At 56.5% G+C, this 57,671-nt stretch carries 48 protein-coding genes (1 of these 48 only partly in view); 12 read left to right on the top strand and 36 right to left on the bottom strand.

Annotation, left to right across the window (positions count from 1 at the left end):
* Together G7Y44_RS02645 and lysA are read right to left on the bottom strand one after the other, a co-directional pair.
* Positions 1–1,076: the 5' portion of a homoserine dehydrogenase gene (locus G7Y44_RS02645; RefSeq protein WP_165247324.1), read on the bottom strand. It extends 244 nt beyond the left edge of the window; 1,076 of the gene's 1,320 nt are visible here — the first part of the coding sequence; the start codon lies at positions 1,074–1,076; its stop codon lies off the left edge, out of view.
* A 280-nt stretch (positions 1,077–1,356) separates the two neighbouring features.
* Positions 1,357–2,712, bottom strand: a complete 1,356-nt coding sequence (gene lysA, locus G7Y44_RS02640) for a diaminopimelate decarboxylase (protein WP_165247322.1) — start codon at positions 2,710–2,712, stop codon at positions 1,357–1,359.
* A gap of 448 nt (positions 2,713–3,160) precedes the next feature.
* On the opposite strand from lysA, the gene G7Y44_RS02635 reads away from it, so the two are divergent.
* From G7Y44_RS02635 to feoB, 3 genes are all read left to right on the top strand, one after another.
* On the top strand, positions 3,161–4,495 hold the full coding sequence (locus tag G7Y44_RS02635) for an AAA family ATPase (protein ID WP_165247320.1): 1,335 nt from the start codon (positions 3,161–3,163) through the stop codon (positions 4,493–4,495).
* Positions 4,495–5,145 carry a hypothetical protein gene (locus G7Y44_RS02630; protein ID WP_165247318.1) on the top strand — a complete coding sequence of 217 codons (651 nt, stop codon included), beginning with the start codon at positions 4,495–4,497 and terminating at the stop codon, positions 5,143–5,145. The genes G7Y44_RS02635 and G7Y44_RS02630 overlap by 1 nt, the downstream gene beginning before the upstream one ends.
* 887 nt (positions 5,146–6,032) lie before the next feature.
* Positions 6,033–8,444 carry a ferrous iron transport protein B gene (feoB, locus tag G7Y44_RS02625; RefSeq protein WP_241159154.1) on the top strand — a complete coding sequence of 804 codons (2,412 nt, stop codon included), beginning with the start codon at positions 6,033–6,035 and terminating at the stop codon, positions 8,442–8,444.
* 255 nt (positions 8,445–8,699) lie between these two features.
* Here feoB and G7Y44_RS02620 read toward each other — a convergent pair whose 3' ends face one another.
* From G7Y44_RS02620 to G7Y44_RS02595, 6 genes are all read right to left on the bottom strand, one after another.
* Positions 8,700–12,452 (bottom strand): phosphoribosylformylglycinamidine synthase, encoded by a 3,753-nt coding sequence (locus G7Y44_RS02620; RefSeq protein WP_165247316.1) that lies wholly within the window; start codon positions 12,450–12,452, stop codon positions 8,700–8,702.
* 42 nt (positions 12,453–12,494) lie between these two features.
* A complete protein-coding gene (locus G7Y44_RS02615) occupies positions 12,495–13,292 on the bottom strand; it encodes a hypothetical protein (protein ID WP_165247314.1) in 798 nt (265 codons plus the stop codon).
* A gap of 30 nt (positions 13,293–13,322) precedes the next feature.
* On the bottom strand, positions 13,323–14,201 hold the full coding sequence (locus G7Y44_RS02610) for a phosphoribosylaminoimidazolesuccinocarboxamide synthase (protein WP_165043349.1): 879 nt from the start codon (positions 14,199–14,201) through the stop codon (positions 13,323–13,325).
* A gap of 81 nt (positions 14,202–14,282) precedes the next feature.
* Positions 14,283–15,983 carry a sensor histidine kinase gene (locus tag G7Y44_RS02605; protein WP_241159153.1) on the bottom strand — a complete coding sequence of 567 codons (1,701 nt, stop codon included), beginning with the start codon at positions 15,981–15,983 and terminating at the stop codon, positions 14,283–14,285.
* A gap of 3 nt (positions 15,984–15,986) precedes the next feature.
* Positions 15,987–16,697: a response regulator transcription factor gene (locus G7Y44_RS02600; RefSeq protein ID WP_165043351.1), complete on the bottom strand. Its 711-nt coding sequence runs from the start codon at positions 16,695–16,697 to the stop codon at positions 15,987–15,989.
* A gap of 35 nt (positions 16,698–16,732) precedes the next feature.
* Entirely contained in the window at positions 16,733–17,143 is a 411-nt protein-coding gene (locus G7Y44_RS02595) for a hypothetical protein (protein ID WP_165247312.1), read from the bottom strand.
* A gap of 97 nt (positions 17,144–17,240) precedes the next feature.
* Here G7Y44_RS02595 and G7Y44_RS02590 point away from each other — a divergent pair, with 97 nt between their 5' ends.
* The 3 genes from G7Y44_RS02590 (at position 17,241) to G7Y44_RS02580 (ending at position 20,405) form a co-directional block, all read left to right on the top strand.
* Positions 17,241–18,530, top strand: coding sequence for a Tat pathway signal protein (locus tag G7Y44_RS02590; protein WP_165247310.1), 1,290 nt, complete (start codon positions 17,241–17,243; stop codon positions 18,528–18,530).
* An 887-nt stretch (positions 18,531–19,417) separates the two neighbouring features.
* Positions 19,418–19,894 carry a bilirubin utilization transcriptional regulator BilQ gene (gene bilQ / locus G7Y44_RS02585; protein ID WP_206214380.1) on the top strand — a complete coding sequence of 159 codons (477 nt, stop codon included), beginning with the start codon at positions 19,418–19,420 and terminating at the stop codon, positions 19,892–19,894.
* Positions 19,854–20,405, top strand: a complete 552-nt coding sequence (locus tag G7Y44_RS02580) for a hypothetical protein (protein ID WP_165247308.1) — start codon at positions 19,854–19,856, stop codon at positions 20,403–20,405. Before bilQ ends, G7Y44_RS02580 begins: the two co-directional genes overlap by 41 nt.
* 273 nt (positions 20,406–20,678) lie before the next feature.
* Here the strand turns inward: G7Y44_RS02580 and G7Y44_RS02575 are convergent, their stop codons facing one another.
* From G7Y44_RS02575 to G7Y44_RS02565, 3 genes are all read right to left on the bottom strand, one after another.
* Positions 20,679–21,140, bottom strand: coding sequence for a GNAT family N-acetyltransferase (locus G7Y44_RS02575; protein WP_165247306.1), 462 nt, complete (start codon positions 21,138–21,140; stop codon positions 20,679–20,681).
* Positions 21,141–21,206: 66 nt separating this feature from the next.
* Positions 21,207–21,530: a hypothetical protein gene (locus G7Y44_RS02570; protein WP_165247304.1), complete on the bottom strand. Its 324-nt coding sequence runs from the start codon at positions 21,528–21,530 to the stop codon at positions 21,207–21,209.
* 181 nt (positions 21,531–21,711) lie between these two features.
* Complete coding sequence (locus tag G7Y44_RS02565) at positions 21,712–23,490, bottom strand: AAA family ATPase (RefSeq protein WP_165247302.1); 1,779 nt, start codon at positions 23,488–23,490, stop codon at positions 21,712–21,714.
* A 288-nt stretch (positions 23,491–23,778) separates the two neighbouring features.
* On the opposite strand from G7Y44_RS02565, the gene G7Y44_RS02560 reads away from it, so the two are divergent.
* Positions 23,779–24,066, top strand: a complete 288-nt coding sequence (locus G7Y44_RS02560) for a hypothetical protein (RefSeq protein ID WP_165043367.1) — start codon at positions 23,779–23,781, stop codon at positions 24,064–24,066.
* Between the two features lie 248 nt (positions 24,067–24,314).
* Here G7Y44_RS02560 and G7Y44_RS02555 read toward each other — a convergent pair whose 3' ends face one another.
* Positions 24,315–24,575, bottom strand: coding sequence for a helix-turn-helix domain-containing protein (locus tag G7Y44_RS02555; protein ID WP_165043369.1), 261 nt, complete (start codon positions 24,573–24,575; stop codon positions 24,315–24,317).
* Positions 24,576–24,981: 406 nt separating this feature from the next.
* Between G7Y44_RS02555 and G7Y44_RS02550 the strand changes: the two genes are divergently transcribed.
* Entirely contained in the window at positions 24,982–26,310 is a 1,329-nt protein-coding gene (locus G7Y44_RS02550) for a Fic family protein (RefSeq protein ID WP_165247300.1), read from the top strand.
* Positions 26,311–26,445: 135 nt separating this feature from the next.
* Here G7Y44_RS02550 and G7Y44_RS02545 read toward each other — a convergent pair whose 3' ends face one another.
* From G7Y44_RS02545 to infA, 17 genes are all read right to left on the bottom strand, one after another.
* On the bottom strand, positions 26,446–27,213 hold the full coding sequence (locus tag G7Y44_RS02545; RefSeq protein ID WP_165247298.1) for a TorD/DmsD family molecular chaperone: 768 nt from the start codon (positions 27,211–27,213) through the stop codon (positions 26,446–26,448).
* Positions 27,214–27,308: 95 nt separating this feature from the next.
* Positions 27,309–27,890: a 4Fe-4S dicluster domain-containing protein gene (locus G7Y44_RS02540; protein WP_165247296.1), complete on the bottom strand. Its 582-nt coding sequence runs from the start codon at positions 27,888–27,890 to the stop codon at positions 27,309–27,311.
* 12 nt (positions 27,891–27,902) lie between these two features.
* A complete protein-coding gene (locus tag G7Y44_RS02535; RefSeq protein ID WP_241159152.1) occupies positions 27,903–30,491 on the bottom strand; it encodes a molybdopterin-containing oxidoreductase family protein in 2,589 nt (862 codons plus the stop codon).
* Between the two features lie 386 nt (positions 30,492–30,877).
* Entirely contained in the window at positions 30,878–32,836 is a 1,959-nt protein-coding gene (locus tag G7Y44_RS02530; RefSeq protein ID WP_165247294.1) for a fructose-1,6-bisphosphatase, read from the bottom strand.
* A 211-nt stretch (positions 32,837–33,047) separates the two neighbouring features.
* On the bottom strand, positions 33,048–34,382 hold the full coding sequence (locus G7Y44_RS02525; protein ID WP_165247292.1) for a bifunctional folylpolyglutamate synthase/dihydrofolate synthase: 1,335 nt from the start codon (positions 34,380–34,382) through the stop codon (positions 33,048–33,050).
* 3 nt (positions 34,383–34,385) lie between these two features.
* Entirely contained in the window at positions 34,386–35,138 is a 753-nt protein-coding gene (locus tag G7Y44_RS02520) for a uracil-DNA glycosylase (protein ID WP_165247290.1), read from the bottom strand.
* A 17-nt stretch (positions 35,139–35,155) separates the two neighbouring features.
* Entirely contained in the window at positions 35,156–36,547 is a 1,392-nt protein-coding gene (gene alr / locus G7Y44_RS02515; RefSeq protein ID WP_165247288.1) for an alanine racemase, read from the bottom strand.
* A gap of 66 nt (positions 36,548–36,613) precedes the next feature.
* Positions 36,614–37,918: a 4Fe-4S binding protein gene (locus G7Y44_RS02510; protein ID WP_165247286.1), complete on the bottom strand. Its 1,305-nt coding sequence runs from the start codon at positions 37,916–37,918 to the stop codon at positions 36,614–36,616.
* Between the two features lie 245 nt (positions 37,919–38,163).
* The gene (eno, locus tag G7Y44_RS02505) at positions 38,164–39,456 is read right to left on the bottom strand and encodes a phosphopyruvate hydratase (protein WP_165247284.1); all 1,293 of its coding nucleotides are present in this window, start codon (positions 39,454–39,456) and stop codon (positions 38,164–38,166) included.
* A 257-nt stretch (positions 39,457–39,713) separates the two neighbouring features.
* A complete protein-coding gene (locus G7Y44_RS02500) occupies positions 39,714–40,604 on the bottom strand; it encodes an energy-coupling factor transporter transmembrane component T family protein (RefSeq protein ID WP_241159151.1) in 891 nt (296 codons plus the stop codon).
* A 93-nt stretch (positions 40,605–40,697) separates the two neighbouring features.
* Complete coding sequence (rplQ, locus tag G7Y44_RS10620; protein ID WP_165247282.1) at positions 40,698–41,300, bottom strand: 50S ribosomal protein L17; 603 nt, start codon at positions 41,298–41,300, stop codon at positions 40,698–40,700.
* A gap of 13 nt (positions 41,301–41,313) precedes the next feature.
* A complete protein-coding gene (locus tag G7Y44_RS02490) occupies positions 41,314–42,264 on the bottom strand; it encodes a DNA-directed RNA polymerase subunit alpha (RefSeq protein WP_165043389.1) in 951 nt (316 codons plus the stop codon).
* A 29-nt stretch (positions 42,265–42,293) separates the two neighbouring features.
* On the bottom strand, positions 42,294–42,890 hold the full coding sequence (gene rpsD, locus G7Y44_RS02485) for a 30S ribosomal protein S4 (RefSeq protein WP_165043391.1): 597 nt from the start codon (positions 42,888–42,890) through the stop codon (positions 42,294–42,296).
* A gap of 16 nt (positions 42,891–42,906) precedes the next feature.
* Complete coding sequence (gene rpsK, locus G7Y44_RS02480; RefSeq protein WP_165043393.1) at positions 42,907–43,305, bottom strand: 30S ribosomal protein S11; 399 nt, start codon at positions 43,303–43,305, stop codon at positions 42,907–42,909.
* 10 nt (positions 43,306–43,315) lie between these two features.
* A complete protein-coding gene (gene rpsM / locus G7Y44_RS02475; protein ID WP_165043395.1) occupies positions 43,316–43,684 on the bottom strand; it encodes a 30S ribosomal protein S13 in 369 nt (122 codons plus the stop codon).
* A 20-nt stretch (positions 43,685–43,704) separates the two neighbouring features.
* Positions 43,705–43,818: a 50S ribosomal protein L36 gene (gene rpmJ / locus G7Y44_RS02470; protein WP_006363204.1), complete on the bottom strand. Its 114-nt coding sequence runs from the start codon at positions 43,816–43,818 to the stop codon at positions 43,705–43,707.
* Positions 43,819–43,997: 179 nt separating this feature from the next.
* On the bottom strand, positions 43,998–44,216 hold the full coding sequence (infA, locus tag G7Y44_RS02465; RefSeq protein WP_165247280.1) for a translation initiation factor IF-1: 219 nt from the start codon (positions 44,214–44,216) through the stop codon (positions 43,998–44,000).
* Positions 44,217–44,686: 470 nt separating this feature from the next.
* Here infA and G7Y44_RS02460 point away from each other — a divergent pair, with 470 nt between their 5' ends.
* The 3 genes from G7Y44_RS02460 (at position 44,687) to hypB (ending at position 46,142) form a co-directional block, all read left to right on the top strand.
* The gene (locus G7Y44_RS02460; RefSeq protein WP_165044941.1) at positions 44,687–44,932 is read left to right on the top strand and encodes a type II toxin-antitoxin system Phd/YefM family antitoxin; all 246 of its coding nucleotides are present in this window, start codon (positions 44,687–44,689) and stop codon (positions 44,930–44,932) included.
* The gene (locus G7Y44_RS02455; protein ID WP_165044939.1) at positions 44,929–45,333 is read left to right on the top strand and encodes a type II toxin-antitoxin system VapC family toxin; all 405 of its coding nucleotides are present in this window, start codon (positions 44,929–44,931) and stop codon (positions 45,331–45,333) included. Before G7Y44_RS02460 ends, G7Y44_RS02455 begins: the two co-directional genes overlap by 4 nt.
* A gap of 122 nt (positions 45,334–45,455) precedes the next feature.
* A complete protein-coding gene (gene hypB / locus G7Y44_RS02450; RefSeq protein ID WP_165044937.1) occupies positions 45,456–46,142 on the top strand; it encodes a hydrogenase nickel incorporation protein HypB in 687 nt (228 codons plus the stop codon).
* A gap of 34 nt (positions 46,143–46,176) precedes the next feature.
* Here hypB and tsaD read toward each other — a convergent pair whose 3' ends face one another.
* The 3 genes from tsaD to G7Y44_RS02435 form a co-directional block, all read right to left on the bottom strand.
* Positions 46,177–48,801, bottom strand: a complete 2,625-nt coding sequence (gene tsaD / locus G7Y44_RS02445) for a tRNA (adenosine(37)-N6)-threonylcarbamoyltransferase complex transferase subunit TsaD (protein ID WP_165247278.1) — start codon at positions 48,799–48,801, stop codon at positions 46,177–46,179.
* 55 nt (positions 48,802–48,856) lie between these two features.
* Positions 48,857–49,375, bottom strand: a complete 519-nt coding sequence (tsaE, locus tag G7Y44_RS02440; protein ID WP_165044933.1) for a tRNA (adenosine(37)-N6)-threonylcarbamoyltransferase complex ATPase subunit type 1 TsaE — start codon at positions 49,373–49,375, stop codon at positions 48,857–48,859.
* A 183-nt stretch (positions 49,376–49,558) separates the two neighbouring features.
* Positions 49,559–51,046, bottom strand: coding sequence for a response regulator transcription factor (locus tag G7Y44_RS02435; RefSeq protein ID WP_165247276.1), 1,488 nt, complete (start codon positions 51,044–51,046; stop codon positions 49,559–49,561).
* A gap of 241 nt (positions 51,047–51,287) precedes the next feature.
* Between G7Y44_RS02435 and G7Y44_RS02430 the strand changes: the two genes are divergently transcribed.
* On the top strand, positions 51,288–52,850 hold the full coding sequence (locus tag G7Y44_RS02430) for an FAD-dependent oxidoreductase (protein WP_165247274.1): 1,563 nt from the start codon (positions 51,288–51,290) through the stop codon (positions 52,848–52,850).
* Between the two features lie 412 nt (positions 52,851–53,262).
* Here the strand turns inward: G7Y44_RS02430 and G7Y44_RS02425 are convergent, their stop codons facing one another.
* From G7Y44_RS02425 to G7Y44_RS02410, 4 genes are all read right to left on the bottom strand, one after another.
* Positions 53,263–54,111 carry a bifunctional 5,10-methylenetetrahydrofolate dehydrogenase/5,10-methenyltetrahydrofolate cyclohydrolase gene (locus tag G7Y44_RS02425; protein WP_165247272.1) on the bottom strand — a complete coding sequence of 283 codons (849 nt, stop codon included), beginning with the start codon at positions 54,109–54,111 and terminating at the stop codon, positions 53,263–53,265.
* Between the two features lie 20 nt (positions 54,112–54,131).
* Entirely contained in the window at positions 54,132–54,746 is a 615-nt protein-coding gene (locus G7Y44_RS02420; protein WP_165247270.1) for a cyclodeaminase/cyclohydrolase family protein, read from the bottom strand.
* 230 nt (positions 54,747–54,976) lie between these two features.
* A complete protein-coding gene (locus G7Y44_RS02415; RefSeq protein WP_165247268.1) occupies positions 54,977–56,665 on the bottom strand; it encodes a formate--tetrahydrofolate ligase in 1,689 nt (562 codons plus the stop codon).
* 49 nt (positions 56,666–56,714) lie between these two features.
* The gene (locus tag G7Y44_RS02410) at positions 56,715–57,551 is read right to left on the bottom strand and encodes a type III pantothenate kinase (RefSeq protein ID WP_165247266.1); all 837 of its coding nucleotides are present in this window, start codon (positions 57,549–57,551) and stop codon (positions 56,715–56,717) included.
* Positions 57,552–57,671: the final 120 nt, after the last annotated feature.

Below are 57,671 nucleotides of genomic sequence, written 5' to 3'. Positions count from 1 at the left end.
GTGTTGTCGACCGTCATGCGGATGTAGTAACGTGTGTGCAAATCGAGCATGTCGCGCACTGGCAAGTTGGCATCGAAGGGTTCGGCTTCAGGTACGGGAGCTATACCATGAGACAGCGGATCGGCCAACGCTAGGATGTCGCCCACCACCGCGCTTGCCGTGGGGAACGCGCCGGCACCGGCGCCGTAGAACATGGTTTCACCCACTGCATCACCAACCACAAACACAGCGTTCATAGCACCGTTCACGCTGGCTAGCTGGTGGTTTACCGGAATCATGGCAGGGTGCACGCGAACATCAACCCCAGTGGGAGTGTTGCGCGCGATGGCAAGCAGCTTGATGGCGTAACCGAAATCGGCCGCCTGCGCCATATCCTCGGCTGACACGTTGCGAATTCCCTGCATGTACACGTCGTCGGTGACCACACGCGTACGGAAGCCAATGGATGACAGGATGGCGATTTTGGACGCGGCGTCGAAGCCGTCGACATCGGCCGTGGGGTCGGCTTCTGCATAACCGGCCGCTTGAGCCGCCGCTAACACCTCGTCAAACCCCAAGCCCTCGTTTGCCATGCGCGAAAGGATGTAGTTCGTCGTGCCGTTCATAATACCGGCGATGGTAAGGATACCGTTGCCCGACAGATCATGCTCGAGCGCATGCACCACGGGGATGCCACCTGCCGCCGCAGCCTCGCAGCGCAGTTGTACACCGTTTTCAGCGGCAAGAGCTGCCAGATGCTCCACATGACGGCCAAGCAGTGCCTTATTGGCAGACACCACGTGCTTGCCCGACGTGAAGGACTCTTCGAAGATTTCGGTTGCGGGATGTTCGCCACCGATCACTTCAACCACGATGTCGATATCGGGGTCGGCCACCACATCATGCCAGTCGAACGTGAACTGCTCGGCCGAAATGCCCAGCTCATCCAGACGCGAGTCCTCGCGCGCGCACGCGCGTTTGATGCTGAGATCGATGCCGTAATTGGCCAGGTAGTCGTCGTGATGTTCGTTAATGAGCCTCGCAACTCCGCCGCCTACGGTGCCCAAGCCGATGATTCCTACGTTGATCGTGCGCATGCGCGCCTCCTTGCTTTTCGGGAAATGCTGCGTATGGCTAGTCATTGTAGTGGAAAAAAACGCATGCGACCATCGCGCGGGGAAACAACCTACCACGAACACTCGATCGAAGCGACGACTCTTGCACGACTCTTGCACGGGCGCGGATCACACACCAAGAAAACGTACGATGGGCGCGTCGAGCACACTCCTGGAAAGCACAGGACGAGCGCGCCCCTTCCGAAACGCGCCCGCCCTATACGCTTTTACTAGTGTACGCCTTTCGATGGCCTACGCTTTCCTAAATGTCGCGGCCGTAAATGTCGTCGTAGGTTTCGCGACGTGTGACAACGCGGTAGCTTCCGTCCTTCACGAACGCGATACCAGGCTTCGGTTGACCGTTGTAGTTCGACGACATGGTGTAGCAGTACGCGCCCGTGCCGAACACAGCAACGATGTCGCCTACCTCGGCCTGCTGCAGCGGCATGTCGGTTACCACCGCATCGCCACTCTCGCAGTGCTTGCCCACCAGCGTGATGATCTGCGTGCGCGGCTGATCAGCCTTGTTCGCCACCGTGGGTTCGTAGTTCGCGTGGTACAGAGCGGTGCGCACGTTGTCGGACATGCCACCGTCGATGGCTACGATGTTGCGAATTCCCGGCAGCGTTTTCAGCACGCCCACCGTGTACAACGTCAGCCCCGCCGTGGCCACCAAGCTGCGTCCGGGCTCCACCGACAGATGCGGCAGCGCAACGTGATACTTCTCGCAGCTTTCCTTCACTGCACCCGTAGTGAGCTCGGCAAACTGCTCGATGGTAGACGGCGTATCGTCAGCGTTATAGGCAACACCCAAGCCGCCTCCCATGTCGAGTTCAGAAAGCTTGCAGCCGTAACCCTGCTCGATGCGCGCCATGAGCTCGACCATCACGTCAACTGCCTCGCGGAACGAATGCAGCGCGAAAATCTGTGACCCAATATGGCAATGCAGGCCAACCAGCTTTACGTTCGGCGCGTCGAGAACCGCGCGCACGCTGTTGTACGCAAAATCATCGCGCATGGTGAAACCGAACTTGCTGTCCTCGCAGCCTGTGCGAATGTACTCGTGCGTGTCGGCCTCGACACCCGGTGTCACGCGCATGTACACCTGCTGTTCAACACCGAGTTCGCCTGCTATCTGGGAAATGCGCTCAAGTTCGTAGGGACTGTCGAGCACAATGCGGCCAACACCTGCAGAAATGGCCTCGCGAAGTTCAAGCGGCGTTTTGTTGTTGCCGTGCATGACCACACGCTCGGCAGGAAACCCTACCGACAGTGCACACGCGAGTTCGCCACCACCCGACACATCGAGCCACATGCCCTCCTGCGCAGCGATGCGCGCGGCTTCCTTATTCAGAAACGCCTTGCTGGCATAGATAATGCTGCTTGCCGGGTAATTCGCGGCAAACGACTCACGGTAGCGACGCATGCGGCTTCGCATGTCAGTCTCGTCCATCACGTAGAGCGCTGTACCCTCCGTGCGGGCCAGTTCAACCATGTCGACACCGCCCACGAACAGGTGACCGTCGCGCACCTCGGCCGTTAAGGGAAGTGCAGCTCCTAAATCCATAGTGGTGCGGTTGTCCGCCTTCTTACTCAAATCAGGTGCCGGTAGAGACATAACGTGGTCCTTTCATCGACGCGACCCTGCGCGCCCGCGCATTCAAGCATGCGAACGCATGCACTCATTGATCGCGCACAGTGTACCATCACAAGCGTCGCACCGCTTTGCAAGCGCGTTAAAAGTGCGAGGGAGAAAACCTGAAGAGAGCTTAGGAAAACTGGTGTCAACCTTAAGCACACCGGAGAAGAACTTGAAGACGCCACTTTTCACGAGATGCGAGATTTGAAGCGCGGAAAGTGGCATCACCCTTGCATTGCGCTTAGTAATTCAACTAGCAGCTCTGCCTCCATTATGCTACAAATAGTACAAGGTAGAATCATAAGATAGATCTTGAACTGGCTATATATTGGAATAGAGATATTGCAATGTACATTTAAGTACAAGGATAGTATACTCTTGGACTGCGCATCTAGAATCATCCCGGGTTCGCATCAAGGAGGCTGACATGGAGTTTCTGAGCATAACGGTAGGTGGCTTTCGTAACCTTAAAACAACAAGGGTCGTTCTCAACAAGAGCATTACGTCACTTGTTTCCACCAACAACTACGGAAAATCGAATTTCCTCGACGCCGTGGCGTTCGGGGTTCAGTTTATGAACTCGACCCCACAGACACGTGTGAGAATGATGGGGGACGAGAGCTGCATGCCTCTCGTGTCGGAACTCGACATGAATGACTTCACGTTCGAAGTCGAATTTCACTCGCCTGAACTAGGCGAGTACCAGTTCGTGCGTTACGGGTTCTCATTCGCGTGGCGCCGTGATGACGGAAGCGGAGAGCGCGTAACCGGTGAGACAATTGAGCTCAACTACAAGCGTGGCGGGAACTGGTCCTCATATCTGAAACGGAACATCGGGAAATATCGCCCTGGGCATTCAACTCAAAGGTGCACGCGAAAAATCAACCTTGACTTGAACCAGCTTGCAATTGATGTACTCACCGCTATTGACAGCATTGACATCAACCCCGCGATCCGTGCGATTCGCGACCTCAAGTATGGAGCATGCTACCCCCTTAGTACAGACGGTATCATGGATGACTACCCCCTCGAGCTTGCGGGCCAGGAGAGCGGTGTTTTCTCACTCGCAGAGCGAGATCTCCCGCATTCTTTGTTTGAGTTGAAGAAGAAATACCCCAGCAAATATGATGAGTTCCAGAGCATCGTCTGCGAGCTTTTCCCGGAAATCGTCAACATCGACGTCGTATCATCGCAGCTACAGCCCGAGCAAAAACAACAAATCGCGGATCGGACACAGCAGTTCCAAGAAACGGTGTCGTCAGATTCCGATACCCCGGTTCCCTACCGTATACGCGACGAGGTGTATAGGATATTCGTCACCAGCAGCCATCTAAATCAACCAGTTAGCGTGACTCGCATGTCAGACGGAACCAAGCGAGTCATATGGCTTGTAGCAAGGTCTGTGATGGCTGACATAGCTGGCGTTGGATGTCTCGGCGTCGAAGAGGTTGAGACTGGCATTCACCCCAGAATGATGCAAGACCTCCTAGAATCTCTCCGAGAAGTACTCGGAGAGACCAAGATTATCCTCACCAGCCATTCTCCTCACCTCATTCAATGCCTGCCATTTAACAGCATTTACGTGGGGATACCAAACGATAACGGAGTGGCTTCGTTCGCGACGTTCAAGGTTGATAGCGTTAACGGATTGTCTGACGCAGCATACGACCGTGGCATGTCTGCCGGAGAGTACATCTTTGCACTTATGTCCTCTGGAGAGGACGAAGAGGATATTCTCAAAAGCTTCCTTGAGGTGAGCTGATGGCTAAACAAGGCGATAACGACTACACCAAGGGTCTTGCTTTCGTGGTCGAGGGGTCAACCGAAAGAGTCTTCTATCACGAATATCTTCAATGGTGCTGTAGCAATAAGCCGGGTACCGCGATAGAGCAACTCCCCAATAAGGATTTCGTCATCAGGGCTAAAGACGGTGATATTCTCATCAGGTTCAACGTCAAAGGGTCCGTCAGCTCGGTGCCAAATGCGCTGAACTGGGTCAGGAGCACGTGCCTCTCAACGGACATACCATGGATCGTGGTGCTTTGCTACGATACCGATGGGGACGTATCTCTCAACCTAGACACAAGAGCATGGAGGCGCTTCAGACAGGATCTCGCCAAGATGGGACTTCCCGTAATTGATCTTGCCGCCGATGCGGACATCGAAGACGTCATACTTGTCGATATCGAAGGAGTCAGGAGGTTTCTCGGACTAGGCCCCGACGTTGAACCGCGTGGCAGGAAGGGAAAAGCTAAGCTTAAGAGTTTATATAAGGCAGTTGACGTGACTCGGCCTTACAAATCCGGAGAAAGAGCCCGTAACCTGATCCACAGTTTGTCATTTGATGTCATTGAAGAAAGAGCCCCTATGGGTATCAAAGCCCTGCGGCAAGCCGCATTCGGAACCGATTAGCATTGTGCAAGCCCTGTAATTTTGAGACCAAAAAAGTACGAAGCTCTGCAAAGTATGACCTAATTTATCTGCGTAAATGGCATCCATTAGAACGAACCCTGTACTTTTGAATATGAAGCTAAAGCTCAGGCTGTTGGGTGAGTGCCTTCTTCTTGCCAATGAAAACACGCAAGTCGTTAAACCATCCAGTCAACAGTCCCGTAAAAGACAACGGAGACTATTGCTCCTCCATCACAAGCGAGAATCCCCGTTAATACGAAACGTACATGGGTTTATCTTTTGCAGTGCTACGGATACAATCGACACCGTTGGAGGTGTTCGCTCATGCCGGGTTTGTCTTCTTTATTGAAAGGAGGTGAATCATGAATGCTCGACGTTCTAAACGGCGTGGCCTCGGTGCTTACCATCGTGGGTTTCGTGCTCTGCTGCACGGAGCGATTTGTCACCAGGCGCAAGCGGCAACGTAAGAACGGCCAGCGCTAAGCTGGCCGTTACCCCTTGAGTCGAACGGCAACCCGGCTGGCCTCACAAGCTGCGGGCACCGCTGACGTTTCGAATGGTAGCACAGTCTACCCTTCGAGCATAGAGGTTTCGGGTGCTTCGTCGCCTCATCGACAACGCCTGCGTTATTACCCACAGATCACAGATAAGCCGTTCTTCCCGAACCGCTTTGCAATCGCGCTAAAAGTTAGATGTTGAAAACTTGGGTTCAACGCCATTTTGAGCACGAAGCAAAGGTGCTTTGCGTAGAATATCGCAGGAACAATACGAGCGAGCGACAACGGGCAACAACAGGCGACCACAAACCACAACGGACGACAACAGAAGTCCGCAGACAACAACGGGCACCAACGAGTGCTTGTTTCTGACGACGAAAGATAACCACTGTGACCGACGTATCAGCACCTCAAACGACGCTGCGCGACCTGCCCTTGGGAAGCAGCGCCATTATCACAAGCGTAGGCGGCGAAGGCAGTCTGCGGCAGCATTTCCTGGATATGGGGCTTATTCCCCAAACCTGCGTGACCGCCGTGAAGCGCGCACCTATGGGCGACCCGCTGCAGGTTCGCCTGCATAGCTACGAGCTGACACTGCGTCTGGCCGACGCCGAAAAGATAATCGTCGAGACGCTTCCCTGCCCCCAAACAACCCCTCCTGCCGCGACTCAAATCGCAGCTGCTGGCGGCATATACCCAGGCGGACACCCGCACGAGCGAGAACACCCAGGCTTTGGCGAAGGCGGACGGTTTCACGACAAATCCGCCGAACATCCGCTTCCCGATGACGCCGTGCTCACCTTCGCATTGGCCGGCAACCAGAACTGCGGCAAAACAACCTTGTTTAACCTGCTCACCGGATCGACTCAGCACGTGGGCAACTTCCCCGGCGTCACCGTCGACCGCAAAGACGGCCGCATCGGGCAACACGAAAACACGCTGGTCACCGACTTGCCTGGCATCTATTCCATGAGCCCCTATTCGAGCGAGGAACTGGTAACGCGCGAGTTTTTGCTGGGCGAGCGCCCGCGCGGCATCATAAACATTGTCGACGCCACCAACATCGAACGCAACTTGTATTTGACCATGCAGTTGCTCGAGTTGGACACGCCTATGGTGCTGGCCTTAAACATGATGGATGAAGTGCGCGCAAACGGTGGATCGGTGCTCGTCAACGAGCTGGAGAATCAGCTGGGTATACCAGTCGTGCCCATTAGCGCCGCGAAGAGTGAAGGCACCGAAGAGCTGGTGGCCCATGCGCTTCACGTGGCGCGCTACCAAGAGCGCCCCGAACGACAGGATTTCTGCGAAGCAAGCGAACATGGCGGAGCTGTGCACCGGTGCCTGCACAGCATTATGCACCTTATCGAAGACCACGCCGAACGCGCAGGAATGCCCGTGCGATTCGCCGCGTCGAAACTTGCCGAGGGCGACACACTGGTCGCCGACAAGCTGCAACTCGATCAGAACGAGCGCGAAGCGGTGGAACACGTAATAACCCAGATGGAAGCCGAGCGCGGACTCGACCGCGCCGCAGCCATTGCCGATATGCGCTTCAGCTTCATCAACCGCGTGTGCGCCGCCACCGTGGTAAAACCGACAGAAAGCCGTGAGCATGCGCGTAGCGCGCGCATCGACCGCGTGCTCACGGGCCGTTTTACCGCTATTCCCGCTTTCGTGGGCATTATGCTCGCAGTGTTTTGGCTGACCTTCAACGTAATTGGCGCATTCTTTCAAAACGTGCTGGATGTAGCCATAACTGCGCTCGGAAGCTTTGTGGTGGGCCTGATGCAAGCGGCAGACGTAAACGTTACGCTGCAGTCGCTTGTGGCCGATGGCGTGTTCGGCGGCGTAGGCAGCGTGCTGTCGTTTCTACCCATTATTGTCACGTTATTCTTTTTCTTGTCGCTTCTGGAAGACAGCGGCTACATGGCGCGCGTGGCATTTGTTATGGACAAGCTACTACGCAAAATCGGTTTGTCGGGACGCAGCATCGTGCCCATGCTCATTGGCTTCGGATGCAGCGTGCCCGCCGTTATGGCCAGCCGTACGCTGCCAAGCGAGCGCGACCGCAAACTGACCATTCTACTGACGCCATTCATGAGCTGCTCGGCAAAGCTTCCCATTTATGCGTTTCTAACGGCGGCATTCTTCCCCGAACACGGAGCGCTGATTATGGGTGGGCTGTACTTCCTGGGAATTGCCGTTGGTGTGCTGTGTGCGCTTGTGCTGAAGGGCACGTTGTTTAAGGGCGAGGCAGTGCCGTTTGTTATGGAGTTGCCGAACTATCGCATGCCCGGGGCAAAAAACGTGCGCCACCTGTTGTGGGACAAGGCGAAGGACTTCCTACAGCGCGCCTTCACCATTATCTTTCTGGCAACTATCATCATTTGGTTTTTGCAGACATTTGGTACAAACTTCAACGTGGTTGCCGACTCTTCGCAGAGCATTTTGGCGAATATCGCTGGTGTTACTTCGCCATTGTTCGCACCGATGGGCCTAGACGACTGGCGCATTTCGACCGCGCTGCTGTCGGGTTTCATGGCAAAAGAAAGCGTTGTGTCAACCATATCGGTGCTGTTTGGCAGCACCGATGCGCTGGTCGCCGCCCTTTCGACGCTGTCGGCTTTAGCTCTGCTGGTGTTCTGCCTGCTGTACACACCCTGCGTGGCTGCCATCGCCTCGGTGAAACGCGAGCTGGGTGGCGCATGGGCTGCTTGCATGGTGGTGGCTCAATGTGTGGTGGCATGGGTGTGTGCGTACGGCATCTACCTTACCGGCGCGACGCTCGGCTTTGCGTAGGAGCGTCGCATAGAGTATGTCCCCTTGCGCCTAATTCGCAAAGTGGCCAAAATACAAGGGTTGACAGCGGCATTTTCCTTGAAATCCGCTGTCAACCCTTGTGTTTTGACCACTTTTAGACACTAAATCGCCGTCAACTCCCCCTTTCTGACCACTTTGCTTGAAAGGTGGACAAAGCAGGAAAGTTGACGGCATGGGTATTCATATACAACACGTACCTTATGAGACAACTGCACCCGCTGCAGCTGCTGAGCTTTACGCGAAGTAGTCGACGCCTCCCTCAAACAGCGGCTGGTACAAGTTACCCGAAACGTTCTTATACAGGCCATAGCCGCTGCGTTCCGTGTGGCCCATCTTGCCAAGCACGCGCCCGTCAGGGCTGGTGATGCCTTCGATAGCCATCACGCTACCGTTCGGATTCACGGAAAGATCCATTGACGGCTCACCTGCCTGGTCAACGTACTGCGTGGCAATTTGCCCCTTAGCCGCCAGCTCAGCAACCAACTCGGGCGACGCGACGAAGCGCCCTTCGCCATGGCTGATGGCAACGGTGTGAATATCCCCCACCTCGCAGCGCGAAAGCCACGGACTGAGCGTCGTTGCTACACGCGTACGCACAAGACGGCTCTGGTGGCGGCCGATGTTGTTGAACGTCAGCGTAGCGCACTCATCGGTCATGGGAACGATGTCGCCATACGGCACCAATCCCAGCTTTACCAGCGCCTGGAAGCCGTTACAAATACCCAGCATCAAACCATCGCGGTTCTGCAGCAAGTCGCGCACCGCCTCGGTCACCTCGGGTGCACGGAAGAACGCCGTGATGAACTTCGCCGACCCGTCGGGCTCGTCACCACCGGAAAAACCACCCGGCAGCATGATGATCTGGCTGTTTCCTACGAGCTTCACGAATTCCTTCACGCTGTCGGCAACGGCATCGGGCGTAAGGTTGTTGATCACAAACGTTTCGGCTACCGCGCCGGCACGCTCAAAAGCGCGAGCGGTATCGTACTCGCAGTTAGTTCCCGGAAACACCGGAATAACCACACGCGGACGCGCGATCGTACCACCGTAGGTAAGCGGAACAGCGTCGGTAAACGACACTTTCTCAACCGCAGAGGAAGCAGGAGTTTTGTCCGTATCCTTGGTGCGATACGGGAACACACTCTCGATGCCGCTTTCCCATACTTCCTGTAGCCGGACAAGATCGAGCGTCTCAGTTCCAATGGCGAACTCGTATGCCTCGGTGGTTTCACCCACCACGCCGACCGCCACATCGCAGCCAACTTCCGGCACTTCCGCGCCGTCGGCGAGCTCCACCACAAAGCTGCCATAGCTCGGCCCGAACAGCGCGCCACCAAGCGACCCGTATAGCTTCACTCCAAGTCCGTTGCCCACGCACATCTTAAACAGCGCTTCCGCCATGCCGCCGTAACCCGGTGTGGCAACCGCAAGGGCTGCACCGTCACCAATGAGCCCCTCAACGCAATCGAGCACCGCCAAAAGCGAGTCGGTGCGCGGCGTAATGCCGTCGTCCTCGTAGCGCGGTACCACTGCAAGCACGCGCGAACCCGCTCGCTTGAACTCGGGACTCGTCACGCGATCGACCGAACCCACCGCGGTAGCGAAGCTGACAAGCGTTGGCGGCACGTCGAACTCTTCGAAGCTGCCCGACATACTGTCCTTGCCGCCAATAGCACCAACACCCAGGTCAACCTGGACCATGAGCGCGCCCAACACCGCTGCGGCAGGCTTGCCCCACCGGTCGGGGTCGGTGCGCAGCTTTTCGAAATACTCCTGGAACGTGAGGTAGGCGTTTTCGCGAGCAAATCCGGCGGCAACTAGCTTACACACGCTTTCCAGTACCGCAACGTAGGATCCCACGAATTGGTTCGCCTCGGTGAGGTAGGGATTGAATCCCCACGCCATGCCACTGCACGTGGTAGTTTCACCGAAGACGGGCATCTTGGCTACCATGGCCATGCTCGGCGTAAGCTGGCGGGTACCACCGAACGGCATGAGCACCGTCGCTGCGCCAATGGTCGAGTCGAAACGCTCCACCAGACCCTTGTTCGAGCACACGTTCAGATCGGAGAGCAGCGCCTCCATACGCTCTTGCAACGTGTCGCCTTCCCATGTGTGGCAATACGAGCCACCTGCCGGCACATGCACGGCCTGATGCTTCGGTGCGCCGTTGCTGGCCAAAAACTCGCGACTGACATCTACAATCACGTCATCATTCCACGTCATGCGCACACGAGGTTCTTCTGTCACACGCGCGACTACCGTCGCCTCAAGGTTTTCCTCGCGAGCAAAGCCCATGAACGTCTCAACGTCTTCGGGCGCAAGGGCTACTGCCATGCGTTCTTGGCTCTCGGAGATGGCCAGCTCGGTGCCGTCGAGACCGTCGTATTTCTTCGGCACGGCATTTAAGTCGATAAGCAGGCCGTCGGCCAACTCGCCAATGGCTACCGACACGCCGCCTGCGCCGAAATCGTTGCAACGCTTGATGAGCTCGCAGGCATCCTTGCGGCGGAATAGGCGCTGAATCTTGCGCTCAACCGGCGCGTTACCCTTCTGCACTTCGGCACCACAGGTTTCAAGCGAGCTTGCGCTGTGCGCCTTCGACGAACCAGTGGCACCGCCGATACCGTCGCGTCCCGTGCGTCCGCCCAAAAGCACCACCACATCGCCCGGTGCAGGCGTCTCGCGGCGAACATGATCGGCGGGCGTAGCGCCCACCACTGCGCCGATCTCCATGCGCTTGGCAGCATAGCCCGGGTGGTACAGCTCGTTCACCTGGCCGGTTGCAAGACCTATCTGATTGCCGTAACTGGAATAGCCAGCCGCCGCCGTGGTCACCAGCTTGCGCTGCGGCAGCTTGCCGGGAATCGTCTCGCTTATGGGAGCCAGCGGATTCGCCGCGCCCGTAACACGCATAGCTTGATACACGTAGCTGCGTCCGGAAAGCGGGTCGCGAATGGCACCGCCCACACAGGTGGCTGCGCCACCGAACGGCTCAATCTCGGTGGGATGGTTATGCGTCTCGTTCTTGAATAAGTACAGCCAGTCTTGGTCTTGCCCATCGACATCGACCGTACACTTCACCGTGCAGGCGTTGATTTCTTCCGACTCATCAAGACCGGTCAGGATACCCTTGGCCTTCAGGTACTTCGCGCCAATGGTTCCCATATCCATAAGACAAATGGGCTTTTCGTCGCGCCCCAGCTCGTGGCGCATGTCCAAATAGCGGTCAAACGCCTGCTGCACCTGGGTATCGTCAATCTGCACATCATCGAGCACCGTACCAAACGTGGTATGACGGCAATGATCCGACCAGTAGGTGTCGATCATCTTGATCTCAGTAATGGTAGGCACGCGTCCCTCGTCAGCAAAGTATTGCTGACAAAACGCGATATCGGCCACATCCATAGCAAGACCGCGCTCGGCAACGAAACGGGCAAGGCCCGCCTCGTCAAGCTCGAGGAACCCTTCGATGCGCTCCACCGGCGCGGGCACGGGCTGAGCAATGCGCAGTGTGTCGGGTTTGTTAAACGACGCCTCGCGCGCTTCGACCGGATTAATCACGTAGTGCTTAATGGCAGCTTTCTCAGTCTCGCAAAGCGGGCCTGCCGACGCAAACCGGTACACCTTGGCACTGCGTACCTCGGGGCGAGCGCCCTGCGTAATGAGTTGAATACACTCGCTGGCCGAGTCGGCTCGTTGATCGAACTGGCCCGGCAGATACTCAACCGCAAACATGACACCGTCAAAAGGTTCGTCAGCGCAGGGGAGTTCGTCGTATACGTTGTCGGATTGAGGCTCGCTGAACACCGTGGGGATACATTGCCTGAACACCTCGTCGGTAATACCCTCGACATCGTAGCGGTTGAACAGGCGCACGTCGACAAGCCGCGACGGATCGTCTAAGATGTCGCGCACCTCAGCGAGCAATTGCCTCGCCTCAACGTCGAACCCGGGCTTTTTCTCAACGAACACTCGAGAAACCATCGGTTCTCCCTTTCCCTTACATAGGCGTATCCGCGCAGGCAACTACTTGTCTGCGGGGTCGTTCTTGTTGTCATCAGGCGTTTCGGAAGTAGAAGCGGCGTGCTTCGTATCCTTTGCCTGTTTTGTATCTTCGGCGCGTTTCGCACTCTCGGCGCGTTTGGCCTCTTCGGCTTCCTTTGCCTCTTGGGCCTGCTGGGCGTCCTTGTCAGGAACGTCCTCGCGGTTCTTACCGAAAAGCCCTTTGCGCTTAGGCAGTTCGGGAACAGCAATGGATTGAGCGAGGAACTGGCTGCGCTCGATCTTCTCGCCGCGAGCCTCAGCAGCGTCGGCTTCCTTCTGCGCCTTTTCCAGTATGCGACGGTCTTTCGCAATCGCGCCCGACATCTGCTGCAGGTAGGCGTTGCGCATTTTGCGGATCTTGGTGAAGTCGAGCACCAGCGCGCCGATAATGCCCGCATACGCAGCAAACAGCAGCGAGTACAGCGCCGGCGTGGGCAGTTTCCCCTGACCAACCCAGGTGCCAATCGTGCAGATGATGGCAACGATAAGCAAGCACCACCATGCGCGGCGGGCTTGTTTGAACTCGTTGGTAGGAGGCGTGTAGTACTTTCGCTCTAGAATGCCCTCGATTTCGCGCACCCGAGCTTTGGTCTGTTTCTCTTCGGCCTTCTGCTTCGGCGTGGCAGCCTTGCCGCCCTTTTTCTTTTTGGAAGTTGATTCAATGCGCACCGAAGAGGCAGCCTTGGTTGTGGGCTTGGCAGACGCTGCGCTCTTGCGCGTTGTTCCCTTGCGCTTGCCCTCGACGGTGTAACGTTCGTTCATGGGGTTTCGCTGTGTCATGGCTCTCCTTGAGTCTGCGAGCGGGTGTGTCTACCGGACGAACTTGCGCCCGGTAATGGTTTCGTAGGCTTGGATGTACTTCTGACTGGTGCGGTCGATAACGTCCTGCGGAAGCCGCGGCGGCTTGGTACCCGACGTCTTATCCCAGTTGGCCGTAAGCCAATCGCGCACGAACTGCTTGTCGAAGCTCGCCTGGCTGCGTCCTTCTTGATAATCGTCGCCCGGCCAGAAGCGAGAAGAATCGGGCGTGAGCACCTCGTCAGCCAAGATGATCTTGCCGTCGATCACGCCGAACTCGAACTTGGTGTCGGCAATGATGATGCCACGCTCGGCGGCATGATCGGCCGCCTTGGAATAAACACCGATGGCCAGATCGCGTAAGCTCGCGGCCGCTTCGTCGCCAATAAGCTGGGCGCAGCGCTCGAAGCTGATATTCTCGTCGTGGTCACCGATTTCGGCCTTCGTAGACGGCGTAAAAATGGGTTCGGGCAACTTCGACGAGTTCACCAGGCCCTCGGCCAGCTGAATGCCACATACGGTTCCCTGGCGTTCGTATTCCGCCAAACCGCTGCCGGCAAGGTAGCCGCGCACAATACATTCGACAGGGAACATGTCGGCCTTCCTTACCAACATGAAGCGCCCGTCGAGGTACTCGGCGTAGGGCGCAAATTTGCTGGGCAGGTCGGCAACGTCAGCCGAGATGAGGTGATTGTCAACCACACCCGCGAGCAGCTCAAACCAGAAACACGACAGCTGCGTAAGCACCTGACCCTTATAGGGGATCTCGTCTTCTAAAATGTAGTCGAACGCCGAAATGCGATCGGTCGCAACCAGCAACAGCGAATCACCTAAGTCATACAGATCGCGAACCTTGCCCTGCGCATCGGGCTTGATGTCGATTCCCGTCATGTAAGATTCCTTCCTCTTCTCCTCTGTCGGCACGCACCCACATGCAAGCCGCGCCGCTTTTTCGCATCGTAATATTATCTGCTATTTTCCGCCCGTCCACGACGGGGCAATTGGGTTTTTCTGACGCAGCCCCTTCCGCTTGTCCTCACCCTGATAGAGCGGAATATGGATGATAAACGTGGCACCTACGCCCTTCTGTCCTTTCACCTGCACCCAGCCGTTGTGGCGATCGACGATTTCCTTCACCACCGACAACCCGATGCCCAGGCCGCCGCTTTCACGCTGACGGCCCGCATCGGCGCGCCAGAAGCGTGAGAACACCATTTTTGCCTCTTCTGGGGAAAGCCCGATGCCGGTGTCAGCCACAACAATACTGGCCATGAGGTCGCCTTTGGAAACCTTTACCGTAATGCAACCACCCTCCGGCGTGTAGCGCACCGCATTTGATATGAGGTTTGCCGTTGCCTGACGAATCATGTCGGCGTCGCCCAGCACGTAAACGCCCTGCTCCAAGTCGGATTCGAAGCGCAGGCCCGAATCGATAACGAATGCTTCGTGCGTGGCGACGATGCCATCTACCAACTCGCCCACGTCGACGACTTCTTTCTTCATGGGCGTCGAGCGGTTCTCCAAGCGAGAGAGCTTCAGAATGGCATCGACCAAGCGGCTTAACCGCTGAACTTCGGAATTCACGGTTTCGAGACGTTCCTCGTCGGCCTCAAATACACCATCGACCATGGCCTCAACTGTCGATTGGATAGCCATGAGCGGTGTGCGCAGCTCGTGAGCAACGTCGGTTGTCAGGCGCCGCTCGAGTTCACGGTCTTTCTCCACTGCTTCGGCCATGGCGTCAAACGTTTCTCCGAGGCGGGCTATCTCGTCATCACCATGCAAGCCGGTTCGCGCCGACAAGTCACCTTCCTTGATCTCGCGCGCCGTTCGGGCAACCGTATTCACCGGCGACACCAAGTTGCGGGCGAACAGCCATCCGATGCATGTTGCCAAAGCAACAGACAGCAGCGAGGCAAACACCATAGCGCGGTATGAACTGTCGCGGAATTGCTGGTCGGTTTGGCGGATGAGCGTTTCGGAGCCGTACACCCACACGCGCACCGAGCCGATGGCCGCACCGTCGACCGTAATGGGAGCGCTGGCGAACTGGCTGCCATGCTGAGACAGACCTAACGGAGCGTCACTGGGAAATGGGTTTACACCCTCGTCTGCCCCGGGGCCTTCTGCTCCGTTGTCCTCGTTCGCGAGAACATCGGAAGAGTCGTACACCACGTTGCCGCCGCGGTTGTCGACAATAGCCACGCCCACGCCACTGTTCAGGCTTTCGGAATAGCGGGCCATAGCGAACACCTGCGGCGAATACAGCGTGCCCGTTTCCTTGTAGACGGCTTCAATGTTGTCGGCCGTTTGGTCGGCGAGCGCCTGCATGTTGTCCTGCGTGTAGGAACGGAAATGCTGGTCCCACACGAAAGACAGCACCCCAATGGCAACCAGCGCCGTCATGACCGCGATAAGCGCGAAGCTTAAAGTTACACGATGCATGTAGGGCAGGTTGCTCCACGTGCCCCGACGGCGATGCCTGCGACCCTGCGAAGTGTCGTTGTCTTCGTCTTCAGAATACGAGATGGGCGCCCCTTCGTCGGCACCCATCTCGATAACGATCCGTTCGGTTTCGCCGGTGTCGGCACTGTCTTGCTCGACAGGCTTTTCACCAGATTCTTTGTTGCAATCGGCGCTTTGCTCGCCGCCGCGGTACCGCAACGTGCCCATACGCTACTGCGCGGCCTTCGTGGGGTCTTCGAAGCGATAACCCACGCCATGAACCGTGTGCAGCCATTTGGGGCTACGCGGGTTGTCGCCAATCTTTGCGCGCAGGTTCTTCACGTGGCTATCGATAGTACGCTCGTAGCCCTCAAAGTCGTAACCGAGCACCTTCTCCACCAACTCCATGCGCGAGTACACGCGACCCGGATAGCGAGACAACGTGGTGAGCAGCTTGAACTCGCTAGCAGTGAGGTCGATTTCGTTGCCGGCGACGAGTACCTTGTGCCCAGACACGTCGATGGTCAGCTCGCCGAATTCCAGCACCTCGCGCTGCGGTTCGGAATCAACATGCACGCGACGCAGCAGCGCGCGGCTGCGAGCCACCAGCTCGCGAGGGCTGAAGGGCTTCACCAGGTAGTCATCGGCACCCAGCTCTAAGCCGATGATGCGGTCTTCAACTTCGCCCTTCGCGGTAAGCATGATGATAGGCACATCGGAATTGTCGCGGATGGCGCGGCAAACACGCTCGCCCGGCACGCGCGGAAGCATGAGATCGAGAATAACCAGGTCGAAATGGTGCTTCGAGAATTCTTCCAGGGCATCTTGGCCGTCGCCGACCGCCGTTACCCAGTAGTTCTCGCGCTCCAGATACGCCGTAACGGCGTCGCGGATGGTCTTCTCGTCTTCAACAAGCAAGATGCGTCGAGTTTCATTTCCCATGAGTTTGCTCCTTAACAGTGCTTTTCGGAACCTTCCTACGCGAAGCGCGCAAGAACCTGATACGCCTTAGTCGTGTTTGCGTTTATTGTAGCAATTGACCACAAGGCGGCTTTCCCCTGCAGGCGAAATGACACAATAAACACCATGGTTACCCGCAGAACGACACACACAACGAACCACCGAGCGCGCGCGGCGAAATCGCGGGGGACGGCAAGCAGGCCCACCGCATCGCGCAGCACGGGAGCCACCCGCCGTTCGGGGGCTGCCTCGCACGTTCCGCATGCGTCGAACATCCCCCATGCGTCGCGTGCTTCTCGCGCTGCCCACGAGTCGCACGCGTCACATGCATCGCATTCTCCGAATTTCGCTTCGCCGCGCACGTTCGCGTCGCATCGGAGCCCAACGCAAGCCTCTGCTCCGGCAAAACCGAGCGCACGGGCACCCAAAGCACGCGTTCCTCAAGGTGCGAGCGCTGGGGCGGAGCTTCTAATTACCAGGCGTAACCTGCTTTTGGGAGCGCTGGGTGCAGGAAGCGCCGCTTTGTTGGGCGGTGGTGCCTACTTGGCAGCGAATGCCGGCAAAGACAACGACGAGATGTCGGTGCTCGAGGTTTCCACCGACGCGGTAACTACCACCGATAGCTTTGAGCAGGCGGAATGGGGCGAGCGCATGTCGCTCGCGCACGAGATTGAACTCGATTACGGAACGATGCTCTGGTGCAACGATCCGTCCGTAGCCGTTTGCCTGCTGCCCACCGACAAAGCGCGCCCCCTTGTAAAGATAGGCATTCTGACCTTGGGAAACGGTACGTGCAGCACCGTGCTCGAGCAGGCCGTTGGATCAGATGAGGGCTTCGAAGTGTACGACGTTCGCGGAAATTCGAACGGACTGGCATGGGTGGAAGAGAATATCCTCGACAACGTGTGGCGCGTATACACAGCTACGCTGAGCGGATCAATGACGCTCGGTGAACCAACGCTTGCGGCCGAAGGTGGCTCGGATTGGGAAATACCCAGCTTGGCAGCTGTTGGCAACCGCGCGTTTTGGCAAGTGCTTCCCAAGGTTAATGGAGCCATGAGCACGTCTGACTCCACGCTGACAAGCGCCCCGTTCGGATCGACGGACACCACGGTTGTCTATACCTCGCACGGACGTATGGCAACGCCACCCTACGCGCTGCAGGACTCACTCGTTATCACGCCGCGAGCCAACGTGACGTCGATCTACTACCAGCTAACACACATCGACGGAGAAAGCGGTCAGGTACTCGACACCATGACACTGCCCGGATCGATGAAGCCGCTCGAAGCGGGCTATGGGCAGACAGGCTTCACGTTCACGTTCGACGCCATTTACAACTACGGCGACGGCATTGCGAATTTGGGCACGTACGTGCCGACTGTTTCTGTAGAGCCTCAGCCGGCGGAAGTCGGTAACGAGGACGAGGACAAAGGCGGCAAAAGCAGCGGGAACAACGGGGGAAGCGGTGGGAAAGACGCCGATGACACCTCGGAGCCAACCGTCCGAAACAACGATAGCTACAGCGACGTTCCCTGGTTCTGCTTCAACCGCACCCCCACTGCCGCGCCTGCCTGGTGCGGGGGCTACTTCATGGTGAAGTCGACGTCGGCCGTGGTAGGAGTCGACCTTGATGCGAATTGCTACTTCTCGTCAGACGTGGCAAACGGTGCCGACGACTACGGCGAGTACCTTGCTTCAACAGGCATGCAGCAATCGGTGGTCACGTACACAAACATCGATTATACCCCCATCAGCGGCGATGCACAAAAGCTCTGCCGCGTACGAATATGGAAGCCGCTCGAGAACAGCTGATACGCTACTAAAACAAAGTCTTCCGCCGCTATTGGCCAGCTTCTGCCATACTCATCAAGCATTTATCTCCACGTCAGTCCATTGCTCACAAACTGTCAGAAAATTCGAGAAATGCGCGATTGAGCAAAGTTAGCCGTGGCTTCGGGAACTTTTTCCACGAAATGTACGATTTAAAGCGATAAAAGTGGGTAGGAAACGAGCATTACTCTTCTCTTCTTAAGACTGCTCTTACGTTTTCCCTGGTCAGAGACGACCGCTGTTTTTTCTGAAGATTCGATGAGCTTTACCGACTCCATCACATCGTACATTTCGTAAAAAAAGTTCCCGAAGCCACGGCTAACTTTGCTCAATCGCGCATTTCGTAGAAAAAGTGGCTGAAAGCGAGGCTTTCTTTGCCTGAGCATACCTGCCCAAACCTTTCGCGGTCAGACACCCAATCAGGCAGCACGGTGTTCGACATATCTAACCGTACCTGAATATGTCTTTCGCGGTTCCTATTGCAAGCAATCCTGCATTTTTCAGGACAAGAGATCGCTAAGCTTGAACATAGCAGCTCAGCAGTGTGCAGCAAGAAACGGACGAACGCAGCGTATCACAATGCATGCATACACACGCAGCGCCATATGATACTTGCAGCACTTTACAACGTGTAGCAGCTTGTATAGATACGCGCAACGCAGCGCGGCACACCACGGCACTACGCGGCACATTGCAGCATAGTGTACTGAAAGAGCGTTTGTGTTACCTCACTGCTCCCCTGTCACTAGCTGACCCGTGGACCAATATAGTGCCAATTGAGTGAACCCTTTGGCACTCGTAACTTGACAATGTCAAATGTAGGTCATAATTGACATTGTCAAATACGAGCGTAGGAAGGGGGTGATCGCGTGGAACATACATCGTTTGCTTTTTATATCGCACTACTGCGAAAACACTTTGTGTCGTATTGCACCGAAAGAATGCGCGACCTTGGAATAACGTACGGTCAGCTGTTCGTCCTGATTTATATAAGCAAGAATAACAACTGCTCTTCCACAGAAATTGCAGAGTACCTTACATTAGACGCAGGACAACTACACCGTATTATGGCGAAGCTCATAGACAAGGAACTCGTTACCCAAAGGAAGAACAGCGACGACAGAAGATTCAACGTTTTAAGCTTGACCAAAAGAGGTATGAACGTAGTTGAGGAGAGTCGTGATCTCTTTCATTCGTGGGATGAACTGGTGTTATCCGATATAGATGATGACAGCCGCCGGGAATTGTTAGACCTCATGAAGAATCTGGTTCTCAAGACCAATAAAAAACAGGGAGGAAAGCAACATGGGCAAATTGAACGAGTTTATGGTTCTGTTGACGGGTAACTTCGACAACGTTGAGCAGTTTGAGAGAATGAAGCAAACTCATGCCGATTTCCCTTTCGCAGAGCATGTCAATACGATCTGCAACGAAAAGATCACGAATATGCCGAAGGACTTCAAGGGTCTTTTCATGGTTGAGGAAAGCTACTATACGGCGAACGGAAATACGCACGCCTCACCTCATTTGTTTTTGTTTACCGAAGAAGAGGCTGGAATACAACTGACATCTTACGAACTGCCTGATGGCTATAAGAAAAGTACGTTTACGTATGAAGCACTCACATCGGTTGATTATCACGACTTGAAAATATCCGAAAAATTCACGCCGGCGTTGTTTGTTGAAAGCAACGGAGTATGGGAAGGCGGCAGTACAAGCATGTTTTCCCCTACGCTAAAGTTCACTCTGTTTGAACGATTCTCCAAAGATTACTTAGAGGTCAGCGAGAGTATGGAGGTCAAAGGAAAAAAGACTTTCGGATACGACGAACCCATTCTGTATAAGAGAGTTGTTTAAATCCATCGGGCAAACGTGAAGGTAGCACTCCAAAACCCGCCCATGGCAGCCGTCTTTAGACATGCTACACTTCGCAGCAGGAGGCACCCCGCGCTACCGGGCGACTCCTTCGTTTAGATTTACCCCGCGTACGGTGCAAATGCTAGCGGGGTTTTTCTTTACTCAGGAATCAATCACCCCACCATCTGATAGAAAACCCTGCATGTTTTGCCATGGAGAAGGATCTAAGAGAGGCCTGTGGTAAATCAGCTTTCTGGAGCGCTTAAAATTGCATCATTTCAATTGTCTCTCCATCTTCTCGTAAACCAGCTTCACGCCGCCTTCGAGATCGATGACGCCATGGCCGACGGTCCTGTAGCCCCTGTGCTCGTAGAGACATGCTGCTGGAAGCGATGCTTCCAGACACACCGTATCGTGATTGGCTTCGATGAGCTTCTCCAATTGCTCGATTATCTGCGTGCCGCATCCACGCCCTTGCCATGCCGGCAACACGTAGACGCCCGTAATGTGATTTCCGTCGTAGCACCCCGTTCCCACTACTTCACCATTGTCGCCGAGCAGAACACCCATGTGCCCAGATGCGACACCTTCCCACACGTGTTCAATACAGTGCAAGCTGCAGAAGAATTCGACTACCTCGGCCGGGTAGTACTTCGGATACACGCTTCGGATGGTCGTCTGTAGCACATAGTGGATCGCTTCCGCATGATCGCTCTTAGCAACGATGTATCTCACGAGGCTTTCCTATCCTGTAACGCCAGCAGCTCTGCATGTTGTCCCGAAATCAGAACTTCAAGCGCCCTACTTTCCATTGGTGCCCGCACCTTCCCAACCGCTTACCGCATATTGCAGGAGTCGCTCGTACTCATCGTTTTCCTCACTCGTCTCGTCCGATGCGCCTACGCAACGCGCATCGCCCTCCAAAGCCAGTTCAAGCCCAAGTGGAGAGAGAACCATCGCGAGCTTTTCAACGCCTACGCCAGGGGCTTGGCCTGCCTCAATCAGACGAACGAGCCGCTCGGAAACCCCCGCCATGCTCGCCAACTGTTTTTGCGTGAGAGCCAGGGTGTGTCTACGCTCCCTGACAGCGGCAGCAACAGTGTTTATGAAGGTTGTTGCGTTCATGGTTGATCCTCGTGTCCTTCGGATAGAAAACGCTGAGGTAGTATTGTGCCGATTTCAGTTCGGTAAAATAGTGCCTCTACTATAGCGGCATAATTATTCCTATGCAAGTCCTCGATTGACCCCAGAGTAGAATGCGGCTGCTTCCCGTGAGCGTGACTGACAAATCTGAAGACAACAAAGGTTAGCAGATGCGATCCCCTGCCACAGCGACAGCCTTGCCACTGAAGGCGATACCATAACGGAGATTGCCCACACTGTTGACCGCCCACCCGTCGTAGGCACGGTCGGCAACCTGGGCCAAAGCTTCCTTAGCAAGTTCACGCAAGCCCTCTTCGGACAGCGTTTCGGGCCTCGCGTATTTAATCTCGATGGTGATGAGGGGCGCACGCTTAGGATTATCTGGCACAATCTGGATATCAAAACGGCCGCGGCCCGCCTCGCGATTCGACTGCGGCCGTCCATAGTATGGTATCCCAAACAACAACCCTAACACGAGCATGTGGTAGCTGTTTTCATTCACCAGATCGAAGAAACTAGCGGAATCCAGCAAGATGCGCTCGAGCTCTTCTTCCACAAGAGCTTCCTCGCCGCGCATCAAAGCGGCATGAAGGTCGTCCAATCGGTCGCGGCCGCCAGCCATCTCAGCGAAACGCTCGATGACCTCGCCTTGAAACAGCAGGCCAATTTCGCGATTAGGAATACGCAAGGCTCGCAGGATATCTGTGCGATTCGGCGATCCGGTGTCATCGGTGGTTACGTAACCGGCCAAATACAGCATACTCCACAGGGCCCTTTTGCGCAGGCCAACATCGGGAAACACGATACCCAAATCCAGCGGCTCGCGCACAGTGCCACCGGGCTCTAAAAGGCCGTAGAGTTTTCCCAACAGGCGGTCGTCGGCACTACGAACCATGTCGCCTAAAACCGCATTGCTCGAGGTGTTACCCCAATACACATCGGCTTTACCCCCGCTTCGGAAGTAGTTGAGCGTGCTCCAGGGATTGTACACGTCCGTGTTGCCAAAGCGATAACCATCGTACCAATACCCGGCCTCAGTTACGCAATTCTTGCACCCCAAATACTCGGCCAGGGCATCCACTTCTGCTTGAGTAAAACCGTAACGCTCATCGGAGGCCGTATCGAGAGCGGTGTTCACCGTCATGTTGTTCAAATCTGAAAAGATAGACTCCTTCGTGATGCGCTGCACCCCGGTGAGTACCGCGAATGCTAACGCGTCGTTATCCTTCAGCGCACCGGTGAGCCATCCTTTAAGGAAGCCAACCACTTCTGCATAGTAACCGTAGGTATAACCCGCCATGACGGGCGCGTCATATTCGTCGATGAGCACCACGACACGCCTACCGTGATGCTTAAAGAGCATCTGTGAAAGCGTAGCGAGAGACTTCTGCACTTCCGCATCCTCGCCCTCTCCAGAGGCAAGACGCAAGACCAACTCTTTTTCCACCGCACTCAAACGATCGCTTTCACCCAAGTACTCGTGACGCCGATACTCTGCTGCAATGTTAGCGGCTATCGCCTCTCGTGCATTACTCCATGCCTGCTGCTTCACATCGTTAAACGAATAGCGAATGACCGGATAAGCCCCGGCATGAATTTGGTAGCGACCGCTGTCGGCATCCCAAATGGCCAGGTTGCCGAACAATGCCGGAATATCTACGGGCAGCGGATAACCCGGCACCTCAGCTTCAAAGAAGCGTTGCAACATATTCAGGTTCAACGACTTGCCAAAGCGGCGCGGCCGGCAGAACAACGTGACCGACGAACCACTGTCGAGCACATCGGCAATAAGCATCGACTTATCGATAAACACCGAGTTTTCTACCACCGTGGCGAAGTTGCTGTTCCCAATGGGCAACATCTTGCGGCCCGCAAGATCAGAGATACGCACCTTCCCCTTGCGAAATATGCCATCTTTGTATAACCCGCTCGACTCGCCCATGGTTCTACCGCTTTCACCGCATTACCCGTTGATTAAGGCTATTATAGCCGACGACCCATACTGCGCTCTGCGGCGGATTTCGAGACTCGGCCACAACTCGCATCCGGCCAAAGAGGGTTTCGCTGACCACGGGACAACGTGGATAATGGGAACACTATCCGAATTTGCTTCAAAGGGCGGAACCAACGGGGACAATTCGGGACAATGACCTTGTGTCCCCGGTGTCCCGATTCGCCTGTAACCGACAATCGAACTGGAAAACGAGTGCTTAACTAACCACTAGGCTTTATGCATTACACGAACGTCGCGGGTATCCAGAAGCGCGACGGTGTAGACTGCTATCCCGTCAATGTGCACTGCGCCATGATCGTGTGGGACACTATGTGTTCCGTGATGTGCTGGGTGCTTATGATTGAGTACGATTTCTTCTGGTTGTTCACCCTGTTCGGAGTTCTCGAGCCCATTTGGGTCATTAGCGAAGTTATGGCCATTAAGACGGTAGTAAAAACACTTGACGCGAATCGCTTCGGCTTTGAACCAATCGAGTTGTATAGCCCTGGGTTTCTCCAAAGCTGAGACCGTTGGCAAACGTGGATCACTAAAGTGTGGTCCACGTTTGCTTATCAGGCATTACATAGACAGGGAACGGCTCTCAACGTTTATTCACTGAGCAGTTTCTCGGATTCCCACAATAAGCAGTTGGAAGCACTCCAAACCATGCCGGCAGCACGTAGACGCCCGTGAGGTGGTTTCCGTCATAGCACCCATACCCACTACTTCACCATTGTCGCCGAGCAGAACACGCACTAAGCAGCTTTGGTACACTACATGACCGAACGTCGCAGGACTCGATAGGTGTTGCCTATTTGAGCTCCACTTTCATCAAAGCAGGCGGACGCTTCGACAAACCCTTCCCTGCGCAAGCGCACGAGCGCACGGTCGGCGGTTTTATCACTACAACCAATGGCTTGGGCGATATCGCGCTTCGTGCACCGCGCCACGCCGTCGGTTGCCGTTAGATTAACAAGATAGTTAAGAATCTGTTGCTGGGAGCGCGTCAGATGCCAAGCTCGTTCCCTTTTCATGTTAGAGTTACGCCCCCTACATTCACACACATTTCAAAACGGTAAATGTCGTATCCCGATTTGATTCTCGCAAACTAACATTGACGGTTTACGCTTATCGTATTGTTTTTCGCAAACCTTTTGCATATTACAGCTAAGTTCCGCATATGTCTTCATTTTTCTGTGTGAAGGGGTACTTTTGCGCTACAAGTGGGGCTTTGACGACACGGTTTCTTTCCTCGGGGCTTTTTGGCTTCCTTGGTTAGTACTGCTCTATATTGTCCCCCCTCCCCATTATTGAAGCGTAAACAATTGCTTTGCGAACTGAGCGTACCCGCCGCGCTCCCGCCACATGTCAGCCCTCGTCACCTACGCACCCATTGCAGAAAATCAAAGAAACCGCAATGGCGGCCAGCGATGCCGGGCGATGGCGTACAATGAAGGAAAGTACAGACGGCTCATGGAGGACCGCGGATCATGGGAGGTCACCGTGTTTGCTCCAGTTCCCCTGTCCCACCAGCAGTTCTTTCTTTCTGGCAGAACCTCTGCGGAGGCATTTCGCGCCGAAATGGCACTTGTGCGGCTTGAAGATCATCTAGCGTCGTCGTTGTTCGGACGATCCCTCATGCAAACTATCGCACGCATTGAGGCGTATTCGACCGTGCGCGTAGACGGCCTGCAGCCGAGCATGCGCGACTTGGCAGTGTACGACGCCACCGCTAAAAGCCAGCCGCCAAACGCCGCCGTACCTTCTCATGCGACAGCTCAACCCGATGCTTCGGCCTCCATGCAAGCCGAAGCATCGCAAGAGGCGTACCGCTACTTGCAAACGCTGCGTTGGATATCACACACAGTGGAGCCTGGGTTTACGTTCACGCCCGACTTTATTCTCGACGTGCATTCTCGCTGCGTACACGGAAAGCCTGCCGTCGAAACTGGAACACATTTTCGAGGCAACCCCTGTTTGGAGGGCACCCCCGAACGAGCACCCGAAGACGAATGCGAGAGCGACGCCGGAAGTGGCCCTGCATGTTTTCAACCCTCGCTACCTGAAGAAATTACCCCGCTTGTTAACGATCTTTGCGACTTCGTGAACAGCGGCTGCTTCTCCCCCATTGCTCAGGCGAGCTTCATGCATTTTCAATTTGAGGAAATTCGACCGTTCAAAACAGGTCTCGATAGAACGGGCCGCGCGCTTTCGCATGCGCTTTTCTACGCGCGTGGCCTGGTGAAAAGCATCATTGCACCCATCGCCTTGCTGCCTGCCATCAATACTCCTTGTCACGCGAAGCTGCTTTTGCCATACCGTTTCGGCAATTCGATGGACGACCGCGATCGCGCCCTGGCGTTGGACAACTGGGCGCGGTTCTGCGCCGATAGCACCGGTGCCGCCGCAGCGGTTACCGAAAGCTGTATTGCCCATTTCGAGAAATTGAAGGCGGAATGGAGTCGAAAGCTGGGGAAATCGAGTAAGGGATCGGCCGCCGATGCCATCTTGCAACTGCTTGCCGGCTATCCGCTGATCACGGTAGAGTGCGCGTGCAAGCTTACCGGAAAGAGCTTTTCGGCATGCAACGATGCACTCAACAGAATGCATCGTTGCGGCATTGTACAAACATGCGACGACGCTCGTTCCCCCAGCAGAATCTTCGAGGCGAGCGGCGCTTTCGCCCTCATCGACGGAGCAACAACATCGCTGCTGTCGGCTCATCCTGTTTCGCGCGAACTGTTCGCCGGCAACCAGCCCCGAAACTGATTGTTCGGCACGCCGAAAACGCAGGTTCCTTGCCCTACCCAAGGCTAAGCGGCGTTGCCTGCAACACCGCGCTTTTGGCTTACTCCGGGCTAAGCGGCGTTATTGGCAGTGCCAGCAACGCCGCCCTCTGCTGCCCTAAGCCAGGCGCTTTGCCAGTGTGGCGATGGCGGGATACAACGCACGGCGAGACCCTGCAGCCACAGCGGAGGCAAACGGGGCAACCCAACAGGCAAGATGATCGCGGCAGAAATCGTCAATTGCACGCTGCTTGAATAAAGTTATATCTTCGTTGCCATCGCACCAGGCGCGCGCTTCCTCGTTTGCCAACATCGCAATGAATTCGAGTTCGATGGCAATATGGTCAGGAAAGTCAACGAACAACTCGGGCATGGCATAGCCGAACTTTGCATAACATGCACGCACCGCACGTTCGGACGGACCACGAAGACGACCTCGCCCGCCTTCCTCATGTGCAGTAAGGAAGAACGACTCGTACGGAGGCGCGAGCACCTTGCCTGGCCCCACAAACAGCCGATTGTACTCGACCTCAAGCGTAAGCCGCGCCTGAGTCAACTCCATGTGCGCAAGCGCGAGCTCTTCGCTCTTGACGGCGGCAAGTGCCTTCACGAGCTCTTCGTCATCACCCGTGTTAATCAGGCTTTCTAACTGAGCCGACAGCGCGCCCGACTGCAACTCGCCTGCCAAGCCTTCGGTAGGACGCAACAGGCAGCGCGAAAGCGTTTCAGCAAGCAGCGCAAACGCCTGCGCAGCTTGCGCCTGCGTCTGGTTCTCGTTCGGTACAACCTGCGGTGGCGTCTGCGTTAACACCTGCGGCGGTACAGCCTGTGGTGGTACCTGTTTCGACACAACCTGCGGCGGTACCTGCGCGCACCGTTCGCTCATGACAATCAACCTTCCTTTCGGCGCCGCGCCGCGACGCGACCGACGTAGCCGGCACGACCGGCGCGGCGCCATACGTGCGACACCCTTTGCGTGCGCTACGCCTTCTTCACCGACCACCAGTAGTACACGTTCGGTTGTGTTCCCGCTTCTTCATCGTAGCGTTCGACGTTGTTTTCCGCAATAATCTTCGAAATGGCCGATTCCGGATCGTCTAAGTCGCCCACGGTGATTGCGCGGTTGGGACAGCACAGCTCACACATGGTTTTTTCCTCGCCGTTCGACAGGCGGTGAATACACAAATCGCACTTGTCAACCACACCCGCCGTTTCGTCTAAGAAGCGAGCGTCGTAGGGGCACATCTTAATGCACGAGTCGCACCCGATGCAGAGCTCCTTGTCAACGACGACTACGCCATCATCGCGCTTCCATGTGGCCTCAACCGGACAGGGGTCGATACACGGCGGCTCATCGCAATGCTGGCAAGGCACGGGTCGCCACAGAAACGACACGTTCGGGTAAACGCCCGCGGGCGCATCGAGCGTGGTTTCGCCGGCGTCGTTCAGCACGCGAATGCGCTGCAGGCCATCGGCAACCGTGTTTTCCATCTTGCAACTGACTGTGCAGGTACGACACCCAACGCAACGGTGAAGGTTGATAGCAAAGGCATATTTCGTCATGGCTTATCTCCTTTACGCCTTCTCGATCTCAACAAGATTGTCGTACGGCGCGAAGTTCGTTTCGAAGATCGCGTCCTGAGCTGGGTTTAGTTTCATGTGGAGCAGATCGCGGTAATGGCTGTTCTCGGGGAAGTGCTTCGGCCACCAGCCTTGCCGCTGGTTCACGCAGCCTGGCTTCAGCTCTTCGGTCACCAGCGCCTTCACCCGGTACTCGCCGCGATCGTTGAACACTCGCACCACATCACCAGTCGCGATGCCACGATCCTGCGCGTCGGCGGTAGATATCTCAATCCACGGCTCGGGAATGAGCTCGCCAATCCACGGCAGGTTGACGTGCTGGCTGTGCGTGGTGTACACCGTTCTGGCATTCATGAACGTAAGCGGGAACTTGGCCGCCAATTCCTGACGGTTGCTCTCGGCCGGCTCGTAGAATGCGGCTACTTCCTCGCCGAAATCGACCAGGCTGTCGGTGTAGATTTCCAGCTTGCCCGACGGCGTGGCGAAACGCTGCGATTCGAACGGAATATACGGGCTGGGGAAATCGGCTCGTACGACCTGCTTTTCCACAAGCTCATCGAAGTCGATGGCGCGGAATTCCGGCGCGGCGTTTCCTTCGATAACGTACTTGCGCGCCCATTCCTTCGCATCGTGTTTCCACGCCGTTTCGTCTTTGATACCGAAACGCTCGGCTACCATCTGGCCAATCTCGTAATCGCTTTTCGCCTCGTACATTGGCGGAATTACCTGCTCGCGCGCCTGCACGTAGAAGTTCGACCAAGCGGTAACTACCTCAAACGGCTCTTCGTAATACGACGTGGCGGGCAGCACAAGATCGGACATCTCGGCACCAGCGTTTAAAATGTTATCCGTAGTGATAATGAAATCGAGCTGAGGCAAAACCTCTTCGACAAGCTTTCTGCCTTCGGGGCCTTGCGTTCCCCATCCATAGTTGTTGAACCAGATGAGCTTAATGGGATGCGGCTGCTGGCTGGCAACAAGATCCATCCACTGCGTGCCTGGCAGTGCTGTGGCCGCATGGCCTTCGCGCGGCGCCATACCTTCAGGGTTCACGCTGAACAAAACACGCATGAGGCCGCCACCCGCCCAGTTGACGCCGGCATATTGCTTGCCCACGTTGCCGGTAATGGCCGCCATCTGAATGGCCGCCCTCGTGGGAAGATGCCCATTCCAGTAGCGATTGGTTCCCTGGCTGATCTGGATCTTCGCCGGCGTATCCTCGGCGTATGCGCGCGCAAGTTCAACAATGTCGTCAACCGACACTTCACAGATGGCGCTGGCCACTTCGGGCGTGTAGGCGGCAACAGAGTCAACAATCGCCTGGAACGCGGGACTGGCCGTGAGTTTTTCGCCGCCAACCTCAATTTCGTACGTTCCGGTTATCGCAGCGGTATCGGGGACGTCGCACGCATCGGGCACCTCGCCTTGCACCTGCACCGACGGGTAGGCCGGCTTCAAGTCATCAGAGAGGGGAGACACCTTCGCCACGGCGTTTTCCTGCTCGTCCCATACCAGGTAGTCATCGCCGTCTTTCACGAGCTTTCGCGTGGCCGCGTCAACAAGGAACGCACCGTTTGTGTTCGAGCGAATGTAATCGGTGTCAATCTTGTTGTCAGCGATAAGGCAGTTCATCATGCCCATCATGAGCGCTGCGTCGGTTCCCGGACGAATAGGAATCCACACATCAGCTTTCGCCGCCGTGCGCGAGTAACGAGGATCGACCACAATCACGCGGGAGCCTGCTTCCTGCGCGTCGAAAAGGAAGTGCATTTCTTGTTTGTTGGTTTCTGCGTAGTTGCAGCCAAACATGATGATGGTCTTCGACCCCAACATGTCTTCCCAGTCGGCAGCGTCTTGCTGAACGCCCGTTGTGGGAATCCAGCCCATGTTGCATCCCAAGTCGCCCATGATGCCGAAGTTTGTCCACTGCGTGCCATCATACGTGCTGGCCATCATTCCCGAGAAGCACTGCGGAACGATGCCGTAATTGCCCGTCATCCCCAGCCATGAGTTAGCGGTAGGTCCGTAGTTCTCGATGTTGTACGTCATCTTTTCGCAGATGAGATCGATGGCCTCTTCCCAGCTGATGCGCTCCCATTCGCCTGAGCCCCGCTCGCCAACGCGTTTCATGGGGTACTTTATGCGATCGGGAGAATACACGCGCTGGAGCGCGTTCGAAATGCCGCACAGGCAAATGCGGTTGTAGTTTTCATCGGGAAAGTCGGCAGGTTCAACCTTTACGATAGTGTCGTCTTTCACGAAAGCGTTAATGCCGCAGCTTCCCACGCAATTCGGCGCACAGGTACACCGACCAACACGATCGTAATCGGGCTGCGCCGTGCCCACCGGCCCCGATTTCCCTAAAGGCGCACCGCCATCTGTGGCTTTCTCTTGCGTAGAACACGCCGTTAGAACCTGCGGCGTAATGGCGGCAACCGCTCCGACGCCCGCAAGTTTCAGAAACGAGCGACGGCTTGTTGAAGGCAGCATGCTTGCCCCTTCGTCGCCCCTACCTGATTCATTTCGCACGTGTGTTTCGCTCCACGGGCGCACCTCGCCTTTTGCTGTAAGACCTCTCGTCATGAAGCTCGCCTCCTTGATCGACTGCCAGCGTTACACAAGGGACCAGGTTGCAGATATACGCGTTCAAGGGAAGCAATTTCCCTGTACAGTAATAGCGTGATCTGCGATTTGATTGAATTAAACGTCTCCCCTTGCCACGTACAGTATCTAGGCCAGAAAGGCTCACCTCAACAGGTTTTGGGAAATTGGGAAAACCCGCAATGACACGGGTGCAGCAGGGCGCGGCACTCGTGTCATTGCGCGACGCAAACGCCCCCGCATTCAATGCGGGGGCGTGCAGGGGCGTGGGTGTACAGAAGGTATAGGGGTGCAGGAGGCGCGGAAGAGCTCGGAAGAGCGCAGGGGGCGTAGAGCGCGGCAGGGCGCGGCATTTGCCCCCCTGCGATTTATTCTCGCTCGGCTATTTCGCCACGACGGTATGCTTCGAGCAGGCGTTCCAAGTCGGCGATCTGCTGCTTTAGCACTGTTCCCGTGTCCGTATCGGCCACCAGCGTTCGAGCACGCACGCTTTCCACCACACGCCGGGACGAATGGATGTCGAGCATCTTCTCCACCGCCGCTTGCCTCGATTCCAGTGGCTCATGGGCAGCCAGCACGAAACCGTATGAGTTGCTGATCAGCGTGTATCCCGCAATGCCGGTAGTAGGCTGGTAGGCTTTCGAGAAACCGCCATCGATGGTAAGCACACGCCCGCCGCACTTCACCGGGTCTTCGCCGTCCTTCACCTTCACCGGCACGTGTCCGCACACGATACGCGATTGGTCAGGATCAAGCCCGAAGTCTTCGAAGATACCCGCCAGTGCCGACTCGTCTTCCAACAGCGTGTAGAACGGGTTCTTCACTTCCTTGCGCGCCGCCTTATCGGCGATAAGGTACAGCTCAAACGTGGCCATTTTGCTCTTCGCGAACAGGGGCGAACCCTCCCCCAGCCACAGGTACCACATCAGGTCGCGGCCGCACTTACGCAGTCGCGCGTCGTCGCTGTAGAAACCGATGCGCACCCAGTTCTCCATGGTGTCGTACAGCTCGCGACCTTTCAGTATCTCGCCGAACACGTTTACTTCTTTGAGCGTTCCGTCGGCATTCAGCGGCACGCAGGCGTGGAGCATAAGCGTGTTGTTCTGCACCTTGTACAAGCTGCCAACTTCTAGGAAGAAGCGCATGTGGCGCTGTAGCTTTTCGCAACTTGTAAACGCCTGCTCCAGGCGCTGCATCACGTCTTCTTCTTCGGGGGTGAGCTGATAGGGATTTTCCGGGTCGATTGTGGGGAACACCTTGTCGGTAAGCTCGTGTTCCACGCCGTCAAGAAGCACGGTGCCACGCTCGTAGTCGATAAGGTGCAGCAGCTTGCGATCTTGCAGCCCAAAGCTGGGATTCTCGTCGATGAGCTGACCTTCCACCTTAAATTGGATGATAGCCATGGCCTTCTGTATTTTGATGTTCAGTTCAAGGTCTTGCGGGCTTAAATCGGGGTTGCCCTTCAGGCCGAATGCCACGCACGGGTCGTCGGCGTAGGCGCGCTGCGCGAACTGCGCGAGCGGCAAGATATTGATGCCGTAGGCGTCTTCCAGAATGGACAGATTGCCGTAACGCGCGCAGTTGCGCACCACATGCGCGATGCAGCCGCGTTGCCCCAGCGACGCGCCCATCCACACGATGTCGTGATTTCCCCACTGAATGTCGAGCGCATGGTAGCCATAGCCCATCAGCGCATCCATGATGACGTGCGGGGCCGGCCCGCGGTCGTAGATGTCGCCCACAATGTGTAGGTGGTCGATGGCCAGCTTTTGTATGAGGTTGCACAGCGCCTCGATGAGCGCTCGCCCGCTGTTCGTACGGATGACGGCGCTGATGATGGCTTCGTAGTAGGCTTGCTTGTCGACGCCGTAACGATCTTCGGTCAACAGCTCTTCGATAATGTAGGCGAACTCCGGCGGCAGCGCCTTGCGCACGCGGCTGCGCGTATACTTGCTCGCGGCGCGCCGACACACCTCAACTAAACGGGGAAGCACGACCGAGTACCATCCCTGTATGTCGCTTACCTGGGAAAGCACCAGATCCATGCGCTCGTACGGATAGTAGATAAGCGAAGCGAGCGATCGCTTTTCCGCTTCGTCAAGCGTGTCGCCGAACACGTCGTCTATCTTCATGCGGATAGACCCCGAACCGTTACGCAAGATATGGGAGAATGCCTCGTATTCGCCATGGATGTCGGAAGCGAAAAACTCGGTTTCCTTAGGCAAGTTCAAAATGGCGCTTAAGTTGATGATTTCCGCCGACGCTTTCGCGGCGGAAGGGAACGACCGGGAAAGAAGCTTAAGGTAGCGCTGTTCCGTTACGTCCATGTTCGTTCTCCTTGAAACGTAGTCGACATGATATATGTTTGGAAAACACCAACGGGTATCGCCGTGCGGCTTGAGCTGGCGGAATTGATCGGTGTTTGCACTATGGTACCGTTTACGGCACGGCACGGCGAGCAGGGAAACGAAAGTGGCACAATTCGAGCTCCGTAGAGCTCAGGTAAGCTCCGTCATACTTCGTCGTGTTCAAGCGTATTCAGGCGAGCGACGCCTTCAGCTCAGCAATGGAGTACAAGCTGCCAAACGCGCAGATGAGCCCGCCGGGCGCAGCAAGTTCGCGCGCACGAGCAAGAGCGCTTGCCATCGTCGGCGCGGTTTCCACCACGGCGGAAACACCTGCTTGTTGCAGCTCGGTGCGCACCGCGCGCGCCAAGTCATCTGCGGGAAGCGCACGGGGGTTGGGCGGGGCGGCACACACGAACGCGTTTGCCAACGGCGCCACCGCAGCAACCATTGCGCGGTAGTCTTTGTCGGCCAGAACACCGCATGCGAACGTCACCTTCCTGCCCGGAAACGCATCGCGCAGCGAATCGGCTAGCACGAAAGCCCCCTGCGGGTTGTGTCCACCGTCGATGACCAGGGTTTGTCCGGCGGGTCCGGCGGGTTTGGCGCCCAACGTTATCACCTCAAAGCGCCCTGGCCATTGCGCAGAAGCGATGCCTACACACAGCGCTTCATCGGAAACGTTCCACCCCCGAGCGCGTAGCGCGGCAACAATTTCGATAACAAGCGCGGCATTTTCCGGCTGATAGCTTCCCAGAAGCTGCGTTGTATACGTGCTACCTTTGTAGCGAAACGCCCGGCGCGCGCCGCAAACAGGTTCAACTTCTAGCTGTGAGAAATCGGGGATACGCACCGTACATCCGCAGCTCGCCGCAACGTGATTGATAACATCCGCAGCTTCGGGATCCTGCGGATACGACACTACCATCGCACCCGACTTCACAATACCCGCCTTCTCACCTGCGATGGCTGCCACCGTGTCGCCCAATAGCGCCGTGTGGTCAAGCCCAATGCGAGCAATCGCACACACCTCGGGCTGCTCGATCACGTTCGTAGAGTCCAAACGACCGCCAAGCCCCACTTCTACAACGGCAATGTCGCATCCACTGCGCTCAAAATACTCGAACGCCACGGCGGTCATCAACTCGAATTCGGTTGGGTGGTCGCCCGTTTCCGCAGCCATCGCCTCGGCATGGCTGCGCACGAATAGCGTTACCGCACGAAGATTGGCCTCGGATATGCTTTTGCCATCAATACGGATGCGCTCTTCAAAGCGAATAATATAGGGGCTCGTAAAAAGTCCTGTTCGGAATCCTGCTGCCTGCAGCACACTGGCAAGATAGGCACAGACCGAGCCTTTTCCGTTCGTGCCCGCAACGTGTACGAACCGCAGGTGCCGCTGCGGATTCCCCATGCGATCCAGCAAGCCGCGAATGCGATCAAGCCCGAGCCTGGACGCCTGCCACCGCGGCTCGTTGATGTACGCAACCGCATCAAAGCCTGCGTTAGGGTTCTCTTCAGCGGGCATTTCTCACGCTCCTGCGGAGAAGTCGAGTGAAGCTTGTGCGGCAGGCTGCTCGTTAGCAGGCTGCTCGTTAGCAGGCTGCTCGTCAGCAGGTTGATCAGCTGATTTGCCAGCAGGTTGTCCACCAGCTTCCTGCACCACGCTTTCCGGCGCGCAGCGTGCAGCTTCCTGCGCTTGCTGAAGTGCATGTGTCTCGTCTGACTGGCGAATCAGTTCGCCGAGCGTATGGAAGTCATCTTCAAGGGCAACGCGCTTGCTGCCGTCGTACAGCGCCGCCGCCGGATGGAAGATGGGAAACACCTTGAAACGCCCCGCACGCTGCATGCTGCCGTGCAACCGCGTGATGCCGACTTCGGTTTTCAGGATGAACTTCGTCGCGAAATTTCCCAGTGTAACAATAAACTCCGGATTGATAGAGCGCGTCTGTTCACGCAGGAAGTCGGCGCACAATTGTATTTCCTCGGGGCGAGGGTCGCGGTTTCCCGGGGGCCTGCACTTCAATACGTTCGCGATGAACACGTCTTCGCGGCGCAGCCCCGCAATGGCCAGCAATTCGTTCAGGTACTTTCCCGCAGCACCCACGAACGGTTCGCCCTGAAGGTCCTCGTTTTTTCCCGGTGCCTCACCAACGATGAGCACACGGGCGTGAGAGTCGCCCGCTCCGAACACCGTCTGCGTGCGGCCGTCGGCCAAGGGGCACCTTCGGCACGCTTCAACCTGCGCGCGGATGCTCTCAAGTGGCAAAGCGGGTTTCGACATGGTGAAACCTCCCCTTATCAGCGCCAGATGCGGGGCAGACGCGAGCAGCCGAAGCCGATGGCCACCTCGTGCGGAATGGTTCCCAAAAGCGTTGCCATCTCGTCGATGGTCACGCAAGCGTCGCCTTGCGAGCCGACGAGCACCACCTCGTCACCAATCTGCGGGTCGAGCCGCGGCCGCAGTGCCGACGACCTCATGTCCACCTCGAACATACACTGATCCATGCAGATGTTTCCCGCCTGACGGCACAGCCGACCCTCGTACACCACACTCACGCGGCTGGAAAGCCCCCGACGGTACCCGTCGGCATATCCGATGGGCAGCGTGCAAATTTTCACGCTGCCGGGACTGCGGTAGTTCAGCCCGTAGCTTACGCCTTCGCTCATGGGAACCGTACGCACATCGGTAATACGCGCATGCACGCTCATGGCGGGAACAAGGTCGACCATCGACCGAGTTTCCCGGCATGAATGGAACCCGTACAGCGAAATACCCAGACGAATCATGTCGAAGAACGAATCGGGATAGCGCATGCCCGCCGCCGAGTTCGCGCTATGCACGATGCCAGGGTCAATGCCGGCCGCGCGAAGCGCCCCCACCGCTTCGATAAAGCGCTTCAGCTGGATTTGGAAATCGAGCGTTTCTGCCTGGTCAGCGGTTGCGAAGTGCGTAAACGTGCCCACCAGGTCGAGCGCACGATGAAAACCCACTTGCATCATAAACTCGACCGCTTCGTCGTAGCGCACGCCAATGCGGTTCATGCCCGTGTTCACCGCCAGATGAAACGGTGCTCGCAGACCCATGGCATCGGCAGCTTCGGCATACGCGATAGCGAATTCGGGCGTGTAAACCGATGGCATAACCTTGTAGCCTAAAAGCAGCGGGATAGCCGTTATCGGGGGCTCCGCCAATACCAGAATCGGCGCGTTCACCAGCGCTTCGCGCAGCTCGATTGCTTCCTGCACCGTAGCCACGCCCAAGTACTCGGCACCGGAATTCAGCGCCGTGCGCGCACAGCGAACCGCACCATGACCGTAGGCGTCGGCCTTCACCACTGCCATCAGCCTGCGACCTGCACCAATGCGCTGCTTGTATGCCATCGCATTGTGGCGAATAGCATTTAAGTCGACTTCAACCCACGACCAGCGCCGGTCGAGCGCAGGGATAGCGCGCAGCTCGTCGGGATCAAACGTCGCCGGCGCCTGATCGGCGTCGGGACGCGCATGATCGCGTGCGTACTGAAAGGCGTTGTTCGCCCCCCACGAAGACGTCTCGCCGAACGTGCTCATAGCCGTCTTGTACGCGTCTGAACCTGCGGTGCGATGCATCGAACTTGCCGCCGACTCGAATCCGGCCGGCTTCCTGTTGGCGAATCCTGTGAACCCATTGGGCAAATCGTCTTGTGCCATGGTTGAACCTTCCTTACACATTTTTTGCTCGCGTGTTCGCGCGTTGACACACTCGCACTCGTTTCGTTACTGCTTCACCGGTCGCCGCGATGACGGTTTCGGAGTACGGAACGCCGCCCCGATACCCTTGTTCTTTGGCTTGTCGGGTAGATGAATGAGCCGCGGCTCGAAATCGAACAGCTCGTCAACCGACACCACCGGATGCACCGTCAAGCATTTGTTCAGGCAGGCATCAGCACACAGGTTGCATTGCACGCAGTCTGACGCCGAGAATTCAAGGTAGCTTCCCACCCCGTCTTCGGGTGCGATGGTACTTTTCGTCAGCGCACCCGTAGGGCAAAACACTGTGCACATAGTGCAAGCTCGGCACTTGTCTTCGTCGATCTCAACCGAGCCGAACAGCCTCGTTTCGAGCCGGGCTGGTTCGGCAGCTTCGGCTGGTTCGATAGCTTCGGTAGTTTCGGTTGCCTCGTGCGCCGCCGCTTCGTCGGCCACGTACGACACCGCTTCATCTGCCTCGATCGCCTCGGCTGTCTCGTGCGCCGCCGCTTCCCCAATGGCATACATGGAATCGAGCAAGCGTCCGCGCCGTTCGGGTGAGAATTGCGGAAGCGAGCCACTTTCGGTTATTTGAAGAAAATCGCGCAGCTTTTCCTGCACCTGGTTCTCGGGGTTCTTCCCCACCAGGTATTTCACTGTTTCAGTGGCCGCATCGGCCGCACGCGTGCCCATGGACGTGAAGAAGCCGCGACGCGATTCGCTGAGCAGTTCCCATTTGTTGTCCACCAGCGCGCAATCGGGAAACTCCGACGTCCGCGAAATGCGAGCCTGGCCACCCTGCACGGAAATGAGTTTTGTTGCGGTGCGCACCACTTCGTCGAAGCGCGGCACGCACGAGCGATACTTGCACGTCTTACACACGCCGTCAACCAACACGATATCGCGAACGCCTTCTGAGGCGAGCTCAACCAGCAGGCTTTCTTCGATACGCGCCATACACGGCACTTCGGCATACTTCGCCGGATCACCCACGCCTTTCGACGCAATGCGCGCACAAGCGAACACCGCCACGCCGCCCGTTTCCTCAACGACGATACGCGCGGCGCGCCCCAGCGTCTCATCGTCGGGGAGCAGCGGCACCAATGCCTCAACCGGGCATGCAGTCGTGCATGCTCCACACGACATGCAAGCCGCTGCATCGAATTCGAGCTTGTTTTTTTCGGCGTACACCGCACCTGCCGGACACGCTTCGCTGCATTTATGGCACGAGGAATGACGGTTGCGCACGGCAATGCAGCGGTCTTTCACCGGAAAAACCGCCTTGGTTCCCAGTACCTCTGCAATTTCGACGACATCCGCTAAGGTTGGCATGATGCATTCCCCCGTACCTGCTTGACCGTGGTTTTCGTCTCGCACCGCGCGGAATAAACGCGCGTGCACAGTGTATCGCAAGGGCGGCACGCGTGCGCCGCAACAGGGGCAAACTGCACGCAAGCGCCAGCTCTAGAGAAATACTCAGCGCACCAGAAAAAGCGGCACCCGTTTTGGATGCCGCCTCTTCCCCTTTGGTTCCCGTTCGCTTTACTCAGCGGCAGGGCTTCCGCACTGGTTTTGAGTTAGCGCTTGATGTTGTAGAACGCATCCATGCCAGCGTAGCGGGCCGCAGCGTCGAGCTCTTCCTCGATGCGCAGCAGCTGATTGTACTTCGCAACGCGGTCGCTTCGACACGGGGCACCGGTCTTGATCTGGCCGGTGTTGCACGCGACGGACAAGTCGGCAATGGTGGTGTCCTCAGTTTCGCCAGAACGATGGCTCATCACGCACGCGTAACCCGCCTGTTTGGCCATCTCAATAGCTTCCATGGTTTCAGTCAGGCTGCCAATCTGGTTCACCTTAATGAGAATGGCGTTCGCGCAACCCAGCTTGATACCCTTAGCAAGGCGCTTGCTGTTCGTAACGAACAGGTCGTCGCCTACCAGCTGCACCCTGTCGCCAATGCGGTCGGTCAAAGCCTTCCAGCCATCCCAGTCTTCCTCAGCCATGCCGTCTTCGATGGAGATAATGGGGAACTCGTTCACCAGCGCCTCCCAGTAATCCACCATTTCCTCGCTCGTGAGCTCGCGGCCTTCGCCTGCCAGCACATACTTGCCAGTTTCGGCGTTGTAGAACTCAGTGGAAGCGGGATCCATAGCGAACATGATATCGCTACCCGGCTTGTAGCCTGCGGTCTCGCATGCACGCACAATGTACTCGAGCGGCTCTTTGTTTGTGGTGAAGTTCGGCGCGAAGCCACCTTCATCGCCCACGCCGCCGCCCAGGCCGGCGTCATGCAGCACCTTCTTCAGCGTGTGGTAGATTTCGGCGCACCAGCGCAGTGCCTCGGCGAAGGTGGGAGCGCCCACCGGCATGATCATGAATTCCTGGAAGTCCACGTTGTTATCGGCATGCACGCCGCCGTTTAAGATGTTCATCATGGGCGTCGGCAGAAGATGCGCCCCAACGCCACCAACATACTTGTACAGCGGCAACGCAGCAGACTCAGCCGATGCACGAGCCACGGCCAACGACGCACCCAGAATAGCGTTTGCACCCAACGCGCCCTTGTTGTCGGTTCCGTCAAGTTCGAGCATGATCGCGTCGATGCGACGCTGATCGTCGGCCTCTTCGCCAATGAGCGCATCGGCAATTTCGTTGTTCACATGCCCAACGGCATCCAGCGTGCCTTTGCCAAGATAGCGGCTCTTGTCGCAATCGCGCAGCTCAACGGCCTCAAACGCGCCGGTCGATGCGCCAGAGGGAACAGCAGCGCGACCAAACGCGCCATCCTCCAAAACAACCTCCACTTCGACGGTCGGGTTGCCGCGCGAGTCGAGAACCTCGCGACCGTACACATCGATAATGACGCTCATGAGTGCCTCCTAAAGAGAACGTTCGGAATAAACAACTGGAAGAATCATAGCACGACGCAGCCCGAAGCGCCGGAGCACACAGCGTTTTGTACAACTCCGAGCCTTCAAACAGCCGAATGCCCACGGTTCCGCGGTTGGACGCGTACTTTCTCAAACATCCGCACCCGGACAATGGGGGTCAGACGTGACAGTAGGGTCAGGGCGGAGTTTTTTGTCACATCTGGCCCCCATTGTCGCGCCTGCGCTCCCCTTCCGTTCTAAAACACCAGAGCAAGCGCGATACACGTAAGCAGCCCCGCAATGAGCGCGGCTACGTGGGCGAGCGGAATTGATGAATCGTGAAGACTTGTGCGCGCAACATCGGGCATGCCATAGCAGCGAGCCTCCATGGCGTGTGCCAGAGAATCGGCACGGCGAAACATACCCACAAACAAAGGGATGAGCACCGTCTGCCACGCACGCAGCTTCTGTTGGAGAGTGCCTACGTCGAATTTCGCCCCGCGCGACAGCTGCGCCACGCGTACGCGCGTGAACTCTTCGGCGGTCACGGGAATGAACCGTAGCGCCAGGCTGAAGATCATCGCCGCATCGTCTGTTGGAACACCGAATGATCGAAGTGGCTTCAAAAACGAGTTCAGCGCGTCGGTAAGCTTTGTTGACGTGGTAGTGAAGCACAGCACCAAACTCGCCGCCACCAACAGCACAATGCGCACCGCGTAAAAGCAACCACGAGCGAAACCCGCCGGATACCAGCCGAAGTTCCCTACAAGCACAACGGGCTGCCAGTCGGCCAGCACACCCGCAGACACGCCCGCCAGCCCCGATGCGACAACCCGGTCGGTTGCTGCGGATACGTCGAGCGCAAAGCCATTGAACAGTACAGTGAACAACACAATTACATACACCGGTACAAGCATGCCCGCGATGCGGCTCACGGGCAACTTTGCCAAAGCGATCGCGCCTGCGAGCAGGAAAAACGCGCACAGCAAGCCTAGCCATGTTTGTATCAGAAACAGCGCAACAGAATAGGCAGCAAGCAGCACCAGCTTCACCCGCGCGTCGAGGGCATGCATCGGTGTTGAACCCGGAATGTATGTCTGCACGCTCAAACCCATTACAACCTCGCCCGTACGCCTTTGAACCGTCATCCGCCCTTTTCAACGAAGGCAGATTCTAACAGAAAGGGTCCGCCGAAGCGGACCCTTTCTTGTATTACTTGTGACAGAAACGCCAGAAGCAGCTTACTCGGCCTTCTTTTCCTCGACGGGAGCCTCTTCTGCTTCCTCAGCAGCCTCTTCGGCCTCGGCCGGAGCAGCCTCGGCTTCGACAGCTTCCGCAGCGGCTTCCTCAGCCGGAGCTTCGGTGTCCTCAGCAACCTCGGCGGCTTCCTCGGCAGCAGCCTCTTCGGCCTTGTCTTCAGCAGGAGCAACCTTCTTCGGCGTAACTTTCTTAGGAGCAGCCTTCTTGTCGTCCTTCTTCGCAACGGGCTCGGTGCAGAACTCCATGATAACCATGGGAGCATTGTCGCCCTTGCGGTTGCCGAGCTTCATGATGCGGGTGTAGCCACCATTGCGATCGGCAAACAGACCCTGCTCCACCTTCTCGAAGATCTCGCGCACAAGCTCCTTGTCGCCCATCTTCGCGATAGCCTGACGGCGAGCATGCAGGTCGCCACGCTTGGCAAGCGTGATGATGTGGTCAACGTCGCCGCGGATCTCCTTGGCGCGCGACTCGATCGTCTTAATACGGTCGTTCTTGAACAGCGCGCAAACCAAGCTCTTCTTCATAGCCTTGGTGTGGCTGAAGTCGGTGCCCAGCTTGCGGCCCTTGTAATTGTGCCTCATGATCCTTTATCTCCTAAAGCTTCAAATTGAGGTCCATGGAAATGAGCTTGTCCTTCACTTCCTCAATGGACTTCGCACCAAAGTTGCGTATGTTCAGCAAGTCGTTTTCGGAGAACTCAACGAGCTGGCGCACGGAATGGATGCCGGCGCGCTTCAGGCAGTTGTACGAGCGAACCGACAGATCGAGGTCTTCGATCTGCTTGTCCAGCTCGGCGTTCGACTCCTGGCCTTCGGGAGCGAAGATGGAGGGAATCTCGCCCTCTTCCTCGTCCATCATGTCGGACAGGCTTAGGAACGCGCCCATGTACTGGTTGATGATGTTGGCCGCACGGCACACCGCATCCTTCGGAGACAGCGAACCGTCGGTTTCAACCTCGAGCACCAGCTTGTCGTAGTCGGTGCGCTGACCAACACGCGTGTCGGCAACGTTGAGCGTGCAACGGCGAACCGGCGAGAACAACGAATCCACATGGATGACACCAATGGGATCCTCTGTACGCTTGTTGCGCTCGGCGGAAACGTACCCGCGACCCACACCAATGCGAATGGTCATGTCAAGCTGACCGCCGTCGGCAACCGTAGCGATAACATGGTCGGGGTTCACCAGCGTGAATTCCGTCGGCACCTCAAGGTCAGCGCCAGTAACAACGCAGGGACCTTCGATGGACACATGCGCGGTGGCCTCTTCGATGTCGTCGTTGAGCGCCGAGAATACCAGGCCCTTCACATTCAGCACGATGTCGGTGATGTCTTCGATGACACCTTCGGCCGTGGTGAACTCATGCTGCACGCCAGTGATCTGAATGGCGGTTGCTTTCGCTCCATCCAACGACGACAGCAGCACACGACGCATGCAGTTACCCAGCGTATAACCATAACCGCGCTCGAGTGGCTCGACAATGAAGCGAGCTACCGTATCGTTGACTTCTTCCGTTTCTACAGTAGGCCTCATGAACTCTGTCATGCTTTATTAGCCTCCTTACTATGCTGCGATTATTTCGAGTAAAGCTCGACGATAAGCTGTTCGCGAATCTCCAAATCGATCTGATCGCGAGTCGGAAGAGACAGAACGCTGCCCTGCAGCTTTTCGATGTCAACCTCGAGCCAAGCCGGAACCTGGAAACGCTCGTTGGAAACCAAAGCGCTCTTGATGACCAGCAGATCCTTCGACTTCGGCGCAACAGCCACCAAATCGCCAGCCTTCACGCGGAAGGAAGGCACGTCGACACGACGGCCGTTCACGGTAATATGACCGTGAGTGACGATCTGACGAGCTTCCTTACGAGTGCGGGCAAAGCCCAGGCGGAAGATGACGCTGTCAAGACGCGACTCCAGGATAATCATCAGGTTGTCACCCGTGATGCCCGGCATGCGCTTGGCCTTCTCGTAGTAGCCGCGGAACTGCTTCTCGAGCACGCCGTAGATGAACTTCACCTTCTGCTTCTCGCGAAGCTGCATGCCATACTCGGATTCCTTGCGACGCCTTTTCGGCTCGCGCTTGGAGGTTTTATTGCTGCTGTAGCCGAGCACAACCGGATCGAGGCCGAGCTGACGGCAGCGCTTCAGAACCGGAGTTCTATTGATTGCCATGGTTATCGGATCCCTTCTAGTTGCGGCGACGCTTCTTGGGGCGGCAGCCGTTATGCGGAATAGGAGTGCAGTCCTGGATGCTGGCGATCTCGAGGCCAGCAGCCTGAAGCGAGCGAATAGCCGTCTCGCGACCCGAACCAGGGCCCTTCACGTAAACGGCAACCTTCTTCAGACCGTGCTCCATCGCCGTCTTGGCGGCGTTCTCAGCGGCGAGCTGAGCCGCGAACGGCGTGCCCTTACGGGAACCCTTGAAGCCCACCGTGCCGGCGGACTGCCACGTGATCACGTTGCCCTGAGGATCGGTGATGCTCACGATGGTGTTGTTGAACGTAGACTTGATATGCGCAGCGCCAACAGCGATGTTCTTACGCTCGGAGCGCTTGATGCGCGTGCGCACGTTTTTCTTTGCTGCCACTTAAGCTACCTCACTTCTTCTTTCCGCCGATTTGCTTACGGGGACCCTTGCGGGTGCGAGCATTCGTATGGGTGCGCTGGCCGCGAACGGGCAGACCGCGACGATGACGCAGGCCGCGATAGCAACCGATCTCCATGAGACGCTTCACGTTCTGGCTAACCTCGCGATGCAGGTCGCCTTCGTGCTTCACATGCTCTTGGATATAGTCGCGCAGCTTCTGCAGATCGTCTTCCGTAAGATCGCGGACGCGAGTGTCGGGGTTGACACCGGTTTCGGCGAGGATCTTCTTGGAAGTGGTCAGGCCAATGCCGTAAATGTAGGTCAAGCCGACTTCAATGCGCTTGTCGCGAGGAAGGTCGACACCAACAAGACGTGCCATAGGTTATCTCCTCTTTCTTCCTAGCCCTGACGCTGCTTATGACGCGGATTCTCGCAGATGACGAGAACCTTGCCATGGCGTCGGATGATTTTGCACTTGTCGCACATTTTCTTGACCGAAGGGCGTACCTTCATTTTTTCATCCTTTCGGTTATGCGTTTTCCGTCTATCTAAACGCCCAGCCGCTGGCGGTTGTTTTCCTTCATTTCCGCTGCTCCCCACGACTTCACGGCTACAAGCCTGCATCGGGGCGCAGAAAAGACGCTTCGCCCTTGCGGGATCGAAAGCGTCTTCGTGCGCGTGAAACGCGCGTGCTACTTGAACCGGTAGGTGATGCGCCCGCGATTCAAATCGTAAACAGACAACTCTACGGTCACCTTGTCGCCCGGCAGGATCTTAATGTAGTGCATGCGCATCTTGCCGGAAATGTGGGCCAAAACCTTGTGCCCATTCTCAAGTTCGACGTTGAACATCGCGTTCGGCAGCGCTTCAAGCACCGTGCCTTCGAGCTCAATAACATCTTCTTTAGCCAAGGGATCCCTCTTCTTGCGAGTGGTCAGTAAACAGCAAGAATGCATGTTAGCAAAGGAGATTCAATTATGGAAGAGATTTTCGCAAATAAGCGCACAAAACCAGAGAACCGGCGGTGCTGGTTTCAAAGACCTGCTTGTCAGGCCAGCGGTACTAAGGCCGCGCAACCCTCGCTACGCAAGTGCGCCGAAGCGGGATCGCCAGGTATTTGCGCTTGCGTGCCGAGTTAGAGACACGCAGCACCACCGCCTTGTCGGTGTTGACTGCGATACTGTACCAGAAGCACAAGCAGCATGCAAGCACAAACGAGAGAAGTACCTGACTTCAGTTTGAAGGTTAGTTGCAGATGTTAATGTTAATGTTAATGCAACCAACCTTGCGGCATTTCAGCACGATCGAGCCCGCGCAAGCGGCCTTGTGCCTTACGCCTGTGCTATAATCATGGCTATCTTAGCCAACTAAAGGAGCCATTATGGTCACAGCAACCGTAGCCGATGCCAAGAATAACCTATCGGCTCTCATCGCCCAGCTGGAGAGCGGCCAAGAGGATGTCGTTCGCGTCTGCCGCCGCCGCAAGCCTGTGGTAGAGATACGGCGCATCGAGCCCGCCCGTCGCTCCGAGTTCATCGGCTCGATGCGAGGCCGCGTCATGGCCGATGGTTACGATCCCTCCGAGCAGGACGAGGAAATCGCCGCACTGTTCGGGGTCGAGCAATGAAGCTGCTCTTAGATACCCACCTTATTTTATGGGCTCTGGACGATAGCCCGCGGCTGCCGCCTCAAGTTCGCTACCTCATCGAAGATGCGACCAACGAGCTGTTCTACAGCGTGGCCTCGGCCTGGGAGGTGCAGATCAAGCACATGAATGCGCCCCTCAAGATGCTCATCGACGGCGATTCCCTCATGAGCCTGTGCGACAAAGGGGGGCTTATCCAGCTTCCCGTGGCAGGAAGGCATGTTAGCACTTTGAAATCGCTGACACGAAACCCTGAAGCGAAACCCCACAAGGATCCCTTCGACCGCATGCTCATCGCCCAGGCCAAGGCCGATGGACTCCTGCTGCTGACCCACGATTCCCTCCTGAGCGGCTACGACGAGCCCTGCGTACTCGTCGTTTAGGCACACCCGTCGGAAATCCTAAAGATGGGAAGCATGAGCTATACTCCAGCTAGAAATACTAATTACAGCCGTCTTACCCTTGGGTTCGCACAAGCAGCGTGCCAAAGCAAGAAGGAGAAGCTATGGACCAGAAGCGCGTTATCGAAATAAAGAAGAGCATTACAGCAGCAAACGACGAGGTTGCCAGCCAATTCCGCGCGGCACGGGCCGCCGAAAGCACGTTCTTCGTTGACGTAATGGCCTCGCCTGGTGCCGGCAAGACCACACTTCTATTGGCACTCATTGCCGAGCTGCGTGCCCGCGGTGTCAACTCCGATTCGCTCGGCGTCATCGAAGCCGACCTGGAAAGCGACGTTGACGCGCTTAAGATTAAAGAAGCCGGCGTGACGTCGGTGGAGCTGAACACCCGCGGCGTGTGCCATGTGGAAATGGGCATGGTTGAGATGGCTTTTAAGGCCTTCGATGGAACCAAGTTCGACTACCTGTTCTTGGAGAACATCGGCAATCTGGTGTGCCCAGCCGATTTCGACACCGGAGCGCACACCCGCGTGATGCTGCTGAGCGTGCCCGAAGGGTGGGATAAGGTGATGAAGTACCCGCCAATGTTCGCTGCCGTTGACGCACTTATTGTCACCAAGTGCGACTACTTGCCCTTAAACCCCGACTTCGACATGGAACGCCTAAAAGAGCGGGCACGTGTGCTGAACCCCACACTCGAAATCTTCGTCACCAGCGCGCGCACGGGTGAAGGTATACCCGAGCTAGCCGACTGGCTACAAGCACAGCGCGCGGCGAAAGTGGCGCAGTAACTCAGGGCGTGAGCTTCCGTCTTCAGATTATTCGCTAATAAGGCTCCTCTAGGTTCACGTGAGCGAGGGCGTCGGCGGTTAAGTCAAAGAATTTGCTGGCACGGAAGCGGTCGAGTGCCACAAGCGCGATCATGCCGGCATTGTCACCGCACGAGGAAAGCGGTGGCATAACCAACCGCACGCCCTCATGTTCACACATGCGCTCGTAGGCACGGCGAAGCACCGGATTCGCCGCTACACCGCCGCCGAGGCAAAACGTTGGCACATCGGTTTGCTCGAGTGCCGCCTGAGCCTTCTTCACCTGCACGTCAACCACCGCTTGCTGGAAGCTGGCGCAGATATCGGGTACGTTCAGGGCGCGGCCCGCCTCGCGCTCGGCATTGATGTAGGTAACCACAGCAGTTTTTAGGCCCGACAGCGAAAAACGCAAGTCACCCGAATGTATCATAGCGCGGGGAAACGCGATAGCTGCCGCATCGCCCGCTGCCGCCTGCTTCGACACCACGGGGCCACCTGGGTAACCGAGTCCCAGCGCTTTTGCCACCTTGTCGAACGCCTCGCCCACTGCATCGTCGATGGTCTCCCCCAGCACCTGGTAGTCGCCCCAGCCCTTCATATACACGAGCATGGTGTTACCGCCCGACACGAGTGACACCACCGCTGGCGGTGCAAAATCGGGTGCGTCAATCTTGTTCGCATAGAGATGACCTTCCAGGTGGTTCACCCCAATGAAAGGCAGGTCGGCGGCCCATGCGGCACCCTTCGCGAACGCCACACCCACCACCAGCGCGCCGAGCAAGCCGGGCGCGTAGGTAACAGACACTGCATCCATATTGGCCCACGCAAGCGACCCGTCCGGCAGCCCCATGTTGCGCGACGCCACATCGAAACATTCGTCGCACACGCCGCAAATAGCCTCGATATGCTTGCGACTGGCGATTTCGGGCACTACGCCACCGAAACGCGCATGGAAGTCGACTTGGCTGGCAACCACATCGGCAATCAGAGTACCGTTGCCATCGACGATAGCGGCTGCCGTTTCGTCGCACGACGACTCAATAGCAAAGATGAGCGGACGGGCCACCTGCAGGCGAGTGCTCACAACACTTGATGCATCAGTTCCACTTGGTGTTTCCGTGCCGCTTGACGTGTCCGTGCCACTTAGCGCATCTGTTTCACCCGACACATCCGCGGCGCCGCTTGACGCGGTGGCGCCCGCTGGACCACCAGAGCAATTATCAAAGGCGCGGCATGTTGGCGCAACAATGATATCCATGCCCGCCACGTCGCCCGTTGCACACGGCAGCGCGTTTGCCTTCATGATGACGGCATCTTCGCCGTCGGAATAGTAGCGTGGACGTGTACCCAAACTCTCGTACCCTAGCGAGCGATAGAGCGCCTGCGCCCCAGTATTACCCGCCCGCACCTCAAGCGAGCTTGTGTGTGCACCTAAGTTTCGCGCGTCGGACGCCACGCGAGCAATGAGTTCGGTCGCGGTACCACTTCTGCGAAATGCCTGGTCAACGCCGACTTTTAGAATCTGCACGTCGCCATCGACCACCCAACCGCCAGCATAGCCGACAAGCGGCGCATCAGTAGGAAGCGGCGTCGACGGATCGGCCGCATACGCCGCCCACCATACACGGTCGGCGCGTCCGAGCTCGTCAGCAACCAGCGATTCACTCCATGCGTCAGTTCCCATTATGTAGGCTTCAAGTGTCGCAACATGCGCGGCGTGCGCGGCATCGAGCGGTTTGTACGCAATGCCGGCGCTGTTTGCCCGCGCGTTGGAAATGGCAGTGTCGTTCATGGTTATGTGCTTGCTGTCGCGGCTTTCCGCAAGCGATATGTCGCATTTCGCCAAGCGAACGCGTTCATTTTCTTCGGCGTCCGACAAGCGCGTATACACCGGTAGCGCAAATGCGGGATTGTGCCGGCGCGCATCGGTGGGATCGACCTCGCCTGATTGCCACATGTCCTGCAGGGACAGCAGCAAACCCGCGCCAGTGGGAGTCCATAAGCTACTGGGAAGCAACTGGCCGCACGGCTCGAACAGCTCGGCGTACTTTACCAACGCATCACCCGAAATAAGCAGGCGTTCGCTCTGTGTCTTTGAAGCGTGCGAAGAGGCTCCGGCGGCGGTTGCGGCCTTTCGCGCATACATTTCCGCACACACGTCGGCCTTCACCACACTGTCGCCCTCGAGTCGATGCGTACCTGCTTTGTCTAGCTGAAAACGCACAGGATAGACTTCCTTACGCATGGCATCGGCAACAACGAGAAGCGTTCCGCGCACCCCCGATGCCTGCGCGTGCCACGCAACGGCGTCAAGCGACGACACGCCGATAAGCCCCACGCCTAGCGCCTGAGCAGCGCCTTTTGCCGTAGCCATGGCAATGCGCACTCCGGTAAACGATCCTGGCCCACGACCCACTGCCACGCACTCGATATCATTGCGACATACGCCAGCGCGCTTCATCAGACTGTCAACGATACTCAACAGTTTCGTATTCGACGCACGATGTGCCGCAACTTTCTCTTCGGCAACGCACACAACCGAGCGGTCGGCCACATACAGCGCACCGATTCCCACAGCGATTGCCTCATTGGCGGTGTCAAAGGCCAGCACGTACCTATTCTGCTTGTTGCATTCCTCCACGAGCGAACTCCCGCACTTTAAACAGCGTTTTGTATCTAATAACTTATGCTCGACGCTAAGACCATCGCGGGCCGGAGCATTTCATCAGGCGCGATTTCGAATCGTTCGCCCACACACACAGCATCTGGCGCGACCGATCGCCAAACGAGCGCACGCGCACACGCCGCGCCCCCGAATCGTCCACGGTGATGGACACGTTCAGGTAATCGTAGGGCAGCTGGCTTTCGAAGCGATCGCCCCATTCGACAAACGACACACCATCGGCATCCACGATATCGTAAAAACCAATGTCTTCGAGGCTTTCTCCTTCGTCAAGGCGATACAAGTCGAAATGGTACAAGGGCAAACGACCGCTGTCGTACTGCAGCACGATGTTAAACGTGGGGCTTACCACAGCACCACGCACACCCAGTGCCTGCGCAACCCCCTGCACGAACTGGGTTTTTCCGGCACCAAGATCGCCTGTAAGCACAACGACGTCGGCCGGATGAAGGTACGGTACCAGCGTCGCCGCCAGCTGCTTCATCACCTCGGGAGAGGTAACCACCCTGCTGTAGGCCAATCCGTTCGCCATGTGAGTCTCACTCCTTCGCAGCCATTACATCGCGCTCACCTTACCACAACGATGCGTGCAGGCTGTGAAGCGAAGCGAGCGGCAAGTAAGTGCCACTCAGAACTTGAGCCTCTTAAGCGTGAAAAACCGAATAAGCATCATCAAGCAGAGATGCAAGCGATGCGCATAGAGCAAAACGTCAACTCAGCTTTGCTCATCAGAGACAGCGTCGGCATTCGGACGGCGGCCAAATGCTCTCGAGTTCACCATGGTAATGATCTCTTGCCTAGAATGAACTCCGCATTTCGTATAGATGTGAGCCACATGGCTGCGAACCGTATTCTGGCTGACCACCAGCTGCTCTGCTATATATGTCGAACTGCGACCTTTTGAGATAAGCGATAAAACATCTGATTCGCGTTTGGTAAGGCCAAATTCTTCGGATATTTCTCGCGACGCAATATCCAGCATTCCGATTGTCCGTTGTGCCTCCGCCTCAGAGGAACAATCGGCTGATTTCTCAATACTCCCATGCGTTTCCCCGTCCTTTGAGTCTACCAACAAGGAGGCTGGAATGCCATAGAAGAACCGAAACACCCTGTCTTCGGTAAGGAACCACAATGCAGAGATAACAAGGAGACTCTCCAGCGCCAGCGCGGATAAAGTACGGAATTCGACAGGCAGCATGCCAAGAAAGTGCCCAAGAAGCACAGATCCGATCATGATGAGCTGATACGCCCCAACAACAAGGCTTTTTTTCGCTCCACTGAAGTATGTAAGCTGGGCAAGAGCAACGAATGAAATGAAGGTAAATGTGTTAAACACAACAGCAGCACACACCATAGAGAACTGCGACAACGATTGCTGGACACACGCTTCAAACAAGGAAATCAGAACGATTGTCGAAAGAATCCTTATGGTAAGTGTGTATTCAGAACCCTTGACAACATATACAAGTGTTGCTACCAGACCGACGGTCGCAATATGGGAAACAACCAGCCACAAATCCAAAGTTTCTGCATATGGTTTGAATTCTACAACCTGCAAATACGATACGCAGACCACAAACACGACAATACCCACAATAACCTGCCATGACCAAGTGAAAGACATGGCAGGTACAAGGCTGTCATCACCCTGAATAGCTTTAGAAAACCTAGATACACACAGATACGCGCAGTAGCTCAACACAAGCAGAAGAGCAGCAACAATAGCGGCATCAATGCTTACAAGAATATTTCCGAAGCAACCGAAGAGCCCGTAAACAACCGCTGTTCCTAAAGTGCACTGCTTCGCAAAACGCGTGGATATTTTCCCGATTTCGCAAAACCATAAGTAGTTTATCGCCATCGACGTAACAGATAGAACCTGGATAGCAACGAACGTAACCACGGGGCTTTCGGCCGCTATACACAAGGCCAATAAAGAAGCCCAGGACAGCACGAGAAGAAGCGTCTGCGCCGCTCTGGAGACAGCGAATCGCTCGAGAATCGAAGACCCCATTATTATCAACGCGACCACGACGAGCCCAGGAGATTGAACAAGATAGTATGAAAATGCCATGTCAGATTTGGCAATTGCCGTTTCTCCAACAATAGACACGCAGCTTTCAAACGCCCAGCAGAGACCCATGCCGCCGATCAAGCAAACACGCACTAACAGGCTGCAATCGTTGGACCGTTCGCGTTTCATGTCATCTGCTTCGGACACGATAACACCCCCTATTTTCTACCACCTCGAGTTAGATTCTAACATCGCTCATATACCCCGTGGCAATTAGAGACAGGTCGTAGTCTCATGCATTTTGTACCATTTTTCGCAAAAAGCCCTCTATGAGTGCTTTTCATCCGTTTTGCATGGCGAAGAATACGGAAACCGAGCGCAATACTGGTCTAGCTGGATGGCACTCACCCATGAAATACAGGAGGAAAAAATGAAAGCAGAAATGAACCGCAGAAGCTTCTTAAAGGCAGCCGGAGCGCTCGGTATCGCAACGGCCGGAACATCGATGCTGACAGCATGCTCCGGTAACAATATGGCAGAAACGGAAACCAAAACCGAAACAGGAAGCGAAACAGAAGCTATAACTTTTGATCGTGAAGAGAGCTGCGATATCGTAGTAGTAGGATCAGGAACCGCTGGAACCTGCGCTGCTATCACTGCGGCTCAACAAGGAGCCAATGTTATCTGTCTCGAAAAGAATGATAACTTGGGTGGCACTTCCAACTTCGCAGAATACATCGGCGGTTTCGGTGCCAAAGTGCAGACGGACTCCGGAATCGAATTCGACATCGCCGAGCGCATAAGAGAATATCAGGTGGAAACCGACTGGGGTGCACCATATGATGTGGTAGAAACCTTATTTGTGGAATCCGGCAAAACCCTAGATTGGCTTATTGACGACTGCGGAATTCCTTTCCAACCAGGCGGAGCAGCCAGCCATCTCGTAGTCATCATGCAAGGAGAAGAACAGGTATTTCTGGCAGACGGAATGCTCAAACCGCTCTGGGAAATGGGAGAGGCCATGGATAACCTGGAGTTTCGCACAAAATCACCGATGATCGGACTAGTAGCAGACAATAGCACCGTAACCGGCGTCTATACCAAGGAGACCAATGGCGAGATAGTGAAAATTAATGCCAAATCCGTGATTGTGTGTACAGGTGGTTTTGTGGATAATCCTGACCTGTTCTGGGAAGCCATGCACCAAAACAAAGAACGATATTTCAACTACGGCATGCCGGGTCGAGACGGCGACGGGTACCGAGAAATGAGAAAGCTCGATGCAAGCATAACAGGCATGCCAGCCATGCTTGCCGAGCCCGGTGTCGTGGGAACAGTGGGATTCTCCGAAGACCCCAATATTTGGTTCACCTGGACCCCGCTGCCCCATTTCAACGAAGAAGGTAAGCGGTACTACGACGAGTCCAACGGAGGCGACACGCTAAACAACGAAGTGATGAACAACGCGTTTTTAGCCCAGAATCGTGCTTTTATCATTGCAGACTATACCTATATGGCCGAAGGGGAAATCGCAAAGACATGGGAGCAATACAGCAGCGGCCGCGGACTAGCAGGTGTTGAGGAGTGCTCCGGCGTCTACAAAGCGGATACAATCGAAGAACTTGCAGAGATGATCGATGTGCCCGCCGACACCTTGAAAGAATCCATCGAGACCTACAACAAAGCCTGCGAAACCGGCGTAGACACTGAGTTCAGCTGTGCGGCGGAATACCTCACACCTATCGAGAAGGCACCGTTCTACGCCGCCGAGCTACATACTGCGATCTACTGCACCAACGGAGGTGCTGTGACGGATACCAAGATGCGGGTGAAAACAGCTTCAGGCACGATCATTGACGGCCTTTACGCCTGCGGGTTGGACAATGGCACCGTATACAAGAACAAATATCCACTAACGACGTTTCATGCCATCGCTCAGACCTGGGCAGCCGTTAGCGGACATGTAGCCGCACTGGATGCTTGCTCTCGTTAGTGAGACAAATTACTGCCGCAGCCTACGAAACAGCAGGTCTCCCCTTCAATAAGCACAAGCAGACTGCAATGCCTTACACTTAACCACATCAACACAATCCTATGCCTCGCCGTCCCTTCCATTCGGCGAGGCGCCTTTTTTCGTATGGAACCATAGTAAACTCTTTGTCCTAAAGAGAGATCAGACGTGCTCTGTCCTTGTATAAGGATGACGAATTTCTCTATCGAACTCTTCAGGCAGAACGAATACTGCTTCATACAAGACAAGCGCTTTCCGGTGTGCTTTGTTTGTGCGGAGCATCACCCCGCCTCCGCCCGCCTTCGGCTTGCTTCCGTCTTTGGACTTCGCCTTCGCTCGCGCCCTGAGTTACTGCGCTACCTTCGCCATGCGCTGTGCTTGTAGCCTTGCCAAGCTAGCGCAAGGCTTCGGCGGCTTGTACCACATGCGCCATGGTCACACTGGTAGTTACGGTACCCACGCCGCCGGGAACTGGCGTGATGAACCCCACAACAGGCTCCACCGCTTCAAAATCGACATCGCCGCAGAGCTCGCCTGCATCATCGAAGTTGATGCCCACGTCGAGCACTGCTTGCCCTGCGCGGAAATACTCTGACCCGAACGCCCGCGCGCGGCCTGCCGCACAAATGACGATGTCGGCCCTGTGCGTGATATCCGGCAGGTTCTCAGTGCGGCTGTGGCACACCGTGACGCTGGCATTTCGAGCCAGTAGCATCATAGCAACCGGCTTACCAATAACCAGGCTGCGGCCAATAACCACCACGTGTTTACCCTCGATGGGAATGCCGTAATGATCGAGAATGCTGATACAGGCTTGCGCCGTGGCAGGCGGAAAACCCACCTTCGAATCGGTGAACACAGCAGACAGCGACGCCGACGAAATGCCGTCGATGTCTTTTTCGGGCGCAAGCATATCGCACATGGTAGCTTCGTCGATATGAGCTGGCAGCGGACGAAACATCAAACAACCGTGCACCGTTTTGTCGTAGTTGATGGAGTGCAGCGTCGACATAAGCATATCCTGCGGTACTTGCGCGTCCAACACATATGGCTTTACAGCCACACCTAAGCTGGCGGCGCGTTTCATCGCCGTGCGTTCATACGACAAGTCATCGGGCCGATCGCCCACGCGAACGATCGCCAACGTCGGCTGCACGCCAGCATCCTGCAGCTCGGCAATGCGGCAGCGCAACGTCTCGCCCATGGCTTTTACCACCGGCTTTCCCTTTAACAGCACCGCCACGCTTGACCCCTTCCGCTTTTCTATGAAACCTCACAACGCACAAATGCGAATAGCTCGTCGCAACGCGGCACAACGCTTGACAACAGGCACTCTGCCTGGCTGCGATACTGCTGCGCCCGCGCTTCGTCGCGCATGCTTGCCACGTTAATAAACACGTTCAAGCTGGCTCCCTCAAGAGCGGCGCGCGCGAATGTGGCGGCAACACCAGCATCGGAGCGAGCCATCTTGCTGCCATTGTGAGCAAGGAAGTCAATTTCGTCTACTACCAGCGCCACGTTCTCCATAATGAGCAGGGGAATCTCACAGGCAAGAATGAGTGCGCACTGTAGCGCGTCATCTTTCGCCGCCGCTTGTTCGGGCGTGTCTTTCGGCATACGATACGCCGCCGCCAACGGCGTAAACGCCCGCGCGTCCTCGTCAATAAGCGCAATAAGACGAGCGCGCAGATCAGCAAGTCGCACAAGCGCGGCTTGCACGTCATGCTCTACGGCAGCGTAGGTTTTCTTGCCCACAGTTAGGTTACCTACCATAGAAGCGAGTGCTGCGGCGAGCGCGCCACAATACGCCGCCGCCCCGCCACCACCCGGCGTAGGATCGGCGCTTGCCAGATTATTAAGAAACCGCATGTCAACCATAAACGCCTACCTTGTCAAGCCATGTGCACCATCGTATAATACAAAAGACGGCAGCGCCCGCCGAACTAACCGGGGTTCAATCCAATTAGCTACGGGTGATGCAGTTAGGTTTTGTGAAAGCCGGGTGCCCGCCCGGCTTTACTTTTCCTGAGTCATCATCTTGTTAAATCAGGCACTACAAGAAGGCGCAGCGTCGAGTAGTTCCATTCGTCCCGTCAGGGCGAACGAAACTAGAACAGCCCTGAAATCTTCCCGTTCTCGTCAACGTCGATCTTGAATGCGGCAGGGGTTTTCCCCAGGCCGGGCATAGTCATGATGCTGCCCGTAAGCGCCACCACGAAACCCGCACCAGCAGACACTTTAATGTCGCGCACCGTAATACGGAAATTGCGCGGGGCACCGAGCTTCGCCGCATCGTCACTAAAGGAGTACTGCGTCTTAGCCATGCATACCGGCATACTGCCAAAACCCAGCGCTTCCAGTTTCTCAATCTCTTTGAGCACCTTCGGCTCGAAGTTTACGCCGTCGGCATGGTAGATGCGCGTAGCAACCGCTTCGATCTTCTCGGCAAGGCTGAGATCGTCGCCGTATGCGAACTCGAACGTGTTCGCGCAGCGTCCTTCGTCATCGCCGTTCTCGCACAAACGCACCACCTCGTCGGCCAGTGCCAGGCCACCTTCGCCACCGCGCGCCCACACCTCGGACAGTGCCACGTTTACGCCCAGTTCCTTGCACTTGGCCTCAACCAAATCAAGCTCGGCTTTCGTGTCGGTGGGGAACGCATTGATGGCAACCACACACGGCAGCTTGTACACCTGCGTGATGTTTTCCACATGCTGCAACAGGTTAGGCATGCCGGCTTCCAGTGCCTCAAGGTTCTCGATGTTCAAATCGGCTTTTGCAACGCCGCCATTGTTCTTCAGCGCGCGCACCGTGGCGACCACCACTACAGCGTCAGGCTTAAGACCGCACAGGCGGCACTTGATGTCTAGGAACTTTTCCGCGCCCAAGTCGGCACCGAAGCCTGCTTCGGTAACGCAGTAGTCACCCAGAGCCAGCGCCATGCGCGTAGCCATGATGGAGTTGCAACCGTGCGCAATGTTGGCGAAGGGGCCACCGTGCACGAATGCCGGCGTGCCTTCGAGCGTTTGCACGAGATTCGGCTTCAGGGCATCCTTCAAAAGCGCGGTCATGGCACCTTCGGCTTTAAGGTCGTGCGCGGTAACCGGCTTGTCATCGAAGGTGTAGCCCACCACAATGCGGCCCAAACGCTCCTTCAAATCGGTAATGGAGGTAGCCAAGCAGAAGATGGCCATGATCTCGCTGGCAACCGTAATGTCGAAGCCGTCTTCGCGCGGCACACCATGCGCACGCCCACCGAGGCCGCACACGATATTGCGCAGCTGGCGGTCGTTCATGTCGACCACGCGCTTCCACGTGATCTTGCGCACGTCGATGCCCAGCTCGTTGCCGTTGTGGATATGTGCGTCGAGCAACGCAGCCAGCAGATTGTTTGCAGCGCCGATAGCGTGGAAGTCGCCCGTAAAGTGCAAGTTGATGTCCTCCATGGGAACTACCTGGGCATACCCACCGCCCGCAGCGCCGCCCTTGATGCCGAACACAGGGCCAAGCGACGGCTCGCGCAACGCCACGACCACATTCTTGCCCTGGCGCGACAGCGCATCGGCCAAGCCCACCGTAGTAGTGGTTTTGCCCTCACCAGCCGGCGTGGGATTGATGGCGGTTACCAGCACGAGTTTCCCCGGCGTGTGTTCGACGTCCTTGAGCAGGTTGTAATCGACCTTCGCCTTGTTCGTTCCGTACATTTCCACGTACGACTCGGGTACGCCGGCTTTCTCGGCGATCTTGGAAATGTGCTCGGGCGTTGCCGCCTGCGCGATCTCGATGTCAGTTAGCATTGCGGGATTCTCCTTCTCGCGTGGTCTGCCTCGTCTGGTTTTTCAGATTCTACTGGTTTCGCCCCGCAGATACGAGGGGGCAATCCGCCAGTGCACCTTTTTCGCTTTTCGCTGGTGAATCGGCCTGCGCCTCGTACACCAAACGCAATCCCTCGAGCGTTAGATCAGGCATGATCGCGGTAATGGTGCCCGATTCCTTCGCCACCCGTGTGGCCAGCCCTCCGGTGGCCACCACCGGTGCCTCATAGCCGAGCTGGCGAAAGATGCGACGCACCAAGCCGTCTACGCGGTCGACCTCGCCGTACACGATGCCCGCTTGCATGGCCTGTTCGGTGTTGCGTCCAATAGCAGCGTGAGGATCCACCAAATCGATTGCCCCCAGCTTCGTGGCGTGCGAGAATAGCGCCTGAGCCGACGTCTCAATGCCCGGCGCGATAACGCCGCCGATAAAGCAACCGCGGACGTCGATGACCTCGATGTTTGTGGCTGTACCGAAATCGACCACCACCACCGGACTGCCGAAGCGGCTTCGCGCTGCAACGGCGTCGGCCACGCGGTCGGCCCCAATTTCGCGCGGGTTGGGATAGTCGGCCTCGAACAGGTCCGCCGCTGTTTCCGCCGAACACACCACAGCCGACACCCCAATCATGTGCCGGATAGCCGCACGCCACGCATCGGTAAGGCACGGCACCACCGATGCCAGCGCCGCACCATCAATGCAACTGGCCACAATGCCCTCGGAATCAAACAGCGGTTTCAGCTTCACGCGCAACTCATCGGACGTATGGTGCTTCATCGTGGCAATTCGCCACTGGTGAAGCAGTCGCTTTCCGTCGTAAACACCCAGCACCGTTTGCGTGTTTCCCACATCTATGGCGAGTAACATGTTTGTGACATTCCCCCCTCGCGCGAAACCTACACGCGACGAATTGATTATAGTTACGACAACGCAGCCCATTATAAGCCTGCCAGCCGTAACGAACACCCCTCCTTACGGCGGCACCGA

The organism is Adlercreutzia sp. ZJ141 (genome assembly GCF_011038965.1).
GTDB lineage: Bacteria > Actinomycetota > Coriobacteriia > Coriobacteriales > Eggerthellaceae > ZJ141.
The sequence above is the reverse complement of the archived record's forward strand: the minus strand, read 5'-3'. Positions and strand labels throughout refer to the sequence as shown.

Bases quoted from the DNA above. Each gene is read 5' to 3' on its own strand.
- lysA (WP_165247322.1), bottom strand. From the start codon at position 2,712: ATGTCTCTACCGGCACCTGATTTGAGTAAGAAGGCGGACAACCGCACC.
- G7Y44_RS02635 (WP_165247320.1), top strand. From the start codon at position 3,161: ATGGAGTTTCTGAGCATAACGGTAGGTGGCTTTCGTAACCTTAAAACA.
- G7Y44_RS02630 (WP_165247318.1), top strand. From the start codon at position 4,495: ATGGCTAAACAAGGCGATAACGACTACACCAAGGGTCTTGCTTTCGTG.
- G7Y44_RS02620 (WP_165247316.1), bottom strand. From the start codon at position 12,452: ATGGTTTCTCGAGTGTTCGTTGAGAAAAAGCCCGGGTTCGACGTTGAG.
- G7Y44_RS02615 (WP_165247314.1), bottom strand. From the start codon at position 13,292: ATGACACAGCGAAACCCCATGAACGAACGTTACACCGTCGAGGGCAAG.
- G7Y44_RS02610 (WP_165043349.1), bottom strand. From the start codon at position 14,201: ATGACGGGAATCGACATCAAGCCCGATGCGCAGGGCAAGGTTCGCGAT.
- G7Y44_RS02605 (WP_241159153.1), bottom strand. From the start codon at position 15,983: ATGGGCACGTTGCGGTACCGCGGCGGCGAGCAAAGCGCCGATTGCAAC.
- G7Y44_RS02600 (WP_165043351.1), bottom strand. From the start codon at position 16,697: ATGGGAAATGAAACTCGACGCATCTTGCTTGTTGAAGACGAGAAGACC.
- G7Y44_RS02580 (WP_165247308.1), top strand. From the start codon at position 19,854: ATGGGCAAATTGAACGAGTTTATGGTTCTGTTGACGGGTAACTTCGAC.
- G7Y44_RS02570 (WP_165247304.1), bottom strand. From the start codon at position 21,530: ATGAACGCAACAACCTTCATAAACACTGTTGCTGCCGCTGTCAGGGAG.
- G7Y44_RS02565 (WP_165247302.1), bottom strand. From the start codon at position 23,490: ATGGGCGAGTCGAGCGGGTTATACAAAGATGGCATATTTCGCAAGGGG.
- G7Y44_RS02560 (WP_165043367.1), top strand. From the start codon at position 23,779: ATGCATTACACGAACGTCGCGGGTATCCAGAAGCGCGACGGTGTAGAC.
- G7Y44_RS02555 (WP_165043369.1), bottom strand. From the start codon at position 24,575: ATGAAAAGGGAACGAGCTTGGCATCTGACGCGCTCCCAGCAACAGATT.
- G7Y44_RS02550 (WP_165247300.1), top strand. From the start codon at position 24,982: ATGGCGTACAATGAAGGAAAGTACAGACGGCTCATGGAGGACCGCGGA.
- G7Y44_RS02545 (WP_165247298.1), bottom strand. From the start codon at position 27,213: ATGAGCGAACGGTGCGCGCAGGTACCGCCGCAGGTTGTGTCGAAACAG.
- G7Y44_RS02540 (WP_165247296.1), bottom strand. From the start codon at position 27,890: ATGACGAAATATGCCTTTGCTATCAACCTTCACCGTTGCGTTGGGTGT.
- G7Y44_RS02535 (WP_241159152.1), bottom strand. From the start codon at position 30,491: ATGACGAGAGGTCTTACAGCAAAAGGCGAGGTGCGCCCGTGGAGCGAA.
- G7Y44_RS02530 (WP_165247294.1), bottom strand. From the start codon at position 32,836: ATGGACGTAACGGAACAGCGCTACCTTAAGCTTCTTTCCCGGTCGTTC.
- G7Y44_RS02525 (WP_165247292.1), bottom strand. From the start codon at position 34,382: ATGCCCGCTGAAGAGAACCCTAACGCAGGCTTTGATGCGGTTGCGTAC.
- G7Y44_RS02520 (WP_165247290.1), bottom strand. From the start codon at position 35,138: ATGTCGAAACCCGCTTTGCCACTTGAGAGCATCCGCGCGCAGGTTGAA.
- alr (WP_165247288.1), bottom strand. From the start codon at position 36,547: ATGGCACAAGACGATTTGCCCAATGGGTTCACAGGATTCGCCAACAGG.
- G7Y44_RS02510 (WP_165247286.1), bottom strand. From the start codon at position 37,918: ATGCCAACCTTAGCGGATGTCGTCGAAATTGCAGAGGTACTGGGAACC.
- eno (WP_165247284.1), bottom strand. From the start codon at position 39,456: ATGAGCGTCATTATCGATGTGTACGGTCGCGAGGTTCTCGACTCGCGC.
- G7Y44_RS02500 (WP_241159151.1), bottom strand. From the start codon at position 40,604: ATGACGGTTCAAAGGCGTACGGGCGAGGTTGTAATGGGTTTGAGCGTG.
- rplQ (WP_165247282.1), bottom strand. From the start codon at position 41,300: ATGAGGCACAATTACAAGGGCCGCAAGCTGGGCACCGACTTCAGCCAC.
- G7Y44_RS02490 (WP_165043389.1), bottom strand. From the start codon at position 42,264: ATGACAGAGTTCATGAGGCCTACTGTAGAAACGGAAGAAGTCAACGAT.
- rpsD (WP_165043391.1), bottom strand. From the start codon at position 42,890: ATGGCAATCAATAGAACTCCGGTTCTGAAGCGCTGCCGTCAGCTCGGC.
- rpsM (WP_165043395.1), bottom strand. From the start codon at position 43,684: ATGGCACGTCTTGTTGGTGTCGACCTTCCTCGCGACAAGCGCATTGAA.
- rpmJ (WP_006363204.1), bottom strand. From the start codon at position 43,818: ATGAAGGTACGCCCTTCGGTCAAGAAAATGTGCGACAAGTGCAAAATC.
- G7Y44_RS02460 (WP_165044941.1), top strand. From the start codon at position 44,687: ATGGTCACAGCAACCGTAGCCGATGCCAAGAATAACCTATCGGCTCTC.
- G7Y44_RS02455 (WP_165044939.1), top strand. From the start codon at position 44,929: ATGAAGCTGCTCTTAGATACCCACCTTATTTTATGGGCTCTGGACGAT.
- hypB (WP_165044937.1), top strand. From the start codon at position 45,456: ATGGACCAGAAGCGCGTTATCGAAATAAAGAAGAGCATTACAGCAGCA.
- tsaE (WP_165044933.1), bottom strand. From the start codon at position 49,375: ATGGCGAACGGATTGGCCTACAGCAGGGTGGTTACCTCTCCCGAGGTG.
- G7Y44_RS02435 (WP_165247276.1), bottom strand. From the start codon at position 51,046: ATGAAACGCGAACGGTCCAACGATTGCAGCCTGTTAGTGCGTGTTTGC.
- G7Y44_RS02430 (WP_165247274.1), top strand. From the start codon at position 51,288: ATGAAAGCAGAAATGAACCGCAGAAGCTTCTTAAAGGCAGCCGGAGCG.
- G7Y44_RS02420 (WP_165247270.1), bottom strand. From the start codon at position 54,746: ATGGTTGACATGCGGTTTCTTAATAATCTGGCAAGCGCCGATCCTACG.
- G7Y44_RS02415 (WP_165247268.1), bottom strand. From the start codon at position 56,665: ATGCTAACTGACATCGAGATCGCGCAGGCGGCAACGCCCGAGCACATT.
- G7Y44_RS02410 (WP_165247266.1), bottom strand. From the start codon at position 57,551: ATGTTACTCGCCATAGATGTGGGAAACACGCAAACGGTGCTGGGTGTT.